A 48433-nucleotide genomic window follows, 5' to 3' on the forward strand; every position below is an offset into this window, starting at 1 on the left:
CTCAACTCAACACATTCTAGTTTAAATTCGGCTGTATACTTCTTCATCTTTACCTCGTTGGTTTTTGATATCATACCTCAAACAAAGTGTTTTGAATAATTAGACCATTACACTGGAAAGTTACGATTGTTCAGGGAAGAGTTTACTCTACTCTCCTGATTTCGGAGCTAATTTAGCAATAAATCATATTATTGACATTGACGACTACAGTCTATCTTTGACTGCACAAGCATCACGCCGTTCAGAGCAAGCCACTAATTTTATGTTCGTAGATTCAACTAACTCTGATTCTTATGTAACGTTGGACTTTGATGCTACGCTCGCTTCCGGTAATGACACTTTTGATTGGACATTATCTTTGTTCGTTCGTAATGCAACTGATGAGGTATATGTTGCAAACTCAAATGTTAATAACCGTGGGTTAACTTACGTAGTCCATAATCCACCGCGTACCTTTGGGCTTCGTTTCAGTACAGAGTTTTTTTAGGAAAGGCATAATAGCACTAAAGTAGATGCCTAAACGCTTATTGTTAATCGGCTCGCCCGTTACCGTGGCGAGCGAGAATTCGGTTTTATCCATGTTGAAGATGGATTTACCTAAAGTAATGTGACTGATAATGCTTCACTTGCGCTGGTTTTTAAATACTGGTGATAAGACGATAAATAGGTTAGTACGCTAATTACCAGACGAGCCCATTGCTGCAAATTGTTAGCTTGGTCCGAGCAAAAACGTCTGGTTCTACTTACGAACCCACTCGTACTTACTTACGGGAGAAGTGTTAATAAACTGTCAGTAGCACTATTGTGAAATTAATGGTGCTTTTGTCAAATTAAAATATATCTAAAAGTAAAATAGGAACAACTGTATGAGATTGCCAAAAATAATCACCAGTTTAATTAGCTTAAGTATAGTTAGCTATGCTTTCGCTGGTGCGCCTAGTACCAAAAATGAATGGATAACCTTAGGCACAATGGCCGGTCCTATCCCAAATGCAGCTCACTCACAACCAGCAAATGCTTTGTTGGTTAATGGCAAAACCTATTTAGTCGATGCGGGCGACGGTACCGCTGGGCAGTTAGCTAAGGCTGGTTTGAATATTAAAAAGGTTGATGCAATTTTTTTAAGCCATCTTCATTTTGACCACACTGGCGGACTACCTGCTATTTTAAGTTTACGCTGGCAAACTGAAACTAAAAGTGAATTAACTATTTACGGGCCTCCGGGCACAAAACAAACCGTGGATGGGATATTTGCTTATATGACCTATGGAACATTAGGTCACTATGGTGTGCCAGGACAAGAGGCTGCACCACCAAATAGAAACGTCAAAGTGGTAGAAATAGTTGATGGATCAGTCCTTGATTTTGATGGTTTTAAACTCAGCGTTATCCGCAATACTCATTACAGCTGGCCAAAGGACAGTGAGGAGTACAATAAATTTCAAGCCCTATCATTTAAGTTCGAATTGCCTGACTATAGCGTTGTGTATACCGGTGATACTGGGCCGAGTGAAGCTGTTGAACTGCTCTCACAGAACGTTGATCTATTGATCACTGAAATGATGGATGTTGAACATACAGTAAATTTGGTCAAGCGCATGAACCCGATGATGCCACCCAAAGCTCTTGGCCACATGAAGCAACATTTGTCTAAACATCATTTAGTTCCCTCTGATGTGGGTCAATTAGCCACCAAGGCTAAAGTCAAAAAATTAGTGGTAACACACATGGCACCAGGATTAGTGGAACCTGACGAATACGAGCACTATACAAATGAGGTTGCAGAATTTTATAAAGGTGACATCACAATAGCAAACGATCTTGACCGTTTCTTATTGCACAGATAATGACATGCTAACTTAATATAAAACTGCCAGATTATCGGGTTGTTGAAACGCGACGATCTGACAGTTTTACTCTCCTAACGAATATTTTTGTTAAATACTATTTGCGCCAAATTACAACTATATATCCTAGCGAACAAAACAACTGCACTAGTACAATGTATACCAAACTTTCTGGCAACAAAGTCGAAATACCTGAAATTATTCCTGCAATTGAGAATTTAGTAGCACCTAGTAATGCAGCTGCAGTTCCACTATTTTGTTGGAAATAATCCATATAACAACTTTGGATGTTAGGTGAAACAGCACCTAACACACCAATCGCAATTATCATTGGTATGGCAAACAACCAAAGCGGTGCATCTAAGCAACCCATAATTATTAATATTAAAAGAGCAATACTTTGGATGGTAAGACCCCAGCGTAAAATGTCAATTGTAGGGAAATAATTGAGTAAGCGCCGATTGCTTAAATTAACGATTAACATCATCACCACATTGGCACTAAGCAGAGCAGAAAATTGCACTGGGCTAACGTTAAAATGCTGTTGATAAATAAATGAAGCGTGAGTGAGAAATAATATCAACACCGAAAATGCGAGCGATCCAATGAGAATAAAACGGATCGCTTGTCGGTTAGATATGACATCACTGTATCGACGCCAGGTGCTAACTCGCGTTTTAATGACATTTGGCTCTTTATGTTTAAAAACAATTCTTTTTACCGTTACTAAAGTAATTACTGAATACAAACAAAGAAAAGCAAAAATAAAACGCCAGTCTAAAAAGGCAATGATACTGCTGCCTAAAATTGGAGAGATTGCAGGGGCACAGACCATTAATAAGCCAATTAGACTGAAAAATTTAGCTGCTTCATTACCTGCTAATCGATCTCGAACCAAAGCAGGAACCGTTACTACAGCCCAACCACCCCCAAAGGCTTGCATAGCTCTTAAAAATAAAAACATAGGTTGTGAGTTGGTAATAGCGAGTAGAAGGCTGCTAGCAGCGAAAATAAACATGCCAATAAGCATCACTTTCTGTCTGCCGACCCGATCGGATAGAGGACCACCACTAAGTTGGCCAAATGCCAAAACGAATACGTAAACCGCGACACTTTTTGCAACATCATGTACTGAAATATCAAGACTTGACGCAATTAAAGGGAAAGCCGGTAAGTAGGTATCTAACGCAAGAGGCACTAATGCCATCGTCATTGCTAATACCGCAGCTACGCCAGCATGGGTGGTGTTCGGTTGACTCAAAGTGGATTTCGCTTTTTATCTGCACCAAAGCGGTCTGCGTCCATGCCTTTTTTCCAATACCCTGTGGCATGCATGTTTAGCCTGTCAAAATTGAGATCATGTAACAGTAAGCTTTTGACCTCTCTTAATTGGCGCGCTTCTAGCCCAATAAAAACCTGAGTATTTTTCGCCATATTAAGCGCGTTTTTATTTACTACATCAAGCAATGACTCTTGGTCTTCATCTTCCACGTGCCATAGAACGTTAAGATGATCTCCCGCATCCATTTCGATAATGTCATCGGCGGTTGGCACTGTGACAATGGCCGTAAGTGCAGCCTCTGGTGGAATAAATTTTGCGTAACCATTTACAGCATTAACTGCTGTGATATCGCCAATTAAAAGATAACTGTTAGCAGTAAAGTTGGTCAGTTTGCGCTCTCCAGGCCCACCAATTCCCAAATAGTCCCCTACTTTGGCATTCTGAGCCCAATTCGTTGCAGGGCCTTGATGACGATTGACTACAAAGTCTAATGTCAAACGTTTGTTCAACGAGTCAAACTCGCGAATGGTATAAGAGCGTTTAATTGCATCTTGCTTATTGTGGTCGGTTACAGGTGAGCCATCAGCTAAAAATATCGCTTTTACGTGCACACCATCTTGTCCCTCAGGGAAATCGTGTAAATCATTTCCGCTAAGTACAAATCGTTTCAGATGAGGCGTTAAATCCTCAATTGATGCAACTTGAGTTGAACGAAATTTTCTTTTTGCTATTTGATTCAAAATGAGTCTTACCTATTATTTTCTAGTACAAAACAGCTCGAAACTGTTACTCTTGGTTGATAAAGTCAATTATATTAACAAGTATAAAGACATGGTTGATATTGTCAACCATTTATTGGTGGAGTAAAGATGGATTTACGTGAAAGTATTTTTGGATTGGCGCAAGCTTATCGAACGCACATAAAAGATGCTGTGAATGCAAATGAGTTAGGGCTAAATGGAATGCATGTTCGATGTCTACATACTATTGCAAAGCTACCGCAATGCACTGCAAATACTATCGTTCAACAGCTAGGTAAGGATAAAGCGCAAATCGCACGTTTAATCAAAGATATGATTGCCAAAGGATGGCTCGAAAAAAAATCGAGTGAGCAGGACAAGCGTAGTCAAATCCTTACCTTATCTAAAAGTGGCGCTCAATTGCAGCAACAACTCAGTCATCTCGAAAAAAATCTGGAAGAAAGTATTACTGCAGGTTTGACAACTCAAGAGGTGGAAGACTTTCAACGAGTCTCAACCAAGATGTTGGCTAATTTGGCAGCGCATACTTGGAACGAGTAATTTATTGATGATTAAGCTGCAATAATGCTTAATCATCAGGTTAATATTGCAAAGTTTAATGTGTTAAATTTTTTCGTAAGGCATACCTACATATTGCGTTGCCATTACTTTTTGTCCGGCTTCGTCATTTAAAAAGAAACTGAGCTCAGATTGCATGAAACGATCGAACATTTTCCTTTCCGTAATATCGACATTATCGTCATTAAAGTCATGCAACATGTTAGACATCCACCATGAAAATCGTTCAGCATGCCAAACTCGACGCAAGGCGATTTCTGAATAACGATAAACGGCTTCTTTATCACCATCGTTATAGACCTTGCTCAGTAAACGGTACAAAGTTGATACATCTGAAGCAGCTAGATTAAGCCCCTTTGCTCCTGTTGGAGGAACAATGTGTGCAGCATCACCTACCAGAAATAAGTTTCCAAATTGCATAGGTTCGCAAACAAAACTGCGTAGTGGAGCAATGCTTTTCTCGATGCTAGCGCCGGTGACTAATTTTTCAGCCGCGTCTGTAGGTAATCGTTTTTTCAACTCGTCCCAAAAACGTGCGTCACTCCAATCTTCAACTTTGTCGGTTGAAGGCACTTGCAAATAATATCGTGAACGGACAGCTGAGCGTCGACTAGCTAGCGCAAAACCACGCTCCGTTTTGCAATAAATGAGCTCTTCGGCAACAGGCGGAGTGTCGCTTAATACTCCTAACCATCCAAATGGGAATACCCGCTCAAATTCATTGCGTTTGTTTTCGGGAATGGTTTTGCGCGAAACGCCATGGAAACCATCACAACCAGCGATAAAGTCGCACTTCAGCGTAAATTCTTTTCCATCTTGGCTAAAAGTGACACTAGGAGCGTTAGAATCTACATTGTGTAAGGCCACATCGTTTGAACTGTAGTAGGTTAAAAGTCCTTTTTTTTCACGAGCTTCCATTAAATCGCGGGTGACCTCGGTTTGCCCGTAACACATCACGGTTCTACCACCTGTTAATGCTTTTATATCAATTCTATAGCGCTTGTCATAATATGCTATTTCAAAGCCGTCGTGAGGTTCGCCTTCTTCATCCATTCTCTGGCTAACCTCTGCTTCATGTAATAAATCGACCAAACCTTGTTCAAGAATACCTGCTCTAATACGACCTAAAACATATTCGCCGGAAACCCGTTCAATTACAATATTATCTATACCTTGCTTGGCTAGTAATTGACCTAAAAGTAGTCCTGATGGACCGGCTCCAATAATTGCAACTTGGGTTTTAATAAATTGCATATATGACACTCTTTGATTGCTAATTGTGTTGTTATTTTGCGCTTTTACAAAGAATGAAGTAATTCACAACTCAATCAATGTATTGTACTTTTGCGTCAAGTTAACTTATTGTTAGTATGCGCCATAAGCAGGAGAATAAATGTCAGAACAAATTCCATTTTATGATCTTTATGGTGAATCCTTTGTAAAATCTGAGCCAGGGTTGGTTCATCTTGAAGATGTTGCATATAGAAGTGATGGCTTAGGTTGGGAAATTGAGCCCCATAGGCATAACCGATTGGCACAGGTTATATGTACTTTTAATGATTCTTGGACTGTGTATTTAGATGAAAAAACCTTTCATTTAAAGGGAAATTGGCTTGTACTTATTCCGACCGGTGTAGTCCATGGATTTAAATTTGAACCTGATACCAAGGGTTATGTGCTATCAATTAGCAAGGACTTTCTGGTGGATAAAAGAGGGGCGGATTCAACGTCGAAACTCACTAGTTTAATTTGGACACCACAAGTTATTGAATTTCGTGATCAACAACAAATTCAACGTTTTATTGATTACATGCAATTGCTAAAAGTGGAACTTAAAAGTACAGAGCCTGATAAAGAAACCGCTGTGAATAATATTTTGCAATTGGTTTTATTAACGGTTGGTAGACAACAGCATCTTCAAGCATTAAATAATAGCCCAGTTGGCAGAGAGTCAAAGATACTATTGGCTTTTCGGAATCTTATTGAAAACCAATACCAGCAACACTTGTCGGTTTCAGATTACGCGAAACAACTCCATATTTCGGTATCGACCTTAAATCGTCTTTGTCAGTCACAACTGCGAGAATCGCCAAAAGCTATCATTCATCAACGCTTAGTTAGTGAGGCAAAGCGAAGACTAATTTATACGCGGCAAAGTGTCGAAGATATTTCCTATACATTGGGGTTCAAAGATCCAGGTTATTTTAGTCGATTCTTCAAACAATGCGTGGGTAAAAGTGCTAGTGAGTTCCGAAAAAATAGCGCAATATCTTAATGAATTAAAAATGAGAATTATCTGTTACTCGTCGGCTGTACGTTCTCCGATAATATTTATAAGACGCTGTTGAATGAGTGTTGGTTTCCAGTTTTTACGAGTAGATAGGCCAATTTGTCTGTTTGTGCCGTGTAGCGGCATAGGACACACGGCAAGCAAACCACTTTTAACTTCAACATCAACTTGCCGAGCAGGCAATAATGCCGCGCGTTCGCTACTCAGTAAAATTCCACGAATAGTAACCAAACCACTACATTCGATTAATTGTGAGGGGGGATCTATGCCGCGACTTTTAAACAAATCGCTAAAGACTTGGCGAGCTGGAGCTCCATGACTTGGTGCTACCCATTTTAGTGCCTGCAATTCAGCATTACTGATCTGTTTGCGTTTTGCTAGTGGATGCTGCGCTTTCACCACAATACTCAATTGATCGTCAAACAGACGGTGCTGCACTATTTCCTCATGGGGAATGGGATAGCGCAAGGCACCTACTATCATGTCTAGTTGTCCATGGAGTAGGGCATGTAACTGCTCTTCATAAGGACCGTCAATGACACACACTTGCACATCTGGAAATTCGTTTACCAGTTGCAGCACACACTGCGGCACGATCTCTGTTCTTGCTAACGGCAAGCTACCAATATTTATTGATCCATCCATCCGGCCTGCTTGCTCGCCAATTTCAACTATGCCTTGATGTAATTCGGCAAAGAATAAGCTGGTGTATCGTCTTAATTGACGAGCGCGCCAGTTAGGCTCGACGCCATTGGGGGTGCGAGTGAATAATGTTTGTTCGCAAAGGTTTTCAAGATCTTTAATAGAGCGGTGCAGAGTTGGCTGGGTTAAGTGCATGCGGGTTGCAGCCGCCGTGTAGCTTTCGAGCTCAGCAATATTTATCAGTGCGTTAAGTTGACGAATCGTAACTGAACGAACAAATGAGTGTCGTTTTCCTTTGTCATTAGAAAACAAGGTGTTTGCAAAATCTTGAAGATGTTGAAAAGCCCGTTCTACTCGCAGTAAAAAGCGCTCCCCGCATGCTGTAGGAAACATGCCGGAATGGGTTCGGATAAATAGCGATTCACCCAACGATGATTCAAGTTTGTTGATACCTTGAGTTAATGCAGATTGCGATAAATGGATAGACTTTGCTGCAACACTAAGTTTGCCGGATTGTTTTATTTCTAATGCGCAAAGTAGGTGTCTAAGGTTGTAATTCATGGCTTTGAGTTTTAAGTGAATAATTGATTATAGAAAAAACTAATGCTAATTGACAGCTTTCTAAACAGCTATTTTGGTTTCAGGTGTGCATAATCGATTCTCTAGATTATTTGAGTAGAAGGTTTTTACTATGGCAATTTGTGTAACTGATATTCCTCGTCCTGACAAATCCACTGTTGCTAAATATAAAGGTGCCGAAGTAGCTACAGTTCACGAAGCGCAAGGGCGTAAAGGGCTATTGGCTGAATATATGAAACCGATATATAAACCAGCCAAAATTGCTGGCCCTGCGGTTACCTGTGAAGTTGCACCTTGCGATAACTGGATGATTCATGTGGCTGTAGAGCAGTGTCAGCCCGGTGATGTGTTAGTTGTAAAACCTACTAGTCCAAGTGTAGATGGTTTTTTCGGTGACTTACTTGCAACGTCTCTGAAAGCCCGCGGTGTTGTAGGTTTGATTATTGAGGGTGGAGTGAGAGATACAGCTACACTTACGGAAATGAATTTCCCAGTATGGTCCAAAGCCATTTTTTCACAGGGCTGCGTAAAAGAAACGATTGCTAATGTAAATGTTCCAATAACCTGTGCGGGCGCTTACATACGTCCTGGAGATATGGTTGTTGCTGACGAAGATGGTGTTGTAGTAGTTAAACGCGAAGAAACCGATGATGTTTGGAGTAAAGTGGAGCAGCGAGTTGCCAATGAAGAATCGAAACGTGTACGTTTCGAAAATGGTGAATTAGGCTTAGATATTTACAATATGCGTGAAAGATTGGCCGAAAAAGGTCTTAAATACGTTAAGTATGACGAGCAATAAGCCATGTTGAAGGGAATTCCTTGTTACATAATGCGTGGTGGCACATCTAAAGGACTTTATTTTTTAGAGGATGATTTACCCACGGATGTACAACTGAGAAATACCTTATTGCTGTCGATTATGGGATCGCCTGATGAACGTCAAATAAATGGATTGGGTGGCGCCCATCCACTGACAAGTAAAGTGGCGATTGTCAGTAAATCCAGTCGTAAAGATGCTGATGTTGATTATTTGTTTTTGCAAGTTGTGGTAGATAAAGCGGAAGTAAGTGACGCACAGAATTGTGGAAATATTCTGGCTGGAGTCGGGGCGTTTGCTTTGGAAAAAGGCTTGATACCTAGCCAAAACGAGCAAACAGATGTGCGCATTCATATGCTTAATACTGGCTCAAATGCAGTGGCAAGAATTCAAACTCCGAATAAACAGGTTAATTATGAAGGTACTGCGACTATCGACGGTGTACCAGGCACTGCTGCGCCTATATTAATCGACTTTTTGGATGTGGCGGGCTCTAGTTGTGGTCGACTTTTCCCCACCGGAAATGCACAAGATACTATTTTGGATGTTCCGGTTACCTGTATCGACAATGGTATGCCAGTGGTGTTATTGAATGCCTCTTCATTTGCTTTAAAAGGGGACGAATCGCCTGCTGAATTGGAAGCCAATACGGATTTAAAACAAAAGATTGAAGCCATTCGGTTAGAAGCTGGAAAACTGATGAATTTAGGTGATGTGACTAACAAGACTGTCCCTAAAATGAGTTTAATATCGCCCGCATTAAAAGGCGGCCTAGTTAACACGCGCACCTTTATTCCCCATCGCGTACATGAAGCCATCGGTGTGCTTGGTTCTGTTAGTGTCGCTACCGCGTGTGTTTTACAAGGCACGGTGGCCAACCAAATTATAAAACAATCCTTTAGTGACGGCTGCATGAACATTGAAGTCGAACACCCAACTGGTCAGTTTATTGTCGAGATGGATGTGACCGGAACGGATAATTTTGAAAACTTTACGGTAAATCGTGCAGCATTATTACGTACTGCGCGATTATTGATGCGTGGCGAAGCCATGGTATCGGCTAGCGAATAAAACGAAACCTTCGATTAGGTTAAAGAGGAGATAAAATGATTATTGATTGCCATGGGCACTATACTACCGCACCTGAACCTTTACAGTTATTCCGCGAAGCCCAGATTAAAGCTTATAAAGATGGTCATGCGTTACCCGATGTACCCTACATTAGTGATGAACAGATTCAAGAAAGTATCGAAAAAAATCAATTAAAATTGTTACTTGAACGTGGCTCTGACATGACCATCTTTTCCCCTCGCGCATCTGCAATGGCACACCATGTTGGTGATGAAGCCGTGTCAAAGCAATGGACTAGTGCCTGTAATGACTTGATCAATCGAGTTGTTGATTTATATCCCAAGCAGTTTATTGGGGTTTGTCAGTTGCCTCAGTCTGTTGGTGTACCCATTAAAAACTCAGTAGAAGAATTAGAGCGCTGTGTTAAAGAATTAGGCTTTGTAGGTTGTAACTTAAATCCTGATCCATCCGGCGGGCATTGGACATCTGCGCCGTTAACAGACCCCAGTTGGTATCCCTTTTATGAGAAAATGGTAGAACTAGATGTACCAGCCATGATCCACGTTTCGGGTTCTTGTAATCCAAACTTCCATGCCACAGGTGCCCATTATATGAATGCGGATACCACAGCCTTTATGCAATTCTTAGAAGGGAATTTGTTTAAAGATTTTCCAGATTTACGTTTTATTATTCCACATGGTGGGGGAGCGGTACCTTATCACTGGGGACGTTATCGCGGTTTAGCAGACATGTTAAAACAACCACCGTTAACTGAACATGTAATGAAAAATGTGTATTTTGACACCTGTGTTTATCATCAACCAGGTATTGATTTATTGTTTGAAGTTATTGATATTGAGAATATTCTATTTGGATCTGAAATGATTGGCGCTGTGCGCGGAATCGATCCGCAAACAGGCCATTATTTCGACGACACCAAACGCTACGTTGATGGTTTGAACTTGTCTGATGAAGACCGCGCTAAAGTGTATTCCGGCAATGCACGTCGTGTTTATCCCGGTTTGGATAAAAAACTTAAGGGGATGGGCCTGTGAGTAAGTTCGTAGCAGATGCAGATTGGTTGCATTGGCATCAATCACCATCAAAACCTCAGTTTATTTTGCCTAACGGTGCGGTAGATGCCCATTGTCATGTGTTTGGCCCTGGTGAGCAATTCCCTTTCGCGCCCGAGCGCAAATACACACCTTGTGATGCATCTAAAGATCAATTGTGGGCATTACGAGACTACCTAGGTTTTAGTCGAAATGTCATTGTGCAAGCTACCTGTCACGGCGCAGATAATCGTGCGTTGGTTGATGCGCTTAACGCGTCAAAGGGACTCGCTCGTGGTGTCGCCACCGTGAAAGAAAGTGTAACAGATGCAGAACTAGAGGCGCTACATGCTGCAGGAGTTCGAGGCGTACGCTTTAATTTTGTCAAACGTTTAGTCGATGCATTACCGTTTGATTCATTGGGCAAAATCGCTAACCGCATCAAGGATCTTGGTTGGCATATTGTAATTTATTTTGAATCTCAGGAACTCCCCGAACTGTATGACTTTTTCACGGCGCTACCAACAACAGTCGTGATTGATCACATGGGACGACCTGATGTGAGCAAGCCTGTTGATGGCGACCAGTTCAAATTATTTTTAAAGTTGATGGCAGAGAACGAAAATTTTTGGTCGAAAGTGAGTTGTCCTGAACGTATTTCAATTGATGGGCCAGATAAAGGTTATCGTGATGTTGTGCCGTTCGCTCGCAAAGTTGTTGAATCGTTCCCTGATCGTGTTCTGTGGGGGACGGACTGGCCACACCCGAATATGAAAAGTCATATGCCAGATGACGGTAAACTGGTAGATATGTTGCCACTGATTGCACCATCAGAAGAATTTCAACGAAAACTGCTAATTGATAATCCTACCCGCTTGTATTGGGCGGATTAATAAAACGGTTTTAAGGAATAAAAAATGTCATTGAATAAACCTTATAGAGAAATCCCAGGTACCACAGTATTTGATGCTGAAATGGCCAGTGCCGGATTTCATTTGAATCAATTTTGTATGTCATTAATGAAAGCTGAAAATCGGGCAATGTTTAGCGCTGATGAAAAAGCTTATCTTGACCAATGGCCGATGACTGAAACGCAGAAATCAGCGGTGTTAGCCCGAGATTACAACGCGATGTTGGCCGCTGGTGGAAATATTTATTTTCTTGCAAAAATATTTTCTAGTGACGGACTGAGCTTTCAATTCGCTGCGGCAACCATGACTGGTATGAGTCAGCCTGACTACGCGCAAATGATGTTGGCAGGTGGTCGTAGTCCTGAAAATAATATTGTGAAGAAGGATAAATAAAATGGCAAAAATTACTGCTGGCGTAGCCACGTCACATGTTCCAGCAATTGGTGCAGCAATCGATAATGGCAAAACAACAGACCCTTATTGGCAACCGCTTTTTGCCGGTTATGATTTTGCTAAAGAATGGATAAAAGAGCAAAAGCCTGACGTGGTGATTTTAGTTTATAACGATCATGCTACAGCATTTGATTTAAACCTTGTGCCTACTTTCGCTATCGCTTGTGGTGAGGAGTTTGCGCCAGCTGATGAAGGCTGGGGACCACGTCCTGTGCCAAACGTTAAAGGGCATCCGCTGCTTGCTTCGCATATTGCGCAATCAGTTATTCAAGATGACTTCGATCTGACTGTGGTAAATACCATTGATGTTGACCATGGATTAACGGTGCCACTGTCATTGATGTTTGGTCAACCAGAAAATTGGCCTTGTAAAGTTATTCCTGTAGCCGTGAATGTGGTTTTGTATCCTGCTCCATCCGGACAGCGTTGTTATAACCTTGGTCAAGCAATTCGCAAGGCCGTGGAAAGTTTTGATGAAGACCTCAATGTGCAAATTTGGGGTACTGGCGGAATGAGTCATCAATTGCAAGGTCCTCGTGCAGGACTGATAAATCAAGAGTTTGACAACAACTTCTTAGATCGCATCGTGGATAGTCCTGAAGAGTTGGCAAAAATTCCTCATTTCGATTATTTAAATGAAGCTGGATCTGAGGGCATTGAATTGGTGATGTGGTTAATTATGCGTGGTGCGTTAAATAATGACGTTGAACTTAAAAAGCGTTTTTATCATGTACCAGCGTCGAATACAGCGGTAGGTCATTTAGTCCTAGAAAACAAAGATTAGGATTGGAGCTGAATTCCAATTAATAAATAATTGAAATCAATCCCTAAAATAGGAGATTAAAATGAAAGTAATTATAGTTGGTCCAGGTGCGTTTGGTATAAAGCATTTAGATGGTATTAAAAATATTGATGGCGTTGATGTTGTCGCCTTAGTCGGTCGTTCTCTGGAAAAAACGCAACAAGTGGCTAATGAGTATGGTATCCCACAGGTGTTTACTGATTTGGAAGAGGCGTTAAAAATTGAAGCTGACGCCGTGATTTTGTGTACGCCAACTCAACAGCATGCGACGCAATCTATACAATGTATGAAAGCGGGTAAACATGTGCAGGTAGAGATTCCTTTAGCTGATAGCTGGGCCGATTCCGAAGAGGTTGTTAAAGTGCAACGAGAAACTGGTCTCACATGCATGGTTGGGCATACGCGCAGATTCAATCCGTCTCATCAATGGGTGCATCAAAAAATTACCGCAGGTGAATTAAATATTCAACAAATGGATGTTCAAACTTACTTCTTCCGACGTAAAAATATAAATGCCAAAGGGGAAGCGCGTTCTTGGACTGATCACCTGTTATGGCATCATGCAGCACATACGGTTGATTTGTTTGCTTATCAATCAGGCTGTAAGGTGGTTAAGGCAAACGCTATTCAAGGGCCAATTCATCCAGAGTTGGGGATCGCACTAGATATGTCGATTCAATTATTGGCAGAAAATGGCGCTATATGTACGCTTTCTTTATCATTCAATAATGATGGTCCATTAGGCACATTCTTCCGTTATATCTGTGATAATGGCACTTACATCGCTCGTTATGATGATTTGGTCAATGGCAAAGAAGAAGCCATCGATGTATCGAATGTTGCAGTGTCGATGAACGGTATCGAATTGCAAGACAGAGAGTTTTTCACTGCCATAAAAGAAGGGCGGGAACCAAATTCTAGCGTTGGTCAGGTGCTTGGTTGTTATAAAGTACTACATGATTTGGAACAGCAACTTAACGCTCAATAAAAAAATTGGAGTGAGATAAGCCAGATGAAACAACGAACTATTGCAGGAAACTGGGTTTCTGAAATCGGTCTAGGCTGCATGAACTTGAGTCATGCTTATGGCACTCCGCCATCAGAGCAGGATGGGATTTCGCTGTTAGAAAAAGCGTTGGACTTGGGTGTGACTCATTTCGATACTGCCGCTTTATATGGTTTTGGCAAAAATGAAGAATTGGTCGGGAAGCTTTTAAAAAGTCATCGTGATCGCATTTTTCTTGCCAGCAAATGTGGCATGCGGGGTGTGGATGGTAAGCGGGTAATAGATGGCCGTCCAGAAACCTTAAGAGCAACTATTGAACAATCGTTATTGAGTTTGCAAACAGATGTCATCGACCTCTATTACCTTCATCGTTGGGACAAAAACGTACCCATTGAAGAAAGTGTTGGAGAACTTTCTCGAATGGTTGAAGAAGGTAAAATTAAGTCTATTGGTTTATCGGAAGTTTCTGCCAAAACTCTTCGAGCAGCACATTTAGTGCATCCTATTGCGGCGTTGCAAACCGAATACTCTCTATGGACCCGGAATCCTGAAATTGCATGTTTGGATACCTGCAAGGAACTAGGCACGGCTTTTGTGGCGTTTTCGCCATTAGCGCGCGGTTTCCTGAGTGGCGACATAACCGATCCTAATGGTTTTGTGGACAAAGATATTCGCAAAGGAATGCCACGCTTCCAGCCCGAAAATATTCGCAAAAACTTAAAGCTCATTGAGCAAATGCGCAACGTGGCTAACGAGTTGGACTGTACGCTTTCTCAGCTAAGTTTAGCTTGGTTGTTGCATCAGGGCCCGCATGTTCTGCCCATACCAGGCACTACTAAAACTACACATCTACAAGATAACATCCGAGCAAGTGCCATTAAATTAAATGACCTTCAAATTAAGAAACTAGATACAGTATTTGAGCATAAAAATATCAGCGGTTCGCGATATCCTGCGGCTACACAAAATGAAATTGATACCGAAGAGTTTTAAACAACGAGTTTACCCGAAGCAAAATTTGCTATTTCACACCTATAAAAATAATAAAAACCAAAACTTACCCTGTACCCAACTACATAAGGACACTATCGATATGAGTGCTTTACAAAAATCATTAGGGAAAAGTGACGAAGCCATTATTGATTTGTCTAGTTTAGGCATTAGCAATACCACTGAGATCATTTATAACCCAAGCTTTGAGCAATTATTTATTGAAGAAACCGCCCCTGAGTTAAGCGGTTTTGAAAAAGGCCATATTACTGAGCTTGGTGCCATTGCGGTGGATACAGGCATCTTTACCGGTCGTTCACCCAAAGATAAATATATCGTCAAGGACGCCACCACCCGCGATACCATTTGGTGGTCTGATCAAGGTAAAAATGACAATAAAGCCATGTCACCCGCTACTTGGTCTTACCTAAAAGACTTAGTTACTACTCAGTTGTCAGGCAAACGCCTGTTTGTGGTTGATGCTTATTGTGGTGCCAATGCAGATACACGTTTAAGTGTGCGTTTTGTGACTGAAGTGGCGTGGCAAGCCCACTTTGTGATAAACATGTTTATCCGCCCCAATGATGCAGAACTTGCGACGTTTAAACCAGATTTTGTGGTGATGAATGGAGCCAAAGTTGTTAATGATAAATGGCAAGAACAAGGTTTAAATTCAGAAAATTTCATTGCCTTTAACCTCAGTGAGAAAGTGCAGATTATTGGTGGTACTTGGTACGGTGGAGAGATGAAAAAAGGCATGTTCTCCATGATGAACTACTTTTTACCCCTCAAAGGCATAGCCTCAATGCATTGTAGTGCCAACGTCGGGGAAAAAGGGGATGTGGCTATCTTTTTTGGTTTATCAGGTACAGGCAAAACCACCTTATCCACTGATCCTAAACGTGAGCTAATTGGTGATGATGAACATGGTTGGGATGATAACGGCATCTTTAACTTTGAAGGCGGTTGTTACGCTAAAACCATTAACCTTAGCCAAGCCAGTGAACCTGATATCTACCAAGCCATTCGCCGTGATGCCTTATTGGAAAACGTTGTGGTTAATGCTAGCGGTAAAATTGATTTTGATGATAATTCAAAAACCGAAAATACCCGGGTGTCTTATCCCATTGAGCACATCCACAATATTGTTAAACCCATTTCTCGTGCTAGCCACGCCAATAAAGTTATCTTTTTAACTGCCGATGCGTTTGGCGTATTACCGCCAGTGGCTAAGCTCACACCTGAACAAGCTGAGTACTATTTCTTATCGGGCTTTACCGCAAAATTGGCTGGAACAGAGCGGGGTATTACTAAACCATCCCCCACATTTTCTAGTTGCTTTGGTGCGGCGTTTTTAAGTTTACACCCTACTAAATACGCTGAAGTACTGCGTAAACGCATGCAAGCTTCCAACGCCCAAGCCTACTTGGTTAATACCGGTTGGAATGGCACAGGCAAACGTATTTCCATTAAGGATACTCGCGCTATTATTGACGCCATATTGGATGATTCTATCGAACATCATCCAACCAGTATTTTGCCGATCTTTAATCTGCTAATACCAAACTCCATTGCTGGTGTGGATGGCAAGATACTCGACCCGCGCAACACCTATGGCAGTGTTGATGAGTGGCACGGTAAAGCCCGAGATCTTGCTGATCAGTTTATTAAAAACTTTGTTAAGTTTACCGATGTGCAAAACGGTGCTGCCCTGGTGGCTGTGGGGCCACAACTAGCAACTTGATAAGCTCAAACTAGGTCTTTTGGGATCGTCTTAGCTTCAGTCCATTCGAGGCTAAGACGCAATATACACATATTTTGTTGCCTACAATGCCAAACCTCGATTTGGCACTTTAGACACTACCTAGCTAAAAGATAATGCAAACCTTGATAGATATTTTAACTCACGACATGTTAGGCCCCATGATGGCAGCGGGTCTAATTGTGCTCGCAGGTTTGACTTCTTTTATTACCGCCGCCTTTGGGGCCGGAGGGGGCTTATTACTGTTGGTTGTGATGGCATCGGTCATGCCCATGTCAGCGGTTATCCCAGTACACGGCTTAGTGCAATTAGGCTCTAACGCCAACCGCATGTTGTTTACCCTCAAACATATTGATGTCAGCATGCTACTGTATTTTTCAGCAGGCGGAATAGTGGGCGCCTTATGTGCGTCACTTTTGGTCACCCAATTGCCTCTTGAACTGATGAAGCTGGTGGTAGGGATATTTGTACTTTATTTGCTCTGGGGTGCTACACCCTCCATTCGAGAAACCTCTAAGTCAGGCCGCGCCATAGCCGGCGCAATTACCAGCTTTTTATCCATGTTTGTGGGTGCCAGCGGCCCCATGGTCGGCAGTTATATGTATCTCAATGGTTATGAAAAACTGCGTTTTACCGCCACGTTTTCCAGCTGTATGACCTTTCAACATTGTTTAAAAGCCTTTGTGTATGCGGCCATTGGTTTTGCATTTTGGCAGTGGTTACCGTTAATAATAGCGATGATAACCAGTGGCGCAGTGGGCACTTGGGCGGGCATTAAGCTATTGAAAAAACTACCTGCAGAAAAATTTAAACTTATGTTTCGTATTATCTTAAGCCTGTTGTGTATGCAGTTGGTTTGGCAGGCAACAATTCAGTGGTTTTGATCTTCAACCGGTTAACTTAATTTCATCCAACCATAGGCTTTTTATGGCTTTAATTGACATATAGTCCGTCAGTTTACTCACAGATTCATGAATACTAGCGAGCGTATGGTATTCAATGCGATGGTTGGCTGTGATAAACATGAAGTTACCGCCACCAACCATGCACCACCTTTATATAAACCGAAAAAGTTATAAACCGAAAAAGCAGACTAAGGGAGTAAGTTTCTAATCAGAGCATGCTGACGACGTACTTGGTCTTTACCACGATATGGCTCTCTGCGGCCCTCGTATTCACTGGATAACCAACCTTGCCAATTGGCTTGTTTTAGGGTTTGCATAATGGGTGCCCAAGGTACGTGTAGGTCATGTAAGTTGTCATCAATCTCAAAAAACTTAGCCTGAATAAAATAAACATGCTGCATGATTTCTTTGAGGTCAGCCATGGGTACATTAAGTGGTTCAAGGAAGGGTGGACGCTTGCCATTTTTAATTTCTATGCCTTCATGGCCATCGTCTACTGGTGCAGTTTGGAAGATGCCAGTATCGATGAGCAACTTAAACTTGTCCGACTTAGTGTCTTCAATAAATCGAATGTATTCCTGCGTCACTTTGTGTTTGATTGGAGTTGGACTATGGATCTCAGGACAAATTACGATGCCAAGTTTTTCGGCCAAGTCCAACGAACCCAGTACGGAATCTTTCCATATTGGATGAGGGTCAAGTTGTAACGAGGTCACGCCAAATTTAGGTCTTACAGAAGTAAAACCCAGTTCTGAGGCTAAGGTAATGTCTTTTCTTAATTGTGCTGTACCTTCTTCAATTGTTAAGTCGCGGCTAAGCCACATTGCTGTGTCGACCCAAGCACCAAAGTTGGTGGGAGTTAATTTATATTTTGCTAATAAACGAAACCATTCATCTCTCCAAGCGCTGCTCGGATTTGGGTAATGAGGCACGTTGCCTTCACCTAATATTTCAATACCAGTAGCACCGATATCGGCAATATCAGCCATCACATCTTCTAAGGTCATGATGGTATACATATCACCAGAATAACTATAAGTTGACACCGCCAATTTGGGCCCATCGAACGCTCCATCTGAAACCAGCACGACTTTGGCTTTTTCTCTAAAGGGGGAGCGACTGAACTGCGCAGGAATATACGAACGACGAATGAATATACACACCGATAGTTCATGTACACCGGCTGGCAATCCGCCGGGCTTTGTAATGGTTATTGTAGCCACTTCATCTAGTGACCAACGCACGTCAGTGGTTTGGCGCAGTTCATCCAAGGTGTAGGTAATACCTTCGATTGTCCACAAGGCGGCGTCGAATGGATAATCAACACCGGCGATACTAATTTCGATGCCATCAATTAAACAAGCGGCAACACCGCGATAATTTGGGTTTCTAACTTGAAACTGAAAGCCGCTTACACTTCCATTTGCATGAGTATTTTTAAATCCGCGACCTTGAATTATCGATCTTTGTAACATACGACACCTATAGTTTAAATAATGTTAAAAAATTATGTTCTGAAGGTTAAGTCACAGTGAGGAATTAATAAAATTGAATGTTTTAATGTCAGGTATTCATCTTTTAGATAGCAAAATAATGGCACTGATAGTGTAAAAAAAAGAGGAGTTCAACGCGTGAACTCCCCTTTTTAAATAAGCTGTTTTAAATTTTTTATCTTAATTAAATATAAAATTCAATTGTTTACGTGATTTTATTGAGCGACTATGGGCGCCTTTAATAGCTTCGCAGACATTAACCAAGCAAACAGTGCAACACACAATATACCTACAATGAGCACGGCTGTTTGTGTTGATTGTGTGAAGTAAAATATGCCAGCAATAAAGAGTGGCGTAATAAAATTAGAAATAGTGTACAAGAACCACCAAATACCCGAATAAAGCCCACGTTGTGCAGCAGGAGCAATGGCAAGCACAAAGGTTATTGCAATGGTCAGCATCAAACCACCGCCCGCTTGTTGCACCACTAGCCCCACTGTCATTAAGGTTTTATCTGTAGCCAAGGCCATCATAATTAGACCAACACCCATCAGCGCCATGGCGATCGATAATACTTTGCCAAAGGACCAAGTCTTGATAAAACGCGATAAAAACGCGCCGGTTGGACTCCCTAAAATCAATCCAAAGGCTAACATTGTACCTACTGCTGCGGGTGAAGTTTCCCCAATATCTTGCAGTAAAAACGCTAATTTTACTGGTACTGTATAAAAAGCGATGGAGCCAGGAATGGCTATGCCAGCAATCACCAACATGGTTTTTAAAGGAGGGAATTTAACTTTCTCTTTTGGCGCGCTTTCAGAATTGCTTGATTGTTTTTTAGGTTCAAACAAAAACAATATGGCAGCGATAAATACGAAGAAGCTAAAACCATAAACAGCAAAGGTATTATGCCAATCTGATACACTGACATAGCCCGCCAAACCCATTAATAATGCGCCGAGTAGTGGCAGCGCCACATTCTGATAGGCAATCCATTTTTGCCGTTCATCACCACTAAAATATTGTGAAATGAGTACCATTGCCGCCGTCACTAAACCTGCTTCGGCCACTCCAACCAAAATCCGTGAAAAGAAAATCGCATAGAGCGAATCTAAAAACATGGGGGCAGCACCCATCACACCATAAAGCGCTAGCGAAAACACTAAGACTTTTTTGCCGCCAACACGGTTGGCTAGTACACCAGCAAAAGGCGAAAGCAAAGCCAACATCAAGGCTGGGGCAGTAAGTAGAAGTGGTACCAGAATTTCGGCATAGGGCTGACCGGCAAATTGCTTGAACATGACCCCCATAATGGGAGCCAGTAACACAGCGCCAAGCATGGCGAACAACGGCACTAACATCAGTACCAGACCTTGTTTAGTTCCAGCTTGTTGTGGATTATTCATTGTAAAGTACTTCCTATTGCTAATTGAGTATTGCCGTTACTGATGCCTAACAATGCCAACTTCTAAGGTATTAATATTTCAGTGCGCTTGTAAATTTGTTAGACGTTACAAAGCACCACTTTTCAATTGTTCAACCGCATACGCCACTGCACGAGCCGTCAATGCCATATAGGTTAACGATGGATTTTGTGAAGCTGAAGAAGCCATGGCAGCACCATCAGTGACAAAAAGGTTAGGCACATCATGAGCCTGATTGTATTTATTCAGCACAGAAGTTTTGGGATCTTTACCCATTCTGGCGCCGCCCATTTCATGCACCGCGGTACCACCAAAATTGGGTTGATCTGATGAAGCCACCACGTGACCCCCAATTAGCGCCAACATTTTCTTGGCTTCAGCTGCTGCATCGGCCAAAGCCGCACGTTCGTTATCACCATGCTTAAAAGCGATATGAACTTGCGGGATACCATATTGATCTTTTTTATCAGACAAAGTAATGCGATTGCTTTCTTGCGGAATAGACTCTGCAAACACGGTTAAGGCAAATACCCAAGGTCCCGGTTTTTTTAACTCATTTTTGTAGTCTTTGCCCAAACCAGCCATACGTTTTCCACGCACCCAAGTTTGTCTAAAAGCGCCGCCTTGATAACTATAACCGCGAGTAAAACCCAGTTTTTCTGCTTCTGGTTTAATATTTCTAAACCTCGCCACTACAATACCTGTCGGCCGGTTGCCATCGTAATAATGATCTTCAAAGCCTGGCACCACAGCCGCAGCCGCTAAAGTATTGGCGTGGTCCATAAAATATTTGCCCAGTACGCCACTAGAGTTGGCCAATCCATTGGGAAAGGTTGGACTTTGTGAACGTAATAACAAGGCCACAGAATTAACCGAGCCCGCGCATAAAAACACTAATCGAGCAGTGTATTTCTGGCGTTTATTTTGTTGTGTATGAATAACGTTGACGCTGCTAATGCGCTTCTTCTCTTCGTCATATTCTAATGTTTCGACTAAAGCATCATTCATTAAGGTTAAATTGCCCGTCGCCACAGCAGCAGGTAGGGTTGAACTTTGAGTCGAAAAATAAGCACCAAATGAACAGCCGCGCGCGCAGATAGAGCGATTTTGACAGAGGCTTCTGTCGCCGACCGCTTCGGATAAATTGGCTGTACGACCAATGGTTAAACGACGTTCTGGCATATGCTCTTGAAGTGCTTCACGCAGATTTTGCTCAATTAACATTAATGGCATGGGCTTTTGAAACTGACCATCAGGTAATTGTGCTAGGCCTTCTTTGGCGCCCGAAACACCAATAAATGATTCAACGTGGTCATACCAAGGGGCAACATCAGCGTAACGAATCGGCCAGTCAACGCCGTGGCCATCATTAAGATTCGATTCAAAATCAATGTCACTCCAGCGATAACATTGACGACCCCAAACAAGAGACCTTCCACCCGTTTGGTAGCTACGGCGCCATTGGAAAGGCTCAGTTTCGGTTGTTTGGTAGGGATTTTCTTTATCATTTACAAAATGATCAATGGAATATTCATCACCATAACGACCTTTACTTTGCACAGGGTATTGTTCGTTAAACATGGCCTGATCACCACTGCCCTTGAACGGCATGTCCCAAGGGTTTTTCCATTCATTGTGATAATCTTTTTTATGTTCAATTTGTTTTCCGCGTTCTAACAGCAATACTTTTAAACCTTTTTCGGTCAGTTCTTTTGCGGCCCAGCCGCCGGAAATACCGGAACCGATAACGATAGCATCATAATCGTACTTCATATTTTCATCCTAACGACACAGCGATCCAATCGCTTGACCAAGCTCTTGCTTGTTGGGGATCAACTTTGGTATCTGCCTGCATTTCACCGTGCACCAGTTTGTAACGCAGCTCCTGTGAGCCACCCACTTCGGTGGTGTAATAGCCGGTTAAGATCAACGACTTTAGCTTTTTCCAAAATCCGCTCATGTCTGTCTGAGTGGCACCACGTGCGAAAGCCAAATTATCAATGGGGCTTAAGGTACTAAGTTGTTGCTCATGGCTCAGAGTAGAGAACTGAGCGGCATGATTAAGCTTTTGAATAAAGTCTAATAATTGCTCATAAGTAACACCTTCAAGCTCATGACGAGAGGCTAGCAATAACCATTTCTGCACTTCGACAGACTTAGCGCCTAAAGTCTCAGTATCGGGTAAAACAAGGTCACATATACTCGCAAGTTCGGTATACAACATGCGGTCAGTGTCGCTTAACTCACTCAGTGGAGTGGCATTCACCACCTGCCATAAACTGCTAGACAGCGTCAAAACGGTGGCTGACATGCCAAGTTTTTGCAGGAAATCTCTTCTATCCATTAGTTTAAGCCTTTACATCTTTTATCAAGCAGAACGCAAGTGTTGGCGAGCATATCGAGCTACAAAACAACATAGCGTCAGCACAATAAAAACAAATGTTAATCAGTAGCGCGGGATGTTAACGAATATAAACAGTTTGTAAAAATGAAATCGGTAAATGTGAGGTATCAATAAATTGAATACCTCAATGCATACCTTACAAGACTATTGATAACATAAGCGGCTTTATTCACATCCCAGAGTCACATCGCCGGTCAAACCAGCCATGCGTAATGAGGCATCGGCTTGATAAACCCCTTTGGGGAATCCAGCTCGACTAAAATTATGATTGGCTTGGCTAATAAGTTGATTGGCCCAATAGTTAGCCACGCTAATTTCTATGCTATTTTCACCTGCTTGTAAGAAAGCAGTGATGTCGAGCTGGTAGGGTGGGGTCCATAAATAACCTGCCTCGCTACCATTGATTTTGACCTGAGCAATGTTGCCTACCTCAGTGATGCGTAGCATTGCAGCATTGGCACAAACTTGAGCTAAATTAAATGTACTGGAATAGGTACTAATACCACTAAATCCTTTTATCTCGCCGTTTTCGATATCAGAAATCGCAGTGAGTTTTTCTGTTGTGACGGGTGGAATAACAGCAAAACGCGGATCAAAAGAGATTATCCAAGGACCGCTTAAATTAGTAGTAGTCTTGTCTGCTAGTGGTTTTTTTACCGCCATATTTAAAGGGAAAGTATCACTATGTGGTTCACTTGAAACCAACACGAATAAGGACTGGTTAGCGGCTAGTTTAACATCAACCTCCTGTCGTGATGCCTTAATGTTCATGGGCGTCGAATGCCCATCGACTGCATCTAACAGCCATGTTTGTTTAGCGTTTGAGGGGATAGTTAGACTTACATTTAACGCGTGTTGAGCCGTATTGACCAAATAATAAAGTTGTCCCTCTGGCAGGACTCTTTGCTCTATTTGCACTTTATTATTGTCACCGCTGAGTTGCCACTGGGGAGCTAGCTTTAATTTGGTGATCGCCTGTTCTGGTAATTTTGCCGTAATGACCTGCTTAGAAGACCAAAGTTTTTTAACTAAGCGTAAAAATTCGTCTTGATCATCGTTTAAAGATGGGCTCGAACTGGGTCTTTCACCCGCGATAACTGTCCCTTTACTGACGAGTTCAGCTAATTTGTGCAAAGTATTAATTGTCATGCGCTGACTATCACCACCTAAATATAAAAATTCATAGTGAGTTCCGCTTTTTGTCAATAATCTGCCTTCGTTATCTACTTTCAATGACGATAGACCATTAGCTGAAACAAAATCATAGTCATAAGCCCTAGGGATTCCTTCTGGCGGCTCATCACCAAACAAACTCGTTACTGGTGCTTCTTCACCAATAAAATAGGCAAAAGAAGCGGCAGGATAGCCTTGCTGCAGTAAAAACTGAGTTCGGCTTAAGTAGCTGATCCACGGTTTAGCAAAGTCTGCCCACGTGTTATTTCGATTAAAATAATGCCCTAATAACGGCATCATTGACTTGCCTGGCGTGCCCTTAACGCCTTCACTTTGATGTACAGAACTGTGCAACATCAAACGATTACCGCCTGTTACAAAGGCGCGATCAGCCGCAACACGCAGTTCCTTTGGTCCCACCGTCCAAGGTTGACCAAAAGTCGTCATCGCTTCAACCGCAACAATGTTAGAACCTTGCTGCGCGGCAACCGAAGCGGCTCCTTTTATATCAGCCACATAGGTGGCTTTAGGTTCTGCATTTGGGTCGAAATACCAAAAGGCAGCCATAGGAATACTTGCTTGGGCTCTGATATCCAAATCGTTGCCCAATTGCGGACGATGGTCTTCTAAGGCTTCACTGTAATAAGTTAAACCGTTTTGCCGAGCGACATTGGCAATCGTGCCATAGTGGGCTTGGCTAAACTGTTCAGCTAGATAATGCCTAAAATCCCATAAAAAGTGGTCTGTTTGTTCGGCTGAATTAACCACCACGCCAGTTAAAGCGGGCAAGTATGGCAGAGGGTCATAATTCAGCGTGGCGGCAAAATCTTTTAGTAAGCTATCTGTCCAGTTTTGCGGGCCTGATTCAATACTGTCATTCAATAAGCCTGTTATCCCCGGATATAACTTGCCCTCATCGTCACGAAAATTTTCTAAGTAGCTCTGCATATAAGCATTAATTCGCTTGGCATCTAATTTGTCCACTTCTAAACCAGTCGCTGCCAACTGAGCAGGACCATTTTCATGACCGGTTAAGCCATAACCCAAGCGGATAATCTGCCAATTTCCTTTAGGTGCTTGCCAATGCAAAACCCCATCAGACGTCATCGAGTTGGTGATATCGATAACCTGCTGAGAAGAAACCTGTGCAGCAACTTCATTTGTCGTATCTAAGGGATAATAACGAGGTGCCGCAGCAAAACCTGCTTTTTCCTCGAATGCGTTAACAACCGCTTGGGTGTGTAGTCTTATTTCTGAAATAGCATAGGCACTGGCGTGGGTAGGAAAAGGCAACTTGTTGACTCCATCCGTATAACCAAGAGATTCTATAAATCCTGGTTTTGTGCTGCGCTTTAGATGTAGGCGAAAATAGCGACTATTAACAGGTTCAAAGGCCGCTGTTCGAGTTAGTGAACTCGTCCCCTCTAATACAGCCAGTGACTGGCAATGGTGCAAATCTTGACAGACTTGCCAATCAGCTACAGGAGGATTGGGTGTGCCGAAGCCACGTGGCCCTGGTAAACCTAGCGTTACCCCATAGGCAGTAACTGGCTCCGGAAATACCAAGTTTACTATTACTTCGCCTCTGTCATCAGTGGTGATTTTTTGCATTGGCCAATACTGGCCATCTTGCAGTGAGGAAGCCATTTCTGGATAGTCTAAAACAGAATATTTGGGTGCTGAATAAAATGCTTTACTGCTAGGTACAGCCAATACTTTGCTGTCACGATAGAAAGGGGGGATGGGATGGGATGCATGGCCAATCGCATCAACTGGAATATCTTGAAATGGGCCAACCACGCTGCTTGGACTTGGTAATGTTATTTCAATAAGCTGTCCACCAGTGACAACAATACAAGACCACACCAACTTTTTCATCGCGTCGGTGGGCTCGACCCACGGACCACCTGTAGCACTCCAACCCGGTGAGGTTGTGATTACGTAATCTAAACCTAAAGATTGCGCTTTGCCTGCGCTTTCACGCATGGCGTTGCGCCATTCATCCGAGCCAAATGCCAATGGCTGCTCAGCAGGCGCACCTAACCCAGCGTCAAAAACTTGCACCCCACCAATGCCAATTTGGGCCATCCACTCAAGATCAGCTTTGGCTTGGGCAACATTGATGTCGCCATTCATCCAATGCCACCAAACATGAGGTGCAGCACTTGCTGGTGGAGACTTAAAATCGGTGAGTAATTTATCAACATCAGCATGTGCCAGAGGCAGGTTAATAATGCCTAGAAACACCAATGGGGCAATGATGATTTTACGTCTGCTCTTTAAATAATTGCTCACTTTGTTGTGCATGATAGAGTTTAGATCCTGACAAAAATAAAATAATACTGGTTGTAAAAACACCAAGATATGCAGTGCTAAATTAAAGCAAAACTTGAACCTTCACCTGCAGTAGCAGAGGGGGCTACCCACACATCAAATAAGCCAGACTCAAGCACTGGTTTAGTATCTTGGCCAATAAAACTTAATTTGTCTGCGCCGAGCGTAAAGCTTACGTTAAGGGTTTCTCCCGCTGCCAGTTTAACCTTGCGAAAATCCACTAACTTACGTCTTGGTTGCACCACAGAAGCGGTTTGATCATGAATATATAACTGCACCACTTCTTCAATGGCTCTGTTGCCACTATTAGAAACCTGAGCACTCACGGTGATCTGGCCATTCTTAGCGACTTTATCCACTGAACAACGGGTTTCTGCGTAACTCACCTTGCCGTAGGTTAAACCATGACCAAAAGAGTAAAGTGCTTCATCAGGGATACCAGTAAAGTGAGATTTAAACATGCCGGTAGAACCATTTAAGGCAGGTCTGCCAGAGTTTTCACGAGCGTAATAGTAGGGTTGCTGGCCACTGGCAATCGGGAAGCTCATGGGCAAACGTCCTGCTGGCGAGACATCGCCGAATACCACATCGGCTACCGCATTACCCATTTCTGTTCCCAAATACCAAGTAAGTACGATGGAAGATGCATCACGTACTGCGCCTTCGAGTGCTAACGCACGTCCATTACGTAACAATACAACCACAGGTTTACCCGTGGCTGCGACTGCTTCGGCGAGTGCTACTTGTGCTGGTGGAAGGGTGATTTCGGTGCGCGAGGTTGACTCACCAGTCATTTTTTCACTTTCACCCAGCGCCAACACAACCACATCAGCGGCCTTGGCCGCTGCAACAGCTGCTTCGATTCCGCCCACAATTGGCGCTTCGATATCACTACCCGCGACTACCTTAAGCAAATTTGGATCTTGCAATACCATTCGAAACGCAACATCTACCGGTACCGAAGGTGTTTCGGCCGAGAACGGTGACCAAGCGCCATTTAGATTTTTAGTATCGGCACCAAAAGGGCCAATTAATGCGATTTTCTTACCGCTCTTAGGTAAGGGCAATAATGCATTGTCATTTTTTAGTAAAACAATGGATTTTACTGCCGATTCACGAGCAAGTTCACGATGGGCTTTAGGTAAAGGTGCGTTATTCCGTGCTTTGTTCAAGCGAATAAAGGGATCGTCAAACAAGCCCGCTTCTTGTTTAACATACAGAACCCGGCGCACTGCTTGATCAACTAAGGCCTCATCCAGTTCACCAGAGCGCACTAAATCGGGTAAGTATTTAGGGAAAATACCACTGACCATACCGATATCACAACCAGCGCTTAGGGCTAATCTAGCTGCATCGCGGTTGTCACTAGCGAAGCCATGTGCAACCAGTTCCCGTTCGCTTTCATAGTCCGACATAACGGCGCCTTTAAAGCCCATTTTATCCCGTAATATAGTGGTTAATAAATGTTTATTACCTGAGGCAGGCACGCCATCTATGGTATTAAACGAAGCCATCGTTAATATGGCTCCTGCATCAAAAGCGGCCTGAAACGGCGGAAGATAGACCTCATGTAACATGCGCTCAGTGATAGGGGAACCAGCATAATCCAAACCACTTTCGGCAGCGCCATAGGCAGCAAAGTGTTTGACACAAGCTAACATGCTATCGCTCGCACCACGCTTGTCACCCTGAAAACCACGTACTCGCGCTGCGGCGAAAAGCGAGCCTAACAAGACGTCTTCACCAGCACCTTCGACAACTCGACCCCAGCGCTGATCGCGGGCAATATCGACCATAGGTGCATAAGTCATGTCATGGCCAGCCGCACTACCTTCAATAGCAACTGCACGCGCCGTTCGTCTGGCAATCTCGGGCTCAAAACTAGCGGCTTCGGCAATAGGCACCGGAAATACGGTTCTGAAACCATGAATTAAATCAGCACCAAACATTAGGGGAATACCCAAACGACTTTCATTCACCGCGACTGTTTGTGCATTGATCAGTGAATCAAGATCCATCGGTGTGGTTAACATGCCGATATTACCTTTGCGTACATTTTCGAGCTGGACGTCCATAGCGGCTAGGGTTTTTTCAAGGGTAGTAGGTGGCATCCACGGGTTTTGCTTAGCAAAATCGGAGTCAGCCATCATGGTAGAAAGCACCGGTTCTAAGTGTAATTGACCGGCTTTTTCTTCAAGGGTCATGCGCTTGATAAGTTTGTCTATTTTGGCTGAATTACCGATGCTCGCCATGATAGGGTTTGAAGCTAAAGCGGTGACAGCTCCAACGATAGCGCTAGAAATCAAAAAACGGCGGCGCTCTAAACTAAATGTATGGTGTTGTTGCATAATATTGCTCTTTTATTCAGTAAATTTATTTATTTTTAACCAGCGCATAAATTGCTCAAGCCAATTTTCAGTAGCGGTGCCTTTAAGGCCCATTCCAAAACCGTGGCCACCATTTTGAAAAAAATGCAATTCTGTCGGTATTCTGTTCGACCTCCAGCTTTCTATAAGGCCAAAACCATCACCACCAAAAATTGGGTCATCAATTGCAAGTGCTGCAAAAAGTGGCGGAGCGCCAGCAGGCACATCAACGGCTACCATAGGTCCATAGATCAACGCCAAAAATGCGGGCATGTCTTTTTGTTCTAATTCCATTACAGCGTTTAACGACACCATTGCCCCGGCAGAAAAACCAATTAAGCCGATTTTGTCGGTGTTCACAGGCCATTGCTGTGTGTTTTTCCTGATTAAAGCAAATGCTGCTTTAGTATCTTCAACCGAAAACCGCGGTGTAGGTATATCCTCGCGAGGCTCGCCATTGATCATGGCTTGAACAATGTTAACCACAATTTTATTGTATTCTTGCAAATCCTCTGGCGATTCGTTTAGTCGGTATTTTAAAACAAACGCGGCAATACCTCGGTCTGCAAAATATTGGCCTACGGGCCAGCCTTCGTTATCAAGTGAAAGCTGCGAAAAAGCGCCACCCGGTAAAATAATAATGACTGGAAATTTTTGACCTTTAGCGCCTTTGGGAATGTATGGGGTGATCGTTGCCGTAGAGATATTGCGAGCAACCCGCTGGCCACGGTCGGAAAACCAACTCTCAACCGGCCTATTTTTTAAGGTACTAGTACCTAAATTAATCGCATTTGGTTCTGCAGGAGCCGCTGTGGGCTCCATTTTAATATGCACTGAGGCTTGGAGTGCGCTAGAGAAAAATAAGGCGGCCAAACCGAGGCAAAATATATGCTTTAATTTCATTTTTGTTCCTAAAAATGTCATATATAAGATGGAAAGGTAGCAATTAGCTAGACTCTGAAAAGCATAAAGGTCACTTAGATAAGTGACCTTTAATTACCTGGCTTAGCTAGTTAAAATTCATATTCTACGCGAACACCGATATTTCTGACTGAGTTGAAGCCCCAGGTTTGCACACCTGATCTCACGCCATATACCGCACTGTCACTGCCTTCTAAACTAATAAAGCTGGGTACTTTATTATCTGTACAGTTTTTACAAAATAGCGTCACACTCCAACCACTATCAAAAATGAGGCCGACGTTAACACCAAATTGGTCAATATTGGATATTTGCGTTTCTTCTGGAGAGCCGATAATAAGATTCATTGGATCCCGATGGTAATAACTCAACGTTGCATAACCGTATGCGTCATTACTCACATCAAAATTATAAGTTACAGAAGTAGTATTGGTTATTTTGGCAGCGGTAGGTGAGTCCAAACCAGACGCGTTGAACGTACCGTTATCACCACAATCTGCTTGCCCTGGATAACATGATGCCCCCGGATAATCGTCAAAAGTAGCATCTAGATAACTGGCGTTAAAACTAATGGTTAAGTCTTCTATCGGCATTGCAGTAATGGTAAGTTCGAGCCCCTCACTGGTTAATTGGGCTGCATTCTGTGTAATCGATTGGCCAAGAGCAGCGTCAAATGCTTGGACTTGATAATCCTTAAATTCAGATGAGAATGCCGTGGCATTAACGATTAAGCGGTTATCCAACCACATGGATTTAACACCAATTTCATAACTGTTCACCGTTTCTGGCCTGATATATATATCATTTTGAATGGGTGATGGTGTGTCAGAGAAGCCCGGACCTTTATAGCCTTTTGAATAAGACGCGTAGGCCATATTATTGGGCGAGAAACTGTATTGTAAGGCAACTTTACCACTGACATTATTAGAGGAGCCCTGTTCTGATCTCAATGCAGGCGCGCCAATCGAAGTGAAAAAGCTCAAACGTTGGAAGTTAGCGATATCAATTTCTATGTCATCTTTGGTGTATCGCAAACCCGTAGTCAGGGTCAACGCGTCGGTCAGATTAAAATCAAACTGGCCAAAAACCGCCATGCTTTCGGTTTTCATATTTGCCTGACGATCACTACCGACAAAATCATCATTACTAATTGAACAATTAGGTGGGCCACCAGGCGCTACTTCTGCTCCCACACAAAATGGGAAATTAGGTATCACAAAAGCGGGTAATCCGCCGTGTCCAGCTAACACCACATCATCATTGTACTCAGAATTGAAATAATAAAGACCAATCTGCCCCTGATAAGCCTCTTCAGTAATGGACAAGCGTAATTCATTACTGAATTGATCATAGTTCATGTGTGTTTCGTTTCGGCTTAAGTCATTAAGCGAAGTGAAATCTGCATCATAATTTTGCGCTAACTCAAAAGTTCTCCAGCCAATGATATTGGTCAGTTCTAGTTGGTCATTGATCGCGTAGTTGACTGTGGCCTGAAGGCCTTTAAGTTCTACGTCTCGATATTGCTCAGCGTTTAAGTCAGATCCATATTCCAAATTATCTTTACCTGGTGTAACACCATCTGCCGGCACTGCGTTGGTTTTACCACCATCGACTGCGACAGAACGATAAGTCTGATCGAAGTTACCTGCTGCACCGGTTTCCTTGTTGATATCACCGATAATGTAAAGTGATAGGTCTTCGCTGATTTCGTTTAGATACTTTAGTTTTACGCCATAATCATCACGCTTTTCATCAAAACGCGCGCTATCAGCTACTGGTGTAACACGTTTAGTAATAGGATCTTCCGAGGCATAATGTGCATTGACTCGTAACGCAGAAGTATCAGTGAGCGCCATATTGTATGTACCGCGGGTGATTACACTCGCGCTGTTGTCAGGGGTGGTATTGCGCAGTTGGTATTCAACATCAATTTTACCTTCGTCGATACCCAGTTGTGGACGTATGGTGCGAATATTAACTAAACCAGCAGAAGCATTTTTACCGTACAACAAACCTTGTGGGCCGTTTAATACTTCGATTTGATAAATATCATTAAACACCGGCCCAAATAGGAAACGACGGCCCAAGTTAATGTCGTCTACTGCAACAGCAACACTCGAATCAAGCGCATTTGAAAAAGCTAAAGTACCTGCGCCACGGATTGACATGGTGTTGTCTTGACCAAATTGTAAACTAGGCGCATTCAAGGTCATTTGATACACATCTGACACGTTACGACGTTCAAGATCATTAGGATTAATTGCCGTTAAGCTGACGGGTACTTCTTGCATGTTCTGCACCCGGCGCTGCGCAGTAACCTCTATAATTTCAAGTCCTTCAGACTTTTTATCCGAGGCAGTCTCAGCATCAGCACTTTGTGCTATCGCTGCTAAGGGAGACAACAGCAGTGCGGCACTGACTATTGCCGACAATTTGTTAGGGCGGAAACTAGATACTTTTTTCATATAATGCTCTCTCATGTGTCCTGTAAAACGTCTTAATATGCTTTCATGCATTTACTTGACTTGCTCAACAACGCAAGTTCTGGTTAACAACAAGATTAATTAGTATTAATGAATTGTTAAAATTGAATGTTTTGATAGCAGCCATTAACAAAATAGATACAAAGGCCGAGAGGTATCAATAAACTTAAAAGTATAATTTCAGCTATCTGATCACTTGGACTCTGGGTTTACACTTTTCTAACGTTTTATTATTGGTTTGAGTTGAGGTTATATTTCAAGAGTAAGGTCACATATATAAACGGAGCAGCGATACCGTTACAGAAAACACGTTGCTAGTCATTACTATCTACAAAATCAATGGTTACTATTAAATATATTCATTCTGACAATAGTTTAAAGTTGGTTATATTAATATTTTGTTAACACAGAGCTTTAATCTGTTACTGATAGGTATGCATGATGGACAAGAACCGTAGAAATTTTATGACTCACTCTGGCGCAGCCATAGCGCTGCTGCCTTTTGCTGCAGCCAACGCGGCACCAAGTAAAGGCGAGGCATCCTGCCAGATGAACTTACCACAGTGGTCAACGGGTTTCGAAAATCAGCGTAAAGCTTTTGTTAAAAAAGGGCAGTACCTCAACCCCATTTTGGCCGGTGATTTTCCTGATCCCACCATACTCAAAGACGGTGACGATTATTATATGACTCACTCGTCTTTTGACGCGACACCGGGGATTTTAATCTGGCATTCAAAGGATTTGGTCAATTGGCAACCAGTGTGTTCTGCCTTGGCTAAACCTCTTGGCACCGTGTTTGCGCTAGATCTAGTGAAACATAATGGACGCTATTTTATCTATATTCCCTTTATGCAAGCCCCTTGGTCAAAAGGATTTAAAAGCTTTGCGAATATCTACGTGATCTACGCTGATAATATTGCTGGGCCATGGAGTGAGCCCATTGATATGAACATATTGGGCTTGATCGACCCTGGGCACATTGTAGACGAAAGTGGACAGCGCTATTTATTGTTATCGGGCATCAATCGCATCAAGTTGAGCAGTGATGGCCTGTCTACCATTGGACCAATGGAAAAAGCCTATGCGGGCTGGCAATATCCTGATGAGTGGATCACCGAAGCCTATGCGCTCGAGGGGCCGAAATTATTTAAACGCAAAGACTGGTATTACTTAGTCAGTGCAGTGGGGGGCACAGCCGGGCCTGCAACTGGACACATGGTGATTGTTGCGCGTAGCCGCACTGTGGATGGTGAATGGACTAATTGCCCGCACAATCCCATTGTCAGAACCCAAGATGAATCAGAATATTGGTGGTCACGAGGTCATGCGACGATTTTTGAAGGGCCCAATGAAAAGTGGTACATGGTCTATCACGGCTACGAAAATGGTTTTCGTTCATTAGGCAGACAAACTCTGTTAGAACCCATAAGCTGGGATGAAAATGATTGGCCTGTTGCCTTAGGCGGCGACTTATCCCAAGCCTTACCTGCACCAGTAAACCTGCCAAATCAAGTACACGGTATTGCCCATTCTGACGACTTTTCTACGTCATCATTAGGGATGCGCTGGACGCTATTTGGTGAACCGCCAGAGGCCATAAAGCGTTTACGTTTTGCCAACAATCAACTGATCATGCAAGCGGTTGGAAGCTCACCTGTAGATTCTGCACCTTTGGTGCAAACCGTGGGCGATTTAGCTTATGAAGTATCTGTTGAAGTTGAACTCGATGCAGAAGTAGAGGCAGGGCTGTTGTTATTTTTCAACTCTAAACTGTTTATCGGAATGGGACATAGTCTAAATGGCATGACCACTTATCGTGGTGGTAAAGCTGCCTATTGGCGAGAGCCCGCACCCTTGGTAAAAAAACTGCACCTTAAGATTGTTAATGACCGACAAATTCTCACCTTCTATTACAGTCAAGATGGTAAAGAGTGGCTACGTCACGCCGTACGTAGTGAGGTGTCTGGGTATAACGCCAATACGGTTGACGATTTGCAGGGGCTAAAACCCGCATTATTCGCTAGTGGTAAAGGCTTAGCTAAATTTAACAACTTTACCTATCGCGCTCTAAGCTAAGCCCAGCTAGGAATAAGCTAACGTTTTAATCTTTTAATGTGTTGAGGAGTATTTATGTTTAGGATTTTGAGTTTTGTGTTTTTAATAGGGGCGGGGTTGATTTCTGCTTCAACGTTCGCAGAACCCTTACCCTCTGTCAAGATTGAGAATTCTGAGGCTTATTTTGTAGTTAATGATAAACCCTACATTATGCTTGGAGGGGAGTTACACAACTCCTCTGCGTCCAGTGCTGCCTACATGGCGCCTATATGGGATCATTTCAACTTAACCTTAATACGGTAGTATTGCCCGCTTATTGGGAGCTGGTTGAACCTGAAGAAGGTAAGTTTGATTTTAGTCTGATTAAAAATCATATTGATGAAGCTAAAAAGCGGGATCTAAAGTTAGTCTTCCTGTGGTTTGGTGCAATGAAAAATGCAAAATCGACTTATGCGCCAACATGGGTATTGGCCGATAAGCAAAGATTCCCCAGAGCACAGTTCAGTAGCAAGAAAGCTAGCCACGACAGTAAACTGTTACCCCTAAGTATTTTTAATCCTGAGTTACAAAAGGCAGATAGCCTTGCATTTTCGGCATTGACAGCATTTTTGGCAGATTATGATAAATCTCATACCGTTATTGCACTTCAAGTCCAAAACGAGGCTGGGATTCTGGGAGATAGCCGAGATCGTTCAGCGCTTGCAAATGCAATGTGGACTTCCGCCGTCCCTAAAAAACTCATGAATTATTTAACAGCAAATGCCAACTTGTTGAACAGCGAATTCAAAGCGCTTTGGGCTAAGTCAGGACAAAAAACTGACGGCACATGGCAGCAGGTATTTGGGACTTCAGCTTATGCAGAAAGTGTCTTTATGGCTTGGCGCGTGAGTGACTATATCAATCATATTGCAGCTGCAGGTAAAAAACATAAACGCCTACCCATGTATGCCAATGCTTGGCTGGGGCCGCAAAATCCAAATGATCAAGCTGGTGTCTACCCCTCAGGTGGCCCTGTGCCCAATGTGTTTGATATTTACAAAGCAACGGCAGATTCTATTGATTGGCTTTCTCCAGATATTTACCACGATGATTTTGATGGGTGGGCTGGTCAATATGCTCATCCAGGTAATCCTTTATTTGTGCCAGAAGCTAAATTTATTGTTGGTAACTTATTTACTACCCTTGGTAAATATAAAGGTTTTGGTTTTTCCCCATTTGGCATTGAGAATGGAATAGAAGGTAATCAAATATCCAAAGTATACGGTTTACTCAAAGGAATGCTGGACGTTGTTGTCGCTGCGCAACGAGAAGGACGAATTACTTCTGTTGTGCTTAATGAACAGGATGCCATTGAAAATATTGAGATGGGTGACTATGCAATTCAAGCTGAAAATCAAGTTGAAGCTAGGCATAAATTCTTATTAGATATAGGTGTTACGTTTAATCAATCCCCTCCACCGTCTATCCCACAAAGTCGGGGTGATATTATGGTACAACAATCGGATGTAAGACCAATGGCCTTGTTCATTCAATTAAGTAAAAAGGAGTTCTTAATACTGGGACAGAATGTCAATTTTGTTTTTAAGCACAAATCCGATAGTAGCAGCCCAGTTGAATATGCCAAGGTTGAAGAAGGCGTTTATCAGAACGGTAAGTGGATTGCGTGGCGTGTTTTGAACGGCGATGAGCGGCTTTCTTTGTTGCCAGATCATGATTTTAGAACTATTCGCATTCAATTGTTATAAAAGGGAACTTTAACATGGGCTGATTGATTTTCTAATCGCCCATGTTAAGGCATCGCCCAATTTAACAACTTTACTTATCGTGCTCCGCGTTAATCTCAAGGCTGGATAAGTTATTTTTTGCCAACATTTTTTCTCGTAGCCAGCGGTGGATTGGGTCACGCTCTAAGGTGGGGTGCCAGACTAAATGCTCACGTAATTTAGGAAAGGAGAATGGCAGCTTGAGTAGCTTAATGGGCATATGCTGAGCATGTTGCATGGCTAGTTTTCGCGGTATCAAACCCACACGCTGGGTACCAACAAGGGCGCGACTGAGTGTATTAAAATCATTCACAATCACTTCCACTTTGCGGTTATCCCGTACTTCTTCGTTTAACCAATTTCCCATATTAAATTTACTGTGACGATCAAAGCCCACTGTCACAAAACCGGTGGTGGTTAATTGTTCAGCAGAGATACTGTCGTCAAACAATGTGTTGTCCTTAGCACAGGCACAGACAAATTCATCACTAGCCAAAAATGCGGAAGAAAACCCGTCTGTCACCACCTGCTCTGGTACCACCAATAAATCCGCATTGCCCTTAGCCAATAATTCAGCACCGTGACTAAAAGGCGTTAAAAACTCAAAGGTCATGTTTGGGGCAATACTGGAGATTTCACTCAGCACATCGAGCATCAGGGTTTGGATGATGTAATCTGAGGCGATAATGCGAAAATGCCGGATGCTTTGGCTTGGGTCTTCCATGCGTTTGCCAACTATGGTCGAGCGAATAGTAGATAACACGTCACGGATCGGTTGTTGCAATTCAAGCGCATAAGGAGTCGGCTGCATTTTACGGCCTACCTGAACTAAAATATCGTCGTCAAAATAAGCGCGCAGGCGCGATAAAATACTGCTGGTGGCGGATTGCGAAAGGTTTAACTTTTCAGAAGCGCGTGTAATATTTTGCTCTTCCATTAAGATGTCTAAAGCGACCAACAAATTTAAATCAAGTTGTTCAAAGCGCATTGTTTCCCCTTATGTACTGGTCTACTTTGTTTTTACGAGCAACAGTTAAACAAACAAAGTCAGTTTGTATGTAAGTAGTATTTATAAAATCTATTATATATATTAAACCATTCAATTTTGTCAATATTATAACCAACGGTCAAAGCCGCTTTAGGCTTATTATGTAAAAGGGTAATTAAGGTTGAGTTGATTTCAACTAACTTAGGCGACACCAGTAGCTAAAAATATGGCACGTCCTGCATGTGTAGCGTTATTCAAGCAAGCATAAGGACTATTGGAACTTAGCTGCACTATCTAAAATTCTTTGCCTTAACCAACGGTGCATGGGGTCATTTTCTAAGGTTGGGTGCCACATCATGCTTTCTTTTAACTTAGGTGTTTCGAAGGGGAGTTTGATTATTTTTACCGCCTGGCTTTGCACATGCATTTCTGCAAAATGCTTGGGCAAAATACCGATTCTATTGGTGTTTAATAAGGTGTAAATCATGGTTGAAAAGTCATTGGTGATAACCTCCACTCTACGATTGGTTTCCATCGTATGAATTAACCAACGCTCTATGCTTAGATGGCTGGCTCCATCCCTAATGTAACTCATTCTCAACCCTCAAACGCCTGATTGGTTAATGGGAAAACTCATTTAGTTGATGCCGGTGACGGCACCGCAGGCCAACTAGCCAAAGTTGGTTTGAATATCAAAAAAATTGATGCAATTTTTTAAGCCACCTTTTCATTTTTAACACGATTGTTAAGCCTCCCCACTTATGCTTCCAGCATGATGTAAGCAGAAAAACTCCTTTTTAATCGTATTACAACTACGTCGAAAATCCTGGGCACTTGCTCAAGTTACATATGGGCAAAAGTCGAGATTGAATTTCCAAAAGTTCTCGCCCGATAACAACTTGTTATATAGAAGTAGATACAGTTAAAAATTAATTTACCATTTGGCAAAAAATAAGAGCTGGCGTAATAAGCATGTTATTTCGTCACTTTTTGCCATTCACGTCAATCAAACATTTTTTTAACATCACCTAGTAAATGCTTCACACAATTTTCGTTACAAACTTAAGTTTTTGTTAGTCAAGCCTACTTGAAAAAGTTTGAACCACTTAAATGAGCTTATTTAGTCTTCTTCAGTTGTTTAAAGTCTATTACCTTTTGCTAACAAGAGAATACAAACAAAGAAACTGATTTCTAGTGATGTTGAGGTTTGAATGGGCGGACACTTACATGGCATTTGATAAAATATTGTAGATAAAAAATATATTTCTGGTCAGTTAGGTGATGACAATCAAGAATTTTACGGCGCGCGTAGAGTGTTTGATATTGATGTCACTTATCAATTCTAAGATAGATTAATGCAGTAAAAATAGAGCTAGAGTTAATCGGGCTCTATTTCTTTCGTTATCAATAACCAGAGAACAAACAAATGAATGTAAGCAAATTAATTGGTTCAATGTTGCTCACTGCTGCACTGGCAAGCTCTTGTAGCTCAGTCTCAAAGAAATCATTAGCAAACACGTCAGCAATAAACCATCTCAGTAACCTATCTGGCGCTGCTCGCTGCAAGGCTATTGCGGGCTTAACCTCTGAGTTCTTTGAGCTTGAAATAAGAGAAACTAGCTATGTTGCTTCGCCGCAAGAACTCGATGTTCAGCAAAATAGACTAAGCCCAGCACAAGTGGCCACATTTACACCTTATTGTAAAATTACCGGTTAATAATGCTATTCGTCTTCTTTTCACCGATAGGTTTTGTGCAAGCTTATTGCCCGAGTTGCCGGATTTCGCTATTGATAACAGTAATCTAATTAAAAAACTTATCATCCTTAAAAACAAAGGTCGCTATGGAAGTCATCATTTAACTTCGATTATTGCCCTGTTAAAAAACTATCAAAATAAGGCGCCACGTTATTATCCCAGAAATGTAAAGCGCAAATCTGGAGGGACACCAAACCCAACAAGACCTGATTACGCGCCCATTGAGCCAGCGTACAAGAGTGATAATGATGAGGATACGCTAACCGAATTTACTACATCTCCGTCGGAAAATGACGAGAATGATATCAATATCGATGACTTGGAGCGCTTAGCCGACCAGCAATCGGCAAAGCGATTTTTTGCAATCAACTTAATTGCTCCCGATGAAGTAATGCATTCTCTATCACTGCAGAACCAGCTGGCTAAAGCTGCCGCAAACAACATTTTCAGGCGAGAAAAACAACTTACTTGTGAGTATAGGCAACTTACACAATATGAAGTCACCTGTTTGGTAGAGCACTGCATGAGCTACGTAGAGGTTGACGATAATTGCGCTTATCTTCTGACAAGTTTGTTAATTGGTAAAAATTTGGAAGAGATTAAATACAACAATGGCTCACTTGTTATTAAAGATAGTGGTCCATTTAAAAACCATCCCGTCTGGTTATATAAACCGAACTTACCTGAGCATAAAGTTAATGAACCTCTTGAAATTTTGCTAAAACGATCTGTTGGGAAAGTGATAATGAGCCTACCGCAACAACTAACTCAGGCCTTATCCAGATTGCCAATAACCCCTTTGGACTTAATTCAAATTGAAGATTCAGTTCAACTTATTATCGATGCAATTAATAAGGAAAAGCATACTAGGCTGACACTTCCGCGAATCATCAACTACCTTTCTTATTTCATGAACAACCATGGGGTTGATGCAACGGAAATCGCCTTGTTATTAGGGAAGAGCATTCAGCAAGAGCCGGGGTGCTCATATTACCAAGTCAACGTGGGACAGTTACTTCAACTTCATCAAAGATTCGTAAAAGATGTGTTGGAAAATGCAAATCAATTGTTTGTAAATGAGATAAATCAACCAACTGAGATAACAGTCGGCAGTCAGCTACAAGTCAAATCTGAAATGTTGGTAAAGATGTTTGCGCTACTTCACGACCGTTTATCAGCACTTAGAAATATGAAATGGAGCGCCCTTGAGGAGTTTCATAATCTTTACACCATATATATCCTAAACCTGCTTAACCTATCCACCGGACACAGACCTGTTAGACATCCCTATGAAACTATAGACTGTTTTGATCTCAATGCTGGTACTTTGTATATATCCGATAAAGAGAGCAGGAGTTCACTGTCCGCCAGGGTTATCGCCTTGCCGCAGCTTGCTATTGAGCAGTTATCCTTTTATCACGCGCACCTTACCAATATCGTCTCATACATCACAAACATTAAAATCGAAACAGGTAAACAAATTCAAAATGCACTCATAGCCGAGGGTCCGCTATTTTTCTTTTTAAACGACCTGAATTTTAAGGCTGTTACGCCGGCAAATTTTGACGCTTATAGTAGTGATATTTTGCCCTTAAAACTAAATTGGCATCGACACTTCATGCGCACCTGGCTACGTAAAAACGGTATCCATGGCCATCTTGTAGATGGGTGGATGGGACATATCAATAGTGGTGGAGATGCGCTTGGCAGATACAGTGGAATTTGCATGGCTGACTTGAAAGACATCGCAACGGTAATTAATACTCTTCTGGATGATGAACTCAAGATAAAAGCGCAAGCTCCCTGGAGCTCTCAATAATGACGAAAGCACAAGAAATTAAAACGTTATTTGGCGCCAAAGAGCGAGCTCACAAAAGAAGAAAACACCAACAAGCAATAGAAAAGCATATTCACTATCTCATTGCCGATTTGTTACCAGAGTTAACTAAATCGCATGTCATTATAAGTTCGGATCGTTACAAAAGGCAGATAGTTAAGTTATTACGAAAAATCGAAGTCGATAACTCATCGATGAATGATCTTAGAATCGCCCGAAATTACCTCGCCAAATTTATTAACGATGGCAATAAAGATGAAAAATGGTTATTGGCTGTCCCCCCTTATATCCACAGGGTTCAAAGAGAAAAACCATTAAGGACTGAAAAATGGTTTAAACTCAGCAAATCATTAAATCAATGGGTGACACAATGGTTTGATGCGTTACAAAAAAGAGGTGCTACTGAAAAGCCACTTACATCTGAGCAAGTACTCGCTAATACTTTAATCTCGGCTGCCTTTTTTGGAGGCTTGTGCATTGCTGAAGCGCTTGCTGCGCTAAGAAAACAATTACTCGAAGAAAATAAACCGCTCACTCAAACGGTAGAAACTATTTGGATCGACTTAACATTTGACTCAAAAGCTCAGGCGCATAATGCGTTTATTAACGATCAGTCCGTCACCTTACGTCGTTGGTATCCTGACAATTTAACGCTTGCCTGGATAAATCACTTTCTAAACCTCAGAAACACAGTGAAAACAGAAGACGTACCAACAGCCTGGCACTTGGTCAGGCAGCAGCTTACGGATATAGATCAGTCTTGCAGAAAGATCGTAAAAAGTTTGCAGCAGTTTGCTGAGTGTGCGGTCGGCGTCACGGAGCAGATAGAAGGGGTAAGATTAAATCAAGCAATGGTCCAATACCTGATTGGAAAAATTCCCTCAGCCTCACTACCACACATTAACCATAATATACTTTTTGAACAGCCTTCTTTCTCGGCCATCAACAATGTCCAAGATGAGTTAACTAGAATTCCTGCTGCAAACGGGCTATCTCAATCCCGTAACCACATAGCACTGGCAAGCAATTATGAACGCGTTGTTACAATGATCAGAGCTTGTCTATCACCTAAACAAAACGGCTCAAATAAAAATACACCTAAAGCCGCCATAGCTCAGCTTCAAAAATTAGAGCCAAACCAATATCCCAAACAGCTATCAACGCTTATCGAGTGGTTTATCAGTTTACTCGCCGAAAACAAAAAGGTTTCTACCGTTTCACGCTATTTCTCCGCAATTGGTAAACCATGGCTGGCGGCTACGGCAACTATCGATATAGACGACTTGGACTCCCAAGATTTTGAGTTCCTTTACCGCGATATTTTAGATTCCCAACTCAGTGAAAAAAACCGCCGTTATATGGCTGGCAGATTTAATCAATTTCATTTATATCTTAGCCGCAATCATGATCTGCCGGTGTTAACAAGCTCTTTAGATGGTACTAGCTCACACAGTCGCCCATTTATTCGCTCTGGCTTTATACCTGAGCAAGCATTTACGGCCTTTATACAATCCATTGAAAAAAAGCCTGTCACTCATCGAAAAAAGCAATCACTTCAGTGCCTGTATATCATCGCATTTCGTTGTGGGCTCAGGCGTGGTGAATTGCTAAAGCTCAGACTCCAAGACGTCGAGTCTTCATCTGAGCGCTGGTTATTTATTCGCAACAACAGGTATGGCAATAACAAATCCTCTAGTGCTTTGAGAAAAGTTCCGCTGTCAGTACTTATGACAATGGAAGAAGCCAAGCTTTTTGAAAATTACTTAGCTTATAAAAGAGCGCTTGATAATAGCAGCCAGGCCCTGCTATTTTCTCAAGAGCAAAGTGCTCATATTCCATTAGATGGTAACTACGTCAGCACATTAGCAAAAACGCTATTATCACAAATTACCGATTTCCCTTTTATCTTTCATCACCTTCGTCATACCGCACTCTCAAGGCTTCAAATATTATTGGAAGATGATAATGAATTAATAAAAGAGATCATCAGCTACCCTGAAGAGCAAATTAAGAAAATCAAAAAAACGCTAGGTGGTTTTGATAACCATGAAGTTAAGCGTGACATATACTGGGCGTTAGCTGGCTTTGCCGGGCATTTGACACCTGAAACAACTTTTAGCAATTACCTGCACTTTACCGATTGCATAGTAGCTAATAAATTAAAAGGCGCTCAACACACTATACCTATTAATTTATTCAAACAAATTTCAGGCCTTTCAAGCAATATAATCACCCGCACAATAGGTGATAAAGCTCTGACAGAAAATCCCGTAGACATCAATTTATTTGCAAATACCCTGTATAAGCGGCTTGAAAAATATTGCCAAAAAACTTGTCCTCCCGAAACTAAATTGGACGATTCAGACAATACCCAAAATGATAATGCTGTTTATCTACGCCCCCGACATTCACCAAACCCCAAAGTATGTCTTTCTGTGCTACAGGCCGCCGAACAGAAAGCTACTATGCACGAGTTGGTGCTTAGATTTAACCTTGAAGAAGAACTCATCAACCGATGGCTAACTAAAGCAAAAGACATCGCTAAGCTGATGACGTCAAAGAATAAATCTCGGATATTTTCTCGGTACAGAGCCGGAACACCAATAGGTGAAGCTTTAGCCCCGTCAACTCCTCAATCTAATGAGGAATTGCAAGAAGCAGACTTAGCTATTGATAAACTCAGATCTCTGTATAAGGAGAACAAAAGTAAGATTAATCGGAGTATCAATTATTTTATAAACAATACCAACACCTCAAAACCCGGTATTCTTTTTTTATCCCCTGAAGAGCTAGATCTCTACCTTGGCATTTTAGTTCAGGTCTTCCCGAAAAACCGTTGGCGATTGAAATTGTCGCCTGTAAAGAACAGAGATGCTTCCGAGTTACTTAAACAATGGAAATCAAAAAGTCACAACATTCCTATCGCAATAGATACCAGCACGGTGCTTGGAAAAAACAAGTATCCCGAAGGGCGATTAACGGTAACTCTATCACACCCGTCAGAAGGTGAGTTCAAAAAAGAATACAAGGTTAGCCAGTATAGTACTAACGTACTTACTTATATATTTCATTTGCTCTGGATAATGATTTGATAATCAAATAGTTTATCTTACAGATGAATATTCACTTGAATAAAGTGTGTAGTAGGGTAAATAGGTTGAGTTCCGGTTTGTTGTGCGAGGAATGTAACAAAGGCGTTGAATTGTGCAGGGGGGAATTGAATTTAAAAATCACACTGTTAATTCAAATTTTTATCATTGGTAAATCCAACACTATTTTCAATCAACCCTTTAATTTCTTGCTCATAGGTAGATATAAGGCTGCAAGCCGCTAAAAACTCTTTTGATTGCATGTATAACAGCATACCGTCACGAACATTTTTGTCGAATAAGCTATTATTCAGCTATTCAAAGCCTTTGACCAAGTATTTAACAGCTAATGCATGTGAAATTATAGGGCCGTGCTGGTAGTTACGTTTGGATAGTGACCGCCCAAGTCTCAGCATAGAAATTGGGCAGCCACAGTGCGAAAAGTATTGCAGGATCGCTTGACTAGTACCGTCTACTGCAGGTTCAATTTGATGACCTTTAAAATGCGCTTCATACCAAAACACGTAAGTGCCATCCGTTAATTCCATTTGATATTGAAACTCTTCATCCAGCATATTTGATATGTCATCATTTACAATTCCTTCGAACTTACAATCGAAGTGCTCAAGAAAGTTCATAATTTGTTACTCCTAACTTAACCTTGCTTATTGGCGGTAATTTCAAACGAGGAGTCGAAAACAGCTAATCGTCCACGATATTCAGCATTTTCTATTAGTAGCTTGGCATTTTGTTCTGCTAGTTGCTGGTTTTCCTGCTGTAGGTCGTCTAGTTCATTTTCTAGTTTGGTAACTGACTTATCGGCACTCTTTTCACTCTCGACATATTGTTCAAGTTTTTGAGCGTGTGTTTTTTCTAATGTCTTCAAGCGTTTTTCGAAAAGCTGCTGGCTATGAACATAAGCTTCAATAGTTAATTGCTCTAATGCGTCTGTAACCTTTTTCATAAGCGAAACAGCATTTGATGAATAGCTTTCTGGTAATGCGTCCAACGTAATCGCTGATGGCTGTTCTTGCAAAAATTTACTCTCACGCTTTTGTACAAAAGTTTCCCAGATCGACTTTATTCTTAGTAACCCACCTCTGTAGCCAAGATGGGCGCGTATACTTCCAGGGTTTGCTTTCTTTCCAGTATTTTCAATTTCCAAGCCCGCTTGGATAATTGACTTTTCAGAAACTTCAGGGTGTCTAGCCATTGTTAATCTCCAATGTTTAATTTAATTACTTTAATTACGTGAATTTAAACAAATGATAGTGTTCTAATGCGTTTGTCCATGTCGGGAAATACTGGTAGAAAATGCTCTCTGTCTGCAGCTCTAGCACTATAGCCATCCACTTTTTGCAGATGTCTGGCTACGCGTGTTTTCGGGTGAAACCCAAACCTTGCTTTCGGCGAATAGCAAGTCCAAGCGTGCCTTAGCATGTTAGAAATATGTGGTGATGAAAGCTCTAGATCTTTTAATGCATTGGCACAAATTTCTAGCGTTAATTGCTGGTGATCTACCAGCCGGCCAATAGCTGTTAAAGTGCCATCAGGAGTGTAGGTTTTGGTTTTTCCAATATCGTGTAATAGTGAGGAAACAACTGCTATATCTTTTTCAAGTGGGCTGAGCTCTTGAACGCCAGAAATATCCCATACCATTTCAACCGAATGTTCTATTAACCCACCCGGATAGGCATGGTGATGGCTAATACTGGCGGGACATTGCAGGTACTGGATGCCAATATCTTCTTGCAGCAACACATTGGTTAAAAAACATTTTAATAGCGGATTTTGAATACGACCAACAAAAACAAGAAACGCATCAAACACTTCTGGCTTTGGGCATTTTTCTCGCGGTAAAGAAGCTAAATCAAGTCCTTGAGTTTGATTTTTGCCAAGTGGCTGGATGTTCTTACATAAATAGTAAGCACTGCCCATATTTTGTTTAAGTGCTGCTTCAACATGAATGAGTGAATCAGGACGCAAGTCAATTTGCATTAGCTCCTCATTGCAGCAAAATACCTTCATCTCTGTTGAAGCATCAGCAATAGTCAGCACTTTACATGCTTGACCATGTGAATCGACTCTGCAAACAACGCTGATTAAGTAGTACCTACCTGCAAAGCGTTTAAAATTAAATACATCGATTAACAACGGTTGTAATGATTCTGTTCTTAATGCTTTCATATCAGTCTCCAATAACGCAGAAGTTGGTGTCTTGAACTTGGGGTGTTGAACTACAGGGCTATTTCTTTCTCACTATTTTGCTGAAAAGGTTGTTAGCCTCTGAACCATCTTGTCTCGTCAAGTTGGGTACATAGCGGCTGTAAACCCGAAATAGCATTTCAGTATTGGCATGCCCCATTTGGTTTGCTATCCATTCAACCGCTTCACCTGATGCAAGCCAAAGGGTGGCTGCTGTGTGACGCATTTGATAAGGGTTCCGTTTTTCTAACCCTAAATGCTTAAGCAGTGGATACCATACGCGCTTAGTGACCTTGTTGTGGTCAAGTGGCTTACCTACTTGGTTTACAAATACATAGGTATTTTGATAGGTGCGGTGTTTCATACTTTGGAGGGCTTGAAAAACGGGCTCACTCATTTGAATATCACGCTGGCTAAAATGGGTTTTCGTGTAGGCAGCTTCTCTCATGACAATGGATTCACGCACTTGAATGACGTGATTTTCAAAATCAACGTACTTCCATTTCAAGCCATCTACCTCACCAGTTCGCATTCCAGTAAAAAAGCGCACGGTAAAATAGTCCCGAAAGTCTTCTCGTACGTTTTCCAGAATCAGGTTGATCTCCTCGGGAGTAAAAGGCTTGATATCTGTTTTCTGCACCTTGAGAGGTTTAATACCTTGAAAGGCGGTTGTGAACTCATACCTCTCACCAGCTTCATTTAAAATCATTCGTACAATTTTTATATGGCGGTTAATATGAGAAGGAGATAATGGCTTACCGTCTTTTTGAACAATCCCTGCAAGGTTGCCTCGAAATTGCAGTAAATTTGCTTTTTTAATTTCATTTACTGGTTTATTACCAAATTCAGGTATAAGACGGTTAAAGACAATATTACTGACCGTGCCAACGTAGCTTTTACTCCAAGCAACTTTCATTTCGTCAAACCATTGTTTTGCAAAGATCTCAAATAATGGACAAGTTTCAGCATTTGATTCGATTGCTTGTTCGACTTTTTTAAATTTTGCTAGCAACTTGCTATTTGGAAATGTCTTTTCATAGTCGAAACATCCAAGCAAAATTTCTGCTTGAATCCTTTCCAGTGTTTTTTCCATAAGCTTTCGGTTTGAAGGAGTATCAGTAAGCTCCGTTTGCTCTCGACAGCGAATATTTCGATAACGAAAATCGAAATAGAGTTTCCCTGTTTCTTTTCGCACATTAAAACTAGCCATGAGTAATACCTCCGCTGCTCATAGGGATAGCCATTGAGTGACAAGAAAATTGCTTCATGTCTGTTTGAATGGCTTCCCATACATACAAGATCTTTCGCCCACCAAATGGGCGGATGTAGTGCTTGCCCTCTATTAACACAGAGTCTTTTAAACGTTCTCGTATGGTACGTACGTCATATTTGATCAGCTTGGCTAATTCAGAGGTTGTCAGATAAGTCTGAGTCATACATAATCTCCTAAAGCTAGAAAGAGCTAAAATGATGCTCTAGAGAAACAATATGACACTCACAAGATACTTGTCAAGTATTTTTGTGTCTTTAAAGAATCATAATGGTGCTTAAAAGTGGTAAAATGTAACCTTTCGGTGCTAATGGGCGCGAAAAAAATTAAAATAGCTGATGTGGTACGAGATACGGGAATTAATCGCAGTACAGTTACTCGCCTGTATCATGAGACAACGACACGAATTGATTTTGAAACTTTAGAAACGCTTTGTGTTTACCTAGAATGTGAAGTTGGGGATTTAATTAAAGTCGTATGACTTTTCAATAATTCAATGTGTGTTTTAGGTAAATTGTAATAAAGCTAGTTAGGTGAATAGACTTTGTTGTTCATCTAATGGCTAAGCTGCATTTGTTCGTCAGCTTTAACATAAGTATAAAAGTCTGAACCTCAGTTGACAGTTATATTTTAAATAACTGTTTTGAGGTAAAGATTATGAATATTAAAGCTCAACGTGATATTTCTCGTAAATTAAAAGCTTTTGAACATGCTAAGAAAATGCCGGTGCCGTAGCGCTATGCTTTGACACCGGCTTGCCGGATAAAGCCAAAGCCTAGAAGGTAGCGCGCACACCTAGTGTATAGCGAGTTCCAGTATATTGCACTCGACTTAAACGCTCTTTAACATCAACATATTCATACAATCTTTCATTGGTTAAATTTATTGCTTCTAAGGACAAGGTAATACTGTCAGAAATATCGTAAGAGAAGCTAGCGTCAAGTTGACCATATGCTTCAACATGCTCAGGTAAACCTCCGCTTCGAGTACCTGATCTTTGCAGCAAAAAATCGTCACGCCAGTTATAAGCAACTCGAGCTTGCACGGCATCTTTTTCATAAAAAGCGATAATGTTGTAAGACGTCTTAGAGAAGCCTTCTAATGCTACACCGGGATCTTTTATACCATCAATTTTTACAGGGTT

At 41.9% G+C, this 48433-nt stretch carries 39 protein-coding genes and 1 pseudogene; 20 read left to right on the forward strand and 20 right to left on the reverse strand.

Features of this window, described 5'->3' with window-relative positions; all coding sequences use genetic code 11:
• Window positions 1–217 precede the first annotated feature (217 nt).
• Both ABWV72_RS19490 and ABWV72_RS19495 read left to right on the forward strand, forming a co-directional pair.
• On the forward strand, window positions 218–487 hold the full coding sequence (locus tag ABWV72_RS19490; RefSeq protein WP_353372539.1) for a hypothetical protein: 270 nt from the start codon (window positions 218–220) through the stop codon (window positions 485–487).
• A 379-nt stretch (window positions 488–866) separates the two neighbouring features.
• A complete protein-coding gene (locus tag ABWV72_RS19495) occupies window positions 867–1847 on the forward strand; it encodes an MBL fold metallo-hydrolase (RefSeq protein ID WP_353372541.1) in 981 nt (326 codons plus the stop codon).
• A gap of 97 nt (window positions 1848–1944) precedes the next feature.
• Here the strand turns inward: ABWV72_RS19495 and ABWV72_RS19500 are convergent, their stop codons facing one another.
• Both ABWV72_RS19500 and ABWV72_RS19505 read right to left on the reverse strand, forming a co-directional pair.
• Window positions 1945–3108: a multidrug effflux MFS transporter gene (locus tag ABWV72_RS19500; RefSeq protein WP_353372543.1), complete on the reverse strand. Its 1164-nt coding sequence runs from the start codon at window positions 3106–3108 to the stop codon at window positions 1945–1947.
• The gene (locus ABWV72_RS19505; protein ID WP_353372545.1) at window positions 3105–3869 is read right to left on the reverse strand and encodes a siderophore-interacting protein; all 765 of its coding nucleotides are present in this window, start codon (window positions 3867–3869) and stop codon (window positions 3105–3107) included. Before ABWV72_RS19505 ends, ABWV72_RS19500 begins: the two co-directional genes overlap by 4 nt.
• Window positions 3870–3998: 129 nt before the next feature.
• On the opposite strand from ABWV72_RS19505, the gene ABWV72_RS19510 reads away from it, so the two are divergent.
• Complete coding sequence (locus ABWV72_RS19510) at window positions 3999–4430, forward strand: MarR family winged helix-turn-helix transcriptional regulator (protein WP_353372547.1); 432 nt, start codon at window positions 3999–4001, stop codon at window positions 4428–4430.
• 63 nt (window positions 4431–4493) lie between these two features.
• Here the strand turns inward: ABWV72_RS19510 and pobA are convergent, their stop codons facing one another.
• Window positions 4494–5702: a 4-hydroxybenzoate 3-monooxygenase gene (pobA, locus tag ABWV72_RS19515; RefSeq protein ID WP_353372549.1), complete on the reverse strand. Its 1209-nt coding sequence runs from the start codon at window positions 5700–5702 to the stop codon at window positions 4494–4496.
• 139 nt (window positions 5703–5841) lie between these two features.
• On the opposite strand from pobA, the gene ABWV72_RS19520 reads away from it, so the two are divergent.
• Window positions 5842–6723, forward strand: a complete 882-nt coding sequence (locus ABWV72_RS19520; protein WP_353372551.1) for a helix-turn-helix domain-containing protein — start codon at window positions 5842–5844, stop codon at window positions 6721–6723.
• 24 nt (window positions 6724–6747) lie between these two features.
• Here ABWV72_RS19520 and ABWV72_RS19525 read toward each other — a convergent pair whose 3' ends face one another.
• The gene (locus ABWV72_RS19525) at window positions 6748–7941 is read right to left on the reverse strand and encodes a LysR family transcriptional regulator (protein ID WP_353372553.1); all 1194 of its coding nucleotides are present in this window, start codon (window positions 7939–7941) and stop codon (window positions 6748–6750) included.
• A 130-nt stretch (window positions 7942–8071) separates the two neighbouring features.
• On the opposite strand from ABWV72_RS19525, the gene ABWV72_RS19530 reads away from it, so the two are divergent.
• From ABWV72_RS19530 to ABWV72_RS19575, 10 genes are all read left to right on the forward strand, one after another.
• Window positions 8072–8758, forward strand: coding sequence for a 4-carboxy-4-hydroxy-2-oxoadipate aldolase/oxaloacetate decarboxylase (locus ABWV72_RS19530; protein ID WP_348493354.1), 687 nt, complete (start codon window positions 8072–8074; stop codon window positions 8756–8758).
• A 3-nt stretch (window positions 8759–8761) separates the two neighbouring features.
• Entirely contained in the window at window positions 8762–9847 is a 1086-nt protein-coding gene (locus ABWV72_RS19535; protein ID WP_353372555.1) for a 4-oxalomesaconate tautomerase, read from the forward strand.
• 35 nt (window positions 9848–9882) lie between these two features.
• On the forward strand, window positions 9883–10902 hold the full coding sequence (locus ABWV72_RS19540) for an amidohydrolase family protein (RefSeq protein ID WP_353372557.1): 1020 nt from the start codon (window positions 9883–9885) through the stop codon (window positions 10900–10902).
• The gene (locus ABWV72_RS19545) at window positions 10899–11792 is read left to right on the forward strand and encodes an amidohydrolase family protein (protein ID WP_353372559.1); all 894 of its coding nucleotides are present in this window, start codon (window positions 10899–10901) and stop codon (window positions 11790–11792) included. Before ABWV72_RS19540 ends, ABWV72_RS19545 begins: the two co-directional genes overlap by 4 nt.
• Before the next feature lie 24 nt (window positions 11793–11816).
• Window positions 11817–12203 carry a protocatechuate 4,5-dioxygenase subunit alpha gene (gene ligA, locus ABWV72_RS19550; RefSeq protein WP_353372561.1) on the forward strand — a complete coding sequence of 129 codons (387 nt, stop codon included), beginning with the start codon at window positions 11817–11819 and terminating at the stop codon, window positions 12201–12203.
• Between the two features lies 1 nt (window position 12204).
• On the forward strand, window positions 12205–13047 hold the full coding sequence (locus tag ABWV72_RS19555) for a class III extradiol dioxygenase subunit beta (RefSeq protein ID WP_353372563.1): 843 nt from the start codon (window positions 12205–12207) through the stop codon (window positions 13045–13047).
• Window positions 13048–13108: 61 nt separating this feature from the next.
• Window positions 13109–14053, forward strand: a complete 945-nt coding sequence (locus ABWV72_RS19560; protein WP_353372565.1) for a Gfo/Idh/MocA family oxidoreductase — start codon at window positions 13109–13111, stop codon at window positions 14051–14053.
• A gap of 24 nt (window positions 14054–14077) precedes the next feature.
• Entirely contained in the window at window positions 14078–15064 is a 987-nt protein-coding gene (locus ABWV72_RS19565; RefSeq protein WP_353372567.1) for an aldo/keto reductase, read from the forward strand.
• A gap of 100 nt (window positions 15065–15164) precedes the next feature.
• Window positions 15165–16805, forward strand: a complete 1641-nt coding sequence (gene pckA, locus ABWV72_RS19570) for a phosphoenolpyruvate carboxykinase (ATP) (RefSeq protein WP_353372569.1) — start codon at window positions 15165–15167, stop codon at window positions 16803–16805.
• A 146-nt stretch (window positions 16806–16951) separates the two neighbouring features.
• Window positions 16952–17707, forward strand: a complete 756-nt coding sequence (locus tag ABWV72_RS19575; protein WP_502902154.1) for a sulfite exporter TauE/SafE family protein — start codon at window positions 16952–16954, stop codon at window positions 17705–17707.
• A gap of 209 nt (window positions 17708–17916) precedes the next feature.
• Here ABWV72_RS19575 and ABWV72_RS19580 read toward each other — a convergent pair whose 3' ends face one another.
• From ABWV72_RS19580 to ABWV72_RS19615, 8 genes are all read right to left on the reverse strand, one after another.
• Window positions 17917–19203 (reverse strand): C-glycoside deglycosidase beta subunit domain-containing protein, encoded by a 1287-nt coding sequence (locus tag ABWV72_RS19580; protein ID WP_353372573.1) that lies wholly within the window; start codon window positions 19201–19203, stop codon window positions 17917–17919.
• 233 nt (window positions 19204–19436) lie between these two features.
• Complete coding sequence (locus ABWV72_RS19585) at window positions 19437–20627, reverse strand: MFS transporter (protein WP_353372575.1); 1191 nt, start codon at window positions 20625–20627, stop codon at window positions 19437–19439.
• Window positions 20628–20732: 105 nt separating this feature from the next.
• The gene (locus tag ABWV72_RS19590) at window positions 20733–22418 is read right to left on the reverse strand and encodes a GMC oxidoreductase (RefSeq protein WP_353372577.1); all 1686 of its coding nucleotides are present in this window, start codon (window positions 22416–22418) and stop codon (window positions 20733–20735) included.
• Between the two features lie 4 nt (window positions 22419–22422).
• The gene (locus tag ABWV72_RS19595; protein WP_353372579.1) at window positions 22423–22989 is read right to left on the reverse strand and encodes a gluconate 2-dehydrogenase subunit 3 family protein; all 567 of its coding nucleotides are present in this window, start codon (window positions 22987–22989) and stop codon (window positions 22423–22425) included.
• Window positions 22990–23214: 225 nt separating this feature from the next.
• Window positions 23215–26529: a glycosyl hydrolase gene (locus ABWV72_RS19600; protein ID WP_353372581.1), complete on the reverse strand. Its 3315-nt coding sequence runs from the start codon at window positions 26527–26529 to the stop codon at window positions 23215–23217.
• A 65-nt stretch (window positions 26530–26594) separates the two neighbouring features.
• Window positions 26595–28904 (reverse strand): glycoside hydrolase family 3 N-terminal domain-containing protein, encoded by a 2310-nt coding sequence (locus ABWV72_RS19605; protein WP_353372583.1) that lies wholly within the window; start codon window positions 28902–28904, stop codon window positions 26595–26597.
• A gap of 12 nt (window positions 28905–28916) precedes the next feature.
• Entirely contained in the window at window positions 28917–29825 is a 909-nt protein-coding gene (locus ABWV72_RS19610) for an alpha/beta hydrolase (RefSeq protein WP_353372585.1), read from the reverse strand.
• Window positions 29826–29935: 110 nt separating this feature from the next.
• Window positions 29936–32308, reverse strand: a complete 2373-nt coding sequence (locus ABWV72_RS19615) for a TonB-dependent receptor (RefSeq protein WP_353372587.1) — start codon at window positions 32306–32308, stop codon at window positions 29936–29938.
• 456 nt (window positions 32309–32764) lie between these two features.
• On the opposite strand from ABWV72_RS19615, the gene ABWV72_RS19620 reads away from it, so the two are divergent.
• The gene (locus tag ABWV72_RS19620; RefSeq protein WP_353372589.1) at window positions 32765–34402 is read left to right on the forward strand and encodes a family 43 glycosylhydrolase; all 1638 of its coding nucleotides are present in this window, start codon (window positions 32765–32767) and stop codon (window positions 34400–34402) included.
• A gap of 248 nt (window positions 34403–34650) precedes the next feature.
• Window positions 34651–36126, forward strand: a complete 1476-nt coding sequence (locus ABWV72_RS19625; RefSeq protein WP_353372591.1) for a GH35 family beta-galactosidase — start codon at window positions 34651–34653, stop codon at window positions 36124–36126.
• A gap of 70 nt (window positions 36127–36196) precedes the next feature.
• Here the strand turns inward: ABWV72_RS19625 and ABWV72_RS19630 are convergent, their stop codons facing one another.
• Both ABWV72_RS19630 and ABWV72_RS19635 read right to left on the reverse strand, forming a co-directional pair.
• Window positions 36197–37132: a LysR substrate-binding domain-containing protein gene (locus ABWV72_RS19630; protein WP_353372593.1), complete on the reverse strand. Its 936-nt coding sequence runs from the start codon at window positions 37130–37132 to the stop codon at window positions 36197–36199.
• Between the two features lie 271 nt (window positions 37133–37403).
• Window positions 37404–37727, reverse strand: a complete 324-nt coding sequence (locus tag ABWV72_RS19635; protein ID WP_353372595.1) for a type 2 periplasmic-binding domain-containing protein — start codon at window positions 37725–37727, stop codon at window positions 37404–37406.
• A gap of 831 nt (window positions 37728–38558) precedes the next feature.
• Here ABWV72_RS19635 and ABWV72_RS19640 point away from each other — a divergent pair.
• From ABWV72_RS19640 to ABWV72_RS19650, 3 genes are read left to right on the forward strand one after another with little or no spacing between them, the layout of a single operon-like run.
• Entirely contained in the window at window positions 38559–38849 is a 291-nt protein-coding gene (locus tag ABWV72_RS19640) for a hypothetical protein (protein WP_353372597.1), read from the forward strand.
• A gap of 46 nt (window positions 38850–38895) precedes the next feature.
• Window positions 38896–40707 carry a hypothetical protein gene (locus ABWV72_RS19645; RefSeq protein WP_353372599.1) on the forward strand — a complete coding sequence of 604 codons (1812 nt, stop codon included), beginning with the start codon at window positions 38896–38898 and terminating at the stop codon, window positions 40705–40707.
• Window positions 40707–43817, forward strand: a complete 3111-nt coding sequence (locus ABWV72_RS19650; protein WP_353372601.1) for a tyrosine-type recombinase/integrase — start codon at window positions 40707–40709, stop codon at window positions 43815–43817. Before ABWV72_RS19645 ends, ABWV72_RS19650 begins: the two co-directional genes overlap by 1 nt.
• 311 nt (window positions 43818–44128) lie before the next feature.
• On the opposite strand, the gene ABWV72_RS19655 is transcribed toward ABWV72_RS19650, so the two are convergent.
• The 5 genes from ABWV72_RS19655 to ABWV72_RS19675 are packed head-to-tail and all read right to left on the reverse strand — an operon-like array spanning window position 44129 to window position 47455.
• Window positions 44129–44452, reverse strand: coding sequence for a hypothetical protein (locus ABWV72_RS19655; protein ID WP_353372603.1), 324 nt, complete (start codon window positions 44450–44452; stop codon window positions 44129–44131).
• A gap of 17 nt (window positions 44453–44469) precedes the next feature.
• Entirely contained in the window at window positions 44470–45027 is a 558-nt protein-coding gene (locus ABWV72_RS19660; RefSeq protein WP_353372605.1) for a hypothetical protein, read from the reverse strand.
• A 44-nt stretch (window positions 45028–45071) separates the two neighbouring features.
• A complete protein-coding gene (locus ABWV72_RS19665; RefSeq protein WP_353372607.1) occupies window positions 45072–46001 on the reverse strand; it encodes a TraI domain-containing protein in 930 nt (309 codons plus the stop codon).
• Between the two features lie 58 nt (window positions 46002–46059).
• Complete coding sequence (locus ABWV72_RS19670) at window positions 46060–47229, reverse strand: Arm DNA-binding domain-containing protein (protein ID WP_353372609.1); 1170 nt, start codon at window positions 47227–47229, stop codon at window positions 46060–46062.
• Window positions 47222–47455, reverse strand: a complete 234-nt coding sequence (locus ABWV72_RS19675; protein WP_353372611.1) for a hypothetical protein — start codon at window positions 47453–47455, stop codon at window positions 47222–47224. Before ABWV72_RS19675 ends, ABWV72_RS19670 begins: the two co-directional genes overlap by 8 nt.
• 117 nt (window positions 47456–47572) lie before the next feature.
• On the opposite strand from ABWV72_RS19675, the gene ABWV72_RS19680 reads away from it, so the two are divergent.
• The gene (locus ABWV72_RS19680; protein ID WP_353372613.1) at window positions 47573–47770 is read left to right on the forward strand and encodes a helix-turn-helix domain-containing protein; all 198 of its coding nucleotides are present in this window, start codon (window positions 47573–47575) and stop codon (window positions 47768–47770) included.
• Window positions 47771–48064: 294 nt separating this feature from the next.
• On the opposite strand, the pseudogene ABWV72_RS19685 reads toward ABWV72_RS19680, so the two are convergent.
• Window positions 48065–48433: pseudogene (locus ABWV72_RS19685) on the reverse strand (TonB-dependent receptor); the annotation flags it as partial.

It is taken from the genome of Aliiglaciecola sp. NS0011-25, from assembly GCF_040370605.1.
Taxonomy (GTDB): Bacteria; Pseudomonadota; Gammaproteobacteria; order Enterobacterales; family Alteromonadaceae; genus Aliiglaciecola; species Aliiglaciecola lipolytica_A.

Excerpts from the sequence above, each read along its gene's own strand:
- ABWV72_RS19495 (WP_353372541.1), top strand. The coding sequence starts at position 867 with ATGAGATTGCCAAAAATAATCACCAGTTTAATTAGCTTAAGTATAGTT.
- ABWV72_RS19510 (WP_353372547.1), top strand. The coding sequence starts at position 3,999 with ATGGATTTACGTGAAAGTATTTTTGGATTGGCGCAAGCTTATCGAACG.
- pobA (WP_353372549.1), bottom strand. The coding sequence starts at position 5,702 with ATGCAATTTATTAAAACCCAAGTTGCAATTATTGGAGCCGGTCCATCA.
- ABWV72_RS19520 (WP_353372551.1), top strand. The coding sequence starts at position 5,842 with ATGTCAGAACAAATTCCATTTTATGATCTTTATGGTGAATCCTTTGTA.
- ABWV72_RS19525 (WP_353372553.1), bottom strand. The coding sequence starts at position 7,941 with ATGAATTACAACCTTAGACACCTACTTTGCGCATTAGAAATAAAACAA.
- ABWV72_RS19530 (WP_348493354.1), top strand. The coding sequence starts at position 8,072 with ATGGCAATTTGTGTAACTGATATTCCTCGTCCTGACAAATCCACTGTT.
- ABWV72_RS19535 (WP_353372555.1), top strand. The coding sequence starts at position 8,762 with ATGTTGAAGGGAATTCCTTGTTACATAATGCGTGGTGGCACATCTAAA.
- ABWV72_RS19540 (WP_353372557.1), top strand. The coding sequence starts at position 9,883 with ATGATTATTGATTGCCATGGGCACTATACTACCGCACCTGAACCTTTA.
- ligA (WP_353372561.1), top strand. The coding sequence starts at position 11,817 with ATGTCATTGAATAAACCTTATAGAGAAATCCCAGGTACCACAGTATTT.
- ABWV72_RS19555 (WP_353372563.1), top strand. The coding sequence starts at position 12,205 with ATGGCAAAAATTACTGCTGGCGTAGCCACGTCACATGTTCCAGCAATT.
- ABWV72_RS19560 (WP_353372565.1), top strand. The coding sequence starts at position 13,109 with ATGAAAGTAATTATAGTTGGTCCAGGTGCGTTTGGTATAAAGCATTTA.
- ABWV72_RS19565 (WP_353372567.1), top strand. The coding sequence starts at position 14,078 with ATGAAACAACGAACTATTGCAGGAAACTGGGTTTCTGAAATCGGTCTA.
- pckA (WP_353372569.1), top strand. The coding sequence starts at position 15,165 with ATGAGTGCTTTACAAAAATCATTAGGGAAAAGTGACGAAGCCATTATT.
- ABWV72_RS19580 (WP_353372573.1), bottom strand. The coding sequence starts at position 19,203 with ATGTTACAAAGATCGATAATTCAAGGTCGCGGATTTAAAAATACTCAT.
- ABWV72_RS19585 (WP_353372575.1), bottom strand. The coding sequence starts at position 20,627 with ATGAATAATCCACAACAAGCTGGAACTAAACAAGGTCTGGTACTGATG.
- ABWV72_RS19590 (WP_353372577.1), bottom strand. The coding sequence starts at position 22,418 with ATGAAGTACGATTATGATGCTATCGTTATCGGTTCCGGTATTTCCGGC.
- ABWV72_RS19595 (WP_353372579.1), bottom strand. The coding sequence starts at position 22,989 with ATGGATAGAAGAGATTTCCTGCAAAAACTTGGCATGTCAGCCACCGTT.
- ABWV72_RS19600 (WP_353372581.1), bottom strand. The coding sequence starts at position 26,529 with ATGCACAACAAAGTGAGCAATTATTTAAAGAGCAGACGTAAAATCATC.
- ABWV72_RS19605 (WP_353372583.1), bottom strand. The coding sequence starts at position 28,904 with ATGCAACAACACCATACATTTAGTTTAGAGCGCCGCCGTTTTTTGATT.
- ABWV72_RS19610 (WP_353372585.1), bottom strand. The coding sequence starts at position 29,825 with ATGAAATTAAAGCATATATTTTGCCTCGGTTTGGCCGCCTTATTTTTC.
- ABWV72_RS19615 (WP_353372587.1), bottom strand. The coding sequence starts at position 32,308 with ATGAAAAAAGTATCTAGTTTCCGCCCTAACAAATTGTCGGCAATAGTC.
- ABWV72_RS19620 (WP_353372589.1), top strand. The coding sequence starts at position 32,765 with ATGATGGACAAGAACCGTAGAAATTTTATGACTCACTCTGGCGCAGCC.
- ABWV72_RS19625 (WP_353372591.1), top strand. The coding sequence starts at position 34,651 with ATGGGATCATTTCAACTTAACCTTAATACGGTAGTATTGCCCGCTTAT.
- ABWV72_RS19630 (WP_353372593.1), bottom strand. The coding sequence starts at position 37,132 with ATGCGCTTTGAACAACTTGATTTAAATTTGTTGGTCGCTTTAGACATC.
- ABWV72_RS19635 (WP_353372595.1), bottom strand. The coding sequence starts at position 37,727 with ATGAGTTACATTAGGGATGGAGCCAGCCATCTAAGCATAGAGCGTTGG.
- ABWV72_RS19640 (WP_353372597.1), top strand. The coding sequence starts at position 38,559 with ATGAATGTAAGCAAATTAATTGGTTCAATGTTGCTCACTGCTGCACTG.
- ABWV72_RS19650 (WP_353372601.1), top strand. The coding sequence starts at position 40,707 with ATGACGAAAGCACAAGAAATTAAAACGTTATTTGGCGCCAAAGAGCGA.
- ABWV72_RS19655 (WP_353372603.1), bottom strand. The coding sequence starts at position 44,452 with ATGAACTTTCTTGAGCACTTCGATTGTAAGTTCGAAGGAATTGTAAAT.
- ABWV72_RS19660 (WP_353372605.1), bottom strand. The coding sequence starts at position 45,027 with ATGGCTAGACACCCTGAAGTTTCTGAAAAGTCAATTATCCAAGCGGGC.
- ABWV72_RS19665 (WP_353372607.1), bottom strand. The coding sequence starts at position 46,001 with ATGAAAGCATTAAGAACAGAATCATTACAACCGTTGTTAATCGATGTA.
- ABWV72_RS19670 (WP_353372609.1), bottom strand. The coding sequence starts at position 47,229 with ATGGCTAGTTTTAATGTGCGAAAAGAAACAGGGAAACTCTATTTCGAT.
- ABWV72_RS19675 (WP_353372611.1), bottom strand. The coding sequence starts at position 47,455 with ATGACTCAGACTTATCTGACAACCTCTGAATTAGCCAAGCTGATCAAA.